Raw genomic sequence first — 49,824 nt, 5'->3', positions numbered from 1 at the left:
AATCGGCCCAGATCCGCGAAATTTTAATCAGCGAGTCAGCTTGGGAAGAAATGACCTGCTTATTCGCACCTTCCCTAATACCGCCGCACGCGAACTGACACAGGAACAGACTTTCAGCCGTCTCAGAAAGGGGATATTTTCAACTTATGCGCAAAATGAACTGCGCATGTACGTTGCTGATTTACACCACCATCACGATATTGTTGAAATTCTGACGGTCTGTCGTGATGGTAAAGAAATCGCCTTAACCTGCCGCCTCTCGGTTAAAACCCTGTCGACGCAGGGAGACGTTATTATTTTTGAAGGCATAGAGACACCTACGGCGCAAGGTCTCAAGGCCAGTCGTTCGGCAAACTATCAGCGTAAAAAACAAGGGTTTTACGCCCGTTTTTTCCTGACGAACTCCGCGCCGATGCTGTTGATAGACCCTTCGCGGGACGGTCTGATCGTCGATGCCAATCTGGCCGCACTCAATTTCTATGGCTACAGCCATGAAGCGATGTGCCAGAAACATACATGGGAAATCAACGTATTAGGCCGCCAGATCTTACCCGTTATGCATGAGATTGCCCGTCTGCCCGGCGGTCATAAGCCCTTAAACTTCGTCCACAAACTCTCTGACGGCACCACCCGGCACGTACAAACCTATGCGGGTCCCCTTGAGATTTACGGCGATAAACTCATGTTATGCATCATTCATGACATTACCGAGCAAAAACGGCTGGAGCAGGAACTGGAACGCGCTGCGCTGCATGATGCGCTGACCGGCTTACTGAACCGCAGGCAATTTTATCTTCTTACTGAGCAAAACCATACGCCCCATCTGTCGATGACAATGGATTACAGTCTGCTGCTCATCGATACCGATCGCTTCAAAAGCATTAACGATTTGTACGGTCATTTGAAAGGCGATGAAGTGCTGTGCGCTCTGGCGCGAACGCTGGAAGCTCGCGCACGTAAAGGCGACCTGGTCTTTCGCTGGGGCGGCGAAGAATTTGTCTTGCTGCTGCCGCGAACCTCGCTGGAGGTTGCGCTTAATCTTGCAGAATCAATACGCGCCGCCGTAGCGAAAGTCTGTATTCCTGGCCTGCCCCGTTTTACCGTCAGCATCGGCGTCGCACGGCACGAATCGAATGAAAGTATTGATGAATTATTTAAGCGGGTGGACGATGCCCTGTACAAAGCCAAAAACGACGGCAGAAATCGGGTGCTGGCGGCGTAATAAACGTCACAGGCTGCTCGTAAGTAGCCTGTGAACGCCCTTAACGGCTGCGTTTCGCGTGACGCTCCCAGTTTTCCTGCTTTGCCTGCGCCGTTTTACGCAACGCAACATAACACGCTCCACTGCCGCCATGATGAGGCAGCGCCGTACAGTAAGCCTGAACGTCGTCAAATTCCGTCAGCCAACGCGCCACATAGCTGCGCACAATATTGGCATGCGCGTTATCTTCCCGCCCTTTGCCATGAATGATCAGCACGTTGCGTAAACCATCCTGACGCGCCTGGCAGATGAAACTAAACAGCATCTTGCGACATTCCTCAACCGGCTGACGAAGCAAATTGAGACTCGCCTGCTGGCTGTATTTTCCCGAACGCAGTTTGTCGAGCACGCCCTGCTGCAACCCTTCCCGGCGAAATTCCAGCGGTTCGCCCAAAGGAAGAATATCCAGAAACCCGGTGGTAAGAAAATTATCGAGCTGGAGCGTATCGATACGCTGCGGCGCCCGTGAATTGCGTGTGGGCTGCCAGTGTACATCAGCGCAACGTTTCAACGGTTGGACATCCTCCATGGCGTCAAGAAACAGCGTTTTGTCGTCAAGGTTCATGATTCCTCCTCCAGCGCGTTAAGACAGGCACTATCATAACCGCGCGCTATTATACCGACAACGGTTTACAGTTATTTCCAATAAACGACACTGGCTCAATTATCTGGCTATGCGCATCTCACTATTTCATCCCCGGTAAAGCCACGTTTTATCCTGCGTTAACCGACAATTTCAGCGGGGCTTTTGTAAAATCAATTATGCCCTGAAAGTGGAATATCTCTTTTATAGCCGTTATAACTTTATTACCCGCTGAGGGAAAACCAGGTCGGGAAAAGGTTAAGGAAGCACTGCTGTGTAGATTTTAGGGGCTGGCGGATGTCGACAGTCCCTGTTTTTTATTCTCCTGCCGTGCTTCATTTTTTCAGCATCTTTATTTGTTCGCTTTTTCAACAAACAATGACGCTAAACGTATTATGTCCGCTTATCTTTTTAGGGGTATGGTTGCGGATATTGGTCGCATGGTATCTTGTTGAGCTGCTGATGAGTCCGGGAATTATCCCGCCTGCAATGAGAGATAACGGATGCTGAGATTACTTGAAGACAATATCGCGACTCCGCTGGGGCCGTTATGGGTGATTTGCGATGAGCAATTCCGCCTGCGCGCCGTCGAATGGGAGCAACACAGCGACCGTATGGAACAGCTACTGGACATACATTATCGTTCAGAGGGATACGAGCGCATCGCCGCCAAAAATCCGGGTGGCCTGAGCGATAAGCTCACCGCGTATTTTGAGGGAAATCTCAGCATCATTGATACGCTGGAGACCGCCACCGGGGGAACGCCTTTTCAGCGGGAAGTATGGCAGGCGCTGCGCACCATCCCCTGCGGTCAGGTTATGCATTATGGTCAACTTGCCGAAAAATTAGGCCGTCCGGGAGCCGCTCGCGCCGTAGGCGCCGCTAACGGATCTAACCCGGTCAGTATCGTTGTACCCTGCCATCGCGTAATCGGACGCAACGGGACAATGACGGGATATGCTGGCGGCGTACAGAGAAAAGAGTGGTTATTACGCCATGAAGGGTATCTGCTGTTGTAGAAACCAGGCATTTTGTGCCTTACCCGTCACACTTTGATGTAAAGTAACCACTTATAAAGCATGGATTTTCAAAGGGATATAAATATTTCTCCTGCTTATGCCTGAATTATCCTCTATTGGGAGTAGCTCAGGCTTACGTGCTCACCAAAAAGATGTTAAAATTGACAAATATCAATTACGGCTTGAGCAGACCTATGATCCCGGAAAAGCGAATTATACGGCGCATTCAGTCTGGCGGTTGTGCTATCCATTGCCAGGATTGCAGTATCAGCCAGCTTTGCATCCCGTTCACACTTAACGAACATGAGCTTGATCAGCTTGATAATATCATCGAGCGTAAAAAGCCTATTCAGAAAGGGCAAACGCTGTTTAAAGCAGGTGATGAACTGAAATCGCTCTATGCTATCCGCTCCGGTACGATTAAAAGCTACACCATTACCGAGCAGGGCGACGAGCAAATCACTGGTTTTCATTTAGCGGGCGACCTGGTCGGCTTTGACGCGATTGGCAGCGGGCACCACCCGAGCTTTGCCCAGGCGCTGGAAACCTCAATGGTATGTGAAATCCCGTTTGAGACTCTGGACGATCTCTCCGGTAAGATGCCTAACCTACGTCAACAGATGATGCGTCTGATGAGCGGCGAGATCAAAGGCGATCAGGATATGATCCTGTTGCTGTCGAAGAAAAATGCGGAAGAACGTCTGGCAGCCTTTATCTACAATCTGTCCCGTCGTTTTGCCCAGCGCGGTTTCTCTCCGCGTGAATTCCGCCTGACGATGACCCGTGGCGATATCGGTAACTACCTTGGCTTAACGGTCGAAACGATCAGCCGTCTGCTGGGTCGTTTCCAGAAAAGCGGTATGCTGGCGGTGAAAGGTAAATACATCACCATCGAAAACAGCGATGCGCTCGCAGTGCTTGCTGGTCATACTCGCAACGTTGCTTAATCTTTCCGCAAGTAAGTCAGTTATCCTTCTGTTAAATCATTAAATTTTCCTGATTTATTGGTTTGACAGAGGGAATCACACCACGTCAATAAGCCAAAGAAATCTCAAACACGTAGCCATCACTCCAGTTGGACACCACTGGCATGGTTTACGCCCTGCCAGGCCATTTTCGGATTAACCACATTGATTCATCATGCCGGAAAAGTACAATCCGCAGCGGCTGGCAACCGTTCTATATTCATTCGCACTATCGAACGATCGCCAGCTGGCCGCAGTTGCGTTCTTGCATACGACGCAACTGCGGCAACCCTAACACCTTGTCATTTACAATGATTATTGATTTAACTCCCCCCGAAAACTGCGGTTTGGTGGGTATAGAAAAAGTGTGACCTTGATCAAAAACAAAAAAAGATTATGGCAAAGGTGTATTTATATTACGTTCGCTTCTGGACTGCGGCCCGGATTGTTAAGCGAATTTTTTGATACCCAGATATTAAGAGGAGAAATAACCATGATCACTTATGATCGTAACCATAATCCTATTACTAATGGCAGTCGGGTTATGATTAATGGGACGGGCAGAACGGGTAAAATCGTTGCCATACATTCTAACGGGTTAACTCCAGCCCAGTTACGCCGCAACAAAACCGTCGAAGTGGAAGGCTGTGAAGGCCAGTTCGAACCCGTTGAACTGATCCGTCTTGGTTCCCACTAACGATAAGAATGCCGCTATGGCGGCATTCATGAATCAAACAGATTTAATTACAGACTCTACTAAGCCGCTATTTACCCCAGGTATGCCCCGGAAGTCTGATTTTACTGATAGAAATTGTTTACATTCAATACACTGCCCTATAGAACAGCAAATTTTCCTGATTTATTGATCTGGCAGAAGGTTCCCCCCTGTTTCATTCAACATATATGGGTTACTCTTTTAATTACAAACTGCGGTGACAGTTGTAAGGAGACCCTGTATGGCTATGTATCAAAATATGCTGGTGGTCATCGACCCAAACCAGGACGATCAACCCGCATTACGACGCGCTGTTTATTTGCATCAACGGATTGGTGGCAAAATTAAAGCCTTTTTGCCGATCTATGATTTTTCTTATGAAATGACTACCCTGCTCTCGCCTGATGAGCGTACCGCGATGCGTCAGGGCGTCATCAGCCAGCGAACAGCCTGGATACGCGAACAAGCGAAATACTACATCGAAGCAGGTGTTCCCGTTGAGATAAAAGTGGTCTGGCACAACCGTCCCTTTGAAGCCATTATCCAGGAAGTGATCAGCGACGATCACGATCTGGTGCTCAAAATGGCGCACCAGCATGACCGCCTGGAAGCGGTAATCTTTACGCCGACTGACTGGCATTTGTTGCGTAAATGCCCAAGCCCGGTATGGATGGTCAAGGACCAACCGTGGCCTGAAGGCGGTAAAGCGCTGGTGGCCGTGAACCTGGCAAGCGAAGAACCTTATCACAATGCGCTGAATGAAAAGCTGGTCAAAGAAACGCTGCAACTCGCAGAACAGGTGAACCACACCGAAGTCCATCTGGTTGGCGCCTACCCCGTGACACCCATCAATATCGCAATCGAACTGCCTGAATTTGATCCGAGCGTTTACAACGACGCGATTCGCGGTCAGCATTTGCTGGCGATGAAGGCGCTACGTCAGAAATTCAGCATTGATGAGAAAGTGACGCATGTTGAAAAAGGGTTGCCTGAAGAGGTTATCCCGGATTTAGCCGAGCACCTACAGGCGGGTATCGTTGTACTGGGTACGGTTGGTCGTACCGGGATATCTGCGGCCTTCCTGGGCAATACGGCGGAACAGGTTATCGACCATTTGCGCTGCGATCTGCTTGTCATTAAACCCGATCAGTATCAGACACCGGTCGAACTGGACGACGAAGAAGACGATTAAGCCTATTTTCGTGCCGGGTAGCGCTTATGCCTACCCGGCGAAGCCGCTCACTCACGTTACTGTTTGTCCTCACCACCGAGGAAATAGATCCCCAGCGGAATGGCCAGCAGAATGGTGAAAACCAGACTGTAGACGCAAATCATTGATGACTGGATGAAATACATCGAGGTTGTCCACTCGGACAACGGAATATCATACTGTTCGATCACGCCGCCGATAGTCGCCCGCGTAACCACTGATGCCGCAATAATAAACACCGCCAGCAGGCCCAACAGAAATTTCTTCCCCTTTGCTGTCTTCAGCTTTGTCATGATCATGGTATCGTCCTTTTGCAGATGAAAGCTCTGTTACTTGCGCGTAACAATACCATGACAATCCCTCGTTGTCTGCCACACAAGTCGTGACATAATATTCACATCGCGCGTCCCTGTCTGAAAATGCGCTACGTCTTATTCTTTTTGATCAATGACCAGCGCATTCGAAGCGGATAAAATATCTGCACCTCAGAATCTTTTAGCGTTATATCAACCATACGGGGTAGTGACAGACCAAAATGATTGCAGAATTTTTTTTCAAAAACGCGTTTAATCTGGCAATAATTTTTGGCAGTGGCGCCGCCTTACTTCTGATGAGTATTGTGTTTCGTCGTGGCGAGAAAAGAAGAAAAGGATTTATATTTCATGCCGTACAGTTCTTCGTTTATGCCCTTATCATCGGCACGCTGGGCAGTATCGCCAATAATGTTATTGAAAACTACGATCTGAAATTCATCTCTCCAAATGCCGTCGATTTTATCTGCACATCTCTGATTGCGCTGATTCTGACAATAAAACTGTTTTTACTCATCAACCGCTTTGAAAAATCACAGATCGGTAAAGGCAGAGACGTCACCAGTGCGAAGATCCTGTCTCGCATTATTAAGATCACTATTATTATCGCCATCGTTTTACTCTATGGAGAACACTTTGGCATGAGTCTGTCCGGGTTGCTGACTTTTGGCGGCATTGGCGGCATCGCTGTTGGGATGGCGGGTAAGGACATTCTGAGCAACTTTTTCTCAGGGATTATGCTCTATTTTGATCGCCCCTTTAGCATTGGCGACTGGGTCCGTTCCCCGGACAGAAATATTGAAGGCACCGTGACTGAAATCGGCTGGCGAATGACCAAAATTAACACCTTCGACCACCGCCCTTTATATGTGCCGAATTCGATTTTCTCCGCCATTAGCGTGGAGAATCCCGGCAGGATGACCAACCGACGCATTAAAACGGTGATCGGGTTACGTTATCAGGATGCCAGTAAAACAGGCGTTATTGTTGATGCGGTCAGAACGATGCTGCAAAACCACCCTGATATCGATCAGCGCCAGACGCTGCTGGTCTATTTCAATGAATTCGGCGAATCATCGCTGAATATCATGGTCTATTGCTTTAGCAAAACCACCGAATGGGAAGCCTGGCTTGCGGTTCAGCAGGATGTTTATCTGAAGATTATCGACATTGTTCAGGCGAACGGCGCAGATTTTGCGTTTCCAAGCCAGACGCTTTATCTGGATAACGCCGCGTCACCGCAATCCGCAAATTAAAAAAGACGCGGTATTCCGCGTCTTTTCGCTCACTGCCGCATATTATTTGTCGTGCTTCACAATATACATTGTCCGGCTATACGCCACGTCTTCCGGGTTATTAATGGGATAACCTTTCAGCCACGGTTTGATCAAACGTCCGTTGGTATACTGGTAAATCGGCGCAATCGGCGCCTGTTCCATCAGGATTTTCTCTGCCGCGTTATAGTCCGCATTGCGCGCCTTCGTCGTATTTTCTACTGTCGCCTGCGTCATGATTTTATCGTAGGCCGGGTTATTGAAGCGCGAGATATTGCCCGTATGGGTCGAGGTTAACAATGACAGGAAAGTAGACGGTTCATTGTAGTCCCCCACCCAGGAGGCGCGGATAACATCAAAATTACCGGTGTTGCGGCTGTCGATATAGGTTTTCCATTCCTGGTTTTGCAGCTTCACCTCTACGCCCAGATTCTTTTTCCACATCGAGGCGACCGCAATCGCGATTTTCTGATGATTTTCAGATGTGTTATATAACAGCGTCAATTTGAGCGGTTTCTGCGGGCCATAGCCAGCCGCAAGCAATAACGTTTTTGCCTGAGCATTGAGTTCTTCCTGGCTCATTTGTTCAAATGGCGAAGGATCGGGAGTGAAGCCTGCCGTCACGTCCGGGGTGAAACGCCAGGCCGGTTTCTCCCCGGTTCCTAACACTTTTTCCGCCATGATGCGGCGATCAATCGTCATGCTCAGCGCCAGACGAACGCGGGAATCCGCCGTCGGGCCTTTTTGGGTGTTAAACGCATAATAATAGGTGCCCAACTGCGGCGGTGTGTAAACCTGCCCCGGTATATCCTTCAGCAACTTCTGATACAGATTTTTCGGGAAAGATTCGGTGATATCAATATCGCCAGCCAGATAACGTTTAGTCGCTGACGACTCCTGATTAATCGGCAGGAAAGTCACTTTTTGCAGCACCGTCTTCGCATTGTCCCAGTAGTGGGTATTGGGTACCACCACCAGTTTTTCGTTGACCACGCGATCATTCAACACATAGGCGCCATTGCCGATCAGGTTTCCGGGCTTCGTCCAGTCTTTACCGCTTTCTACATTGGCTTTCTGTACCGGGTAAAAAGCAAAGTTGGCAGTCAGGTTAACAAACCACGGCAGCGGTTTATCCAGCTGTATTTTTAGCGTGCGGGCGTCCACGGCGCTAACCCCAAGCGTATCCGGCGACGCTTTACCATCAATAATCGCCTGGGCGTTATTAATGCCAGCAAGGGCGGCAAACCAGGCAAACGGTGACAGGGTTTTCGGATCAACCAGACGTTGCCAGCTGTAGACAAAATCCTGCGCGGTCACCGGAGTGCCGTCCGACCACTTTGCGTTATTGCGCAGGGTAAACGTCCAGATCCGGTTATCATTGGTCTTCCAGCGCGTAGCGACGCCGGGAATGATTTCCCCTTTCTCATTCTGATTCACCAGACCTTCAAACAAATCGCGAATGACCTGAATCTCCGGCAGCCCAACCGCTTTTGCCGGATCTAACGACGCCGGTTCATCTTTAATATGGCGGACCAGTTCTTGCTTCTCTGCCAGTACCGTTCCGCCGGGAACATCCGCAGCGTGTGTCAGGGAGACGCTGCTAATCAACAGCGCACAACAGGTAACTGAAACAGAGTGCTTCATAAGATGCCCTTAAATGATGAAGTTAGATGACTGCGTAATTATTTGTTTCGCATGAAGGAAATGCAAACGTCTTCCTACAGAAAGTTGATATTAACCCGATATACGCATCCGCTTCCAGGAAGCCAGATAGAGGATATTGCATAGCGCGCGCAACGCGTGAAAACGATTTGATTATCTGGACAATTTGCACAACACTGCGAGTAATAACAACAGCATTCAGAGACACTTATGACCGTTACCCGTCCTCGTGCCGAGCGCGGCGCATTTCCGCCAGGAACCGAACATTATGGGCGTTCATTGCTGGGAGCGCCGTTGATCTGGTTTCCGGCCCCGGCTGCCGATCGCGAAAGCGGCCTGATTCTGGCCGGAACGCACGGCGATGAGAACGCGTCAGTGGTGACGCTCTCGTGTGCGCTGCGTACGCTGAATCCTTCACTCCGCCGTCATCATGTGGTGCTGGCGGTGAACCCGGACGGTTGCCAGCTTGGTCTGCGCGCCAATGCCAATGGCGTCGATTTGAACCGTAATTTTCCGGCGGCGAACTGGAAAGCGGGTGAGACGGTTTATCGCTGGAACAGCAGCGCCGAGGAGCGCGATGTGGTGCTGCTTACCGGCGAACATCCGGGATCTGAACCCGAAACCCAGGCGCTGTGTCAACTGATACACCGGGTGCATCCTGCCTGGGTGGTCTCCTTTCACGATCCTCTCGCCTGTATTGAAGATCCCAGACATAGCGAGTTAGGCGAATGGCTGGCCCGGGCATTTGCGCTGCCGCTGGTCTCCAGCGTAGGTTACGAAACGCCCGGTTCGTTTGGAAGCTGGTGCGCCGACCTCAATCTGCACTGTATTACCGCAGAGTTCCCGCCGATCTCGTCCGATGAAGCCAGCGAAAAGTATCTGATGGCGATGTCTACTCTGCTGCGCTGGCACCCTAAAGATGAAGTTGCCCGGTCGTAAACCGTAAAGCGGGCTCGACATCCACCGCCAGCCAGGTGGGGCCATCGAGGTCAGCAAAACGCACCTGTGGGGCCAGCGGCAACGCTGCGCTAATGGCCCTGGAGGTACACAGCATGCATCCCAGCATCAGCCCAAAACCCTGTTCTCTGGCTTCGGCGGCCAGCGCCAGCGCTTCCGTCAGACCACCGGTTTTATCCAGTTTGATATTGACCATATCGTAGCGCCCTTGTAACGCCTTCAGGCTACTGCGGGTATGGCAACTTTCATCCGCGCAGATAGGGAGCGGATGAACAAAATTTTCCAGCGCGGCGTCATCCTGCGCAGGTAACGGTTGTTCCAGCATCGCGACGCCTAAATCCGCCAGCAGCTGGCATCGCGCCGCCAGCCCCTCTGTACGCCAGGACTCGTTTGCATCCACGATTAGCGTCGCATCAGGCACGACTGAGCGAATCGCGACCATTCGTTCGCTGATCAGGCGATCGTCCAGCTTAATTTTGAGCAGTTTCGCCCCTTTTTCCCACAGTGCCGCCGCGCTGGCCGCCATCTGTTCAGGCGTACCGATCACGACAGTCTGTGCTGTTGTCAGCGTAGCGGGCAATTCAACGGCCACAAACTCCGCCAGCGTTTGCTGCTGCTGGCGAGCGCTCAGATCCCACAGCGCGCAATCGACCGCATTTCTGGCCGCGCCGGCAGGCAGCAATTTTTGTAGTGCTTCGCGGGTCAGCCCCTGTTCCAGTTGCGGCGCGATACTCATGATCTGCGCCAGCACCGAGGCATCGCTTTCGCCATAACGTGGATAAGGCGTACATTCCCCTACGCCTTTTACGCCCTCTTCCTCCAGCTCCACGACCACAACATGCGCTTCGGTACGACTTCCCCGGGCAATCACAAAGGGCGTGTGCAGCGGCCAGGCCTCCTCATACACCTTAACAGATCTCATTGGTTCTCCTTTTCTCGCCGTTTTTCACGTTGCAGATGCGTGGCGGTGGATTAAACACAAATAGCGTTTGCCGTGTTAACTGCTGATGGCATAAACTAACCACGACGTTAACTATATGTAAACAGGAAGATAACCATGTCACAAACCGTTCATTTCCAGGGCAATCCAGTCGCCGTCGCCAACACCATTCCTCAAGCTGGTAGCAAAGCACAGGCTTTTACCCTCGTGGCAAAAGATCTGTCTGACGTCACACTGGCTCAGTTTGCAGGCAAGCGCAAGGTGCTGAATATTTTCCCAAGTATTGATACCGGCGTTTGTGCGGCATCGGTACGTAAGTTTAACCAACTGGCGACAGAAATCGACAACACCGTCGTACTGTGCGTTTCTGCGGATCTGCCGTTCGCCCAGTCTCGTTTCTGCGGCGCGGAAGGTCTGAGCAACGTCATTACCCTTTCCACTCTGCGTAATCCTGACTTCCTGAAAGACTACGGCGTTGAAATCACTGAAGGCCCGCTGAAAGGTCTGGCAGCGCGTGCCGTGGTGGTCATTGATGAAAACGACAACGTCATTTTCAGCCAACTGGTGAACGAAATCACCAACGAACCTGACTATGCTGCTGCGCTGGACGTGCTGAAAGCGTAAGACGGTAAAAAAGCCCGATGGCGCAACGCTCATCGGGCTTCTAATTCTTGTGTCGTTTCTACTCTTCGCTTTTCTTCTGATTCAAACCGTATTCACGTAACTTATTGGCAATCGCGGTATGTGAGACGCCCAGGCGTTTCGCCAGTTTACGCGTGCTCGGATAATTGCGATAAAGCTGCGTCAACACGGAACGTTCAAAACGACTGGTGATATCATCCAGCGAGCCTTCCATCGCATCTTCACCAACGGCAACGGTCGTGGCGTCGTAATCCGGCAGCAAGATATCCTGCGGACGTAATTCGTACCCTTCAAGCTGCGTCAGCGCCCGGTAGATGGCGTTTTTAAGCTGGCGCACGTTGCCCGGCCAGCCATAACGGGTTAATACGGTGCTGAGATCGGCAGAGAGTTTTGGACGCGGCACACCCTGCTCATCGGCAAAACGCGCCACGAAAAGTTCAGTGAGCGGCATGATATCCTGCGGGCAATCACGCAGCGGCGGCAGATTGAGCGTCAGCACATTCAGACGGTAGTAGAGATCCTCGCGGAACAGCCCTTTTTGCACCAGTTCCACCAGATTCTTCTGCGTGGCGCAGATCACCCGGACATCAACGTGAACCTCATGATCCTCGCCAACGCGACGGAAAGTGCCGTCGTTAAGAAAACGCAGCAATTTGGTCTGCATGCGTGGCGACATCTCACCAATCTCATCCAGCAGCACCGAACCCCCGTTAGCCTGTTCAAAGAAGCCTTTTTTACCTTCCGGCGCATGACCAAACAGTTCGCTTTCAACTGCATCTTCAGGAATGGAGGCGCAGTTCAATGCCAGATACGGTTTTGCCGCACGCGGGCTTGCCAGGTGACAGGCATGGGCGAAGAGATCTTTACCGGTTCCGGTATCGCCGGTAATCAGCAGTGGCGCGCTCAGCGTAGCCAGCTTGCGAGCCTGCTCTACGACATGCTTCATTTTCGCGCTGACGGCGATAATCTGGCTAAACGCGCTCAAATCCTGGGTCGTCAAATTCTGCAACTGACGCCCCATTCGGATGGTAGAACGTAACATAACGACAGCGCCCGTGAGCATGTACTCGTCATTTTCCCCTTGCAAATGAACCGGGGTAATCTCCATCAGGAAGTTCTGCCCATTGATCACCACATGCTCGTTGTGAGAGACCTGCGGGTTGCTCTCCAGCCAACGCTGGAAGTTGAAGCCGTTGATCAACTGCGCGGCAGTGTGATTGCGCATACGCTCCTGATTTTGTGCAAAAAGCTGACAGCTCGCGGGGTTCGCCATCTCTATTTTACTTTTCATATCCAGAGAGAGGACGGGTTCCGGCAACGCTTCGAGCAGTGCGCTCAGCGCCAGATGCTCGCGTTCAGACGGCATCCACGGCACCGTACGGACATCGGTCACGCCGGAAATGCGGCGGATCTCCGCCATCAGGCTGCTGAAGTTGGTGAACTCCAGTTCAGCAAAATTAAGGTAAATTCGCCCGATGGGGTCAATCTCAATACCGCGTAAATCAATGCTACGAAGCACCAGCAAATCGAGTAACTCGCGGGTCAGACCAAGACGGTCTTCACAAAAGACTTCCAGACGCATGGGAACTTTCACCTAAAACAATGAGCTATTAGATAGATGATAAGCCAGTATTCGATTAGCAGGAAGGATTCTGTCAACAATTATTGACAGCATGACGGAAAATTGGGCGCCGGGCCGTAAAGTTATACGGTCAGCGCCCTTCCAGCGATCAATTTTCGCGCGGGGTTTTGCTTTTCTGCAAGGTCTCTTTGACCTGAACGATAAGCTGGCGACGAAAATCCCCCAGACGCGGCTTATCATCGTCGATCCACGGTAAGGGACGACACAGCTCCATCGCTTTAATGCCCAGACGAGCGGTTAACAGCCCGGCGCCAATACCCTGCGCCGCACGGGCAGACAAACGCGCCGCCAGATCCTGCGACATCCAGTCCATCCCGACTTCACGCACCAGCTCGCTGGCGCCCGCAAACGCAATATTGAGCAACACCAGACGAAACAGGCGCAGACGGCTGTAATACCCCAGTTCAATGCCATACAGCGTCGCAATGCGATTGATCAGCCGCAAATTTCGCCAGGCGATAAATGCCATATCCACCAACGCCAGCGGGCTGACGGCGATCATTAACGTGGATTCGGCGGCCGAACGGCTGATTTCACGTCGCGCCTGGGCATCCAGCACCGGTTGCACCAGTTGAGCGTATAAGCTGACCACTTCCCGATCATTTTGCGTTTCGTGAATCGAAGCATACCAGCGCTGCAACGCCGGGTGAGACTGATCGATACCGGCCTGCTGCGCCAGCTTTTCGCAAAACGCACGGCCCTTTCCCGTACCGTGGCTGTGCAACAGGTCGCGCGCTTCATCCCGTTCATGCGCCCGCTGGCGTAATCGCCATAACCGACGCCATTCTGTCGCGACCGAGCCAACGCCTGCGCCAATGATCAACGCCCCGGCGGCACAACCGCCCAGCGCCACCCAGTCCTGGGTTTGCCATGCGTTCATGGTCCATTGCACGCCCTGGCCCACAACGCTGACGCCAAACAACGCCAGTCCCCCCATCACCATCTTGCGCCACAAACTGCGTTTCGGGCGCAGCGCGGCATCAATGACCGCTTCCGCTTGTCCCTCGTCTTCCAGAGGTTCATCCACCTGCGCGGGGGCAAAGGTCTGCGCCTGCGTCTCGCTGAAGGTCTGTTGCGTTTTAAGCGTCTGGTTTTGCTCCACCTCCAGTGGACCTGCGAAGTCGATACGCGGTTTTAACGGTTCGCTCATCGCAATTTGTCTCCTATTAAAAATTCCAGCGCGGCATCCAGACGAATGTGCGGCAATGGTTTATCCACATCCATCACCTGCGGGCGAAACGCTTCAAACTGGAAACCCTGACTGTCCCAGAACGCTTGTCCCGGCAGGCGTGCGGGCACTTCGCCGGGATACACCGTTAACGGTGTTCCGTCGCTTAAACGGTTACCGCGTAAAGCCGGGATCTTTTCACCATTTACGTCGATCAATCCACTGGTCGTCGCCTGTACGGACGCCAGTCCCAGACAATCCATGCTGATGCCTTCAAACGCCGCGTTTTGCCAGGCATCCTGAATCAGTTGCTGGAGCAAAGAGACCATATTGGCATGTTGATCGACAGTCACATGGTCTGCCTTGGTCGCCGCAAACAGCAGTTTATCAATCACCGGGGAAAAGAGTCGGCGAAATAGCGTTCGCTGACCATAGTGGAAACTCTGCATCAATTGCGTCAGCGCCAGACGCATATCGTTGAACGCCTGCGGCCCGCTGTTCAACGGTTGCAGGCAATCCACCAGTACAATCTGGCGATCAAACCGCAGGAAATGGTTTTTATAGAACCCTTTCACCACTTTTTCACAGTAGTAATTAAAGCGTTCACGCAACATTCCGGCGTTGGTGTATTTATCCGCCTGCGCCAGTATCGATTCGCCATGCGCATCCACATCCGGCCACGGGAAAAACTGCAACGCAGGCGCGCCCGCCATATCGCCCGGCAGCACAAAGCGGCCAGGCTGAATAAAGTGCAGCCCCTGCTGTTTACATTGGTGCAGATACGCCGTCCAGGCCGCAGCGATCTCCGCCAGGCGGTTTTCATCAGCAGGCGCCAGCGGGTCCAGCCCTTGGCATAGCTGACGCCATTTGGCCGACCATTCGCCCCGCTGCCCTTGCAGTAAGCCGGTCATTTGCCGGGACCAGCTCAGGTAATCCTGCGCCAGCATCGGCAAGTCGAGCAGCCATTCGCCGGGATAATCGACAATCTCCAGGTATAACGTCGAGGTGTCTTTAAAATGACGCAGCAAAGAATCATTGGATTTATAGCGTAACGCGAGGCGGATTTCGCTCACGCCGCGCGTTGGCGTCGGCCAGGCAGGCGGCTGGCCATAAAGCTGGGCCAGCCCTTCATCGTAGGTAAAACGTGGAATACCAAAATCACGTTGTGGAACGCGTTTCACGCCCAGCAAACGCTCCTCACGCACCGCGCTTAGCAGCGGCAGTCGCGATCCGGCATGGATGTTGAGCAGTTGGTTAACCATCGCAGTGATAAACGCGGTTTTTCCACTGCGGCTAAGTCCGGTAACGGCCAGACGTAAATGCCTGTCTACACCGCGATTAACCAGCGAGTTAAGTTCGTTTTTGAGTCGCTTCATCGCCATCCTGTTGTGCCTGAAGAGTCCATAAAAAGTATAACGAGCAGGAAATAAAGATAGGGGCTGATTATTAATTATCAACTCTCCGAGGTATTTATGGCGACGCCGTTTACGCCGCCACAAGCAGAAAAGTACACCTGTTATCGTTCTTACTGATGATCAGGATTTCACCATCCTGTACACATGGCCTTAAGAAAATATTTCCCGCATCCTCTTATCGCCCATAGCGCCGGGATAATTTAGCCGCTGCCCGGCTCAGTAAAGGCTCAAGCGCCAACGCCAGCAACATCTTCAGCGGGCGCCGGGCCACGGATTTCACCGCCCACCCCGCTACGCCTGCGGGACCGTAGCGTAACGCAGTCAGGAGAACCAGCTTCCCTGCAAGTTTAAAGCCCGGCTTCACCTTTTGCCCGGCGCGTTGCCAGCGAGTATTCATCTCTACCCTCTTACAATTGACGGAAGCGGCTGCGTAACGTGAAGGTATCAGAGGTCACATAGCGCTCCATTTCGCGTAAACGTTTTTCGCCTGCGGCCAGTTCATGATCCACCGCATCTAACAGTTCACCGCTGGAAGACTGTTGCTCGCCCGTTGCCATGCTGTCCGGCATCGGGTCCAGTACAAAAGAGAGAATGATGTAAGCCACCAGGGTGAAAAATGCCAGACCAAAGAAGATCGACAACACCACCAGGATACGCACCAGTTTCACCGGTACATCAAGGTACTGCGCGATACCGGCACACACCCCTCGCACCATCCCCTGCTGCGGCATACGCCATAATTTCTTGTTCAGGTTAATTCCTCCCATTAGCGATCCCTCCAGTTCGGATGTTCGGCGTCAAGAATGGCTTCCAGCGCCTGAATACGCTCGCGCATGCGTTGCGCTTCGTCGGTTAGCTGCATTAAACGTTGCTGTTCGCTTTGCGACAGTTCACCCCGACCGGAACGGTTGCTGTAATGCAGCCATAACCAAATCGGTAACACGAACAGCACGAAAATGGTTAACGGTATGGCCAGAAATAACGCGCTCATGAGTGCTCCTTACAGGTGATGAGCGGCGGCGCGTTCGGGCGCCGCCAGGTATTATTATTGGTTATCTTGCTTCATTTTGGCTTTCAATTGCGCCAGTTGTTCGCTGATTTCATCATCTGCTTTCAGATCGGCAAACTGCTGATCCAGGGTTCTCTGCTTGCCAAAGTTTTGGCTTTCCGCTTCCGCCTCCATCTGATCGATACGGCGTTCAAACGATTCAAAACGCGCCATAGCCTCATCCAGTTTGCCGCTGTCCAGTTGACGACGAACATCACGGGAAGAGCTTGCCGCCTGGTGGCGCAACGTCAATGCCTGCTGACGGGAACGGGTTTCACTGAGTTTATTTTCCAGCTCGCCAATCTCTTTCTTCATCCGCACCAGCGTGTCGTCAACCAGTGTCGCTTCCTGATCGAGGGTGGCGATCAAATCCGTCAGTTTTTGTTTCTCAATCAGCGCGGCGCGCGCCAGATCCTCTTTGTCTTTACGCAGCGCCAGCTCGGCTTTCTCCTGCCACTCCGCCTGCTGCGCGGCGGCCTGCTCAATGCGACGGGATAACTGTTTCTTTTCTGCCAGCGCGCGCGCGGAATTAGAACGGACTTCCACCAGCGTATCTTCCATTTCCTGAATCATCAGGCGCACCAGCTTTTGCGGATCTTCCGCTTTTTCCAGCAGCGCATTAATGTTGGCGTTCACGATGTCGGCAAAACGAGAAAAAATACCCATAATTCAATCCTCACACGGTATGTTCTGATATCGGGCTATGCCCTGCTACAGGGTTAATACAATCTGCGTGCCAACTTTTTAATATATTGATTATTAAAACAATGTACGATTTTACCTCACGAGAGAAATAGGCTAAAGTGGTGAATAACACTAACAAGTGGTGAATCTCATCATGGCAGAATACAAAGATAACCTTCTCGGCGAAGCCAACAGCTTTCTTGAAGTGCTGGAGCAGGTTTCCCATCTGGCGCCGCTGGATAAACCCGTGCTTATCATTGGCGAACGCGGAACAGGGAAAGAGCTGATCGCCAACCGGCTGCATTTTCTCTCAACGCGCTGGCAAGGGCCGTTCATCTCCCTTAACTGCGCCGCGCTCAATGAAAACCTGCTCGACTCCGAGTTATTTGGTCATGAAGCAGGCGCATTTACCGGCGCGCAAAAACGTCATCCCGGGCGCTTTGAACGCGCCGATGGCGGTACGCTCTTTTTGGATGAGCTGGCGACCGCTCCCATGCTGGTTCAGGAAAAACTGCTGCGGGTGATCGAATACGGCGAACTGGAGCGCGTCGGCGGCAGCCAGCCGTTGCAGGTTAATGTGCGTCTGGTCTGCGCGACAAATGCCGATTTGCCGCAAATGGTGAGCGAAGGGACATTTCGCGCCGATCTGCTGGACCGGCTCGCTTTCGACGTCGTGCAGCTTCCCCCTTTACGCCAGCGTCAAAGCGACATCATGTTAATGGCCGAACACTTTGCCATTCAGATGTGCCGTGAGATTCATCTGCCTCTCTTCCCGGGTTTTACCGCGCGGGCGAGAGAAACCCTGCTTCAGTACCGCTGGCCGGGAAATATTCGTGAGCTGAAAAACGTGGTTGAGCGTTCGGTTTATCGGCATGGCAGCAGCGATTATCCGTTAGATGAAATTATCATCGACCCGTTTAAGCGTGACATTCCCGAACCGACGCCGCCGGAAACGCCCGTTTCTGCGCCATCATTGCCGCTGGATTTACGCGAATTTCAGCAACAGCAGGAGAAAGACTTTCTGCAAATCAGCCTGCAACAGGCGAAATTTAATCAAAAACGGGCAGCAGAATTGCTGGGTCTGACCTACCACCAGTTGCGCGCATTGCTCAAAAAACATCAGATTTAGCGCTCATGCCCGGGACAGTTGTTCTCATTCTGTGGGGGTAATATGTTAAGTGAATTAATTAGGTTTTCTTTATAATTAATTTCGATATTGGTTAATAACATAATAAAAATAATTACAAAGGTGATTGAATTTCCAGCGTAATGTTATGCCCAACGATTTTGCATACAAGGGAAATGCCATGAATTGGGATAAACACGCAGCCGTAGAATACGCACGCAGACACGCTATGATGGGTGCGAGCCTGGCTGGCTTGTTAATCAGCTCTTCTGCTTTTGCGGCGTTGTCTCCCGGCGGACCCGAAGCTACAGCTTTAACATTTAATCGCTGGTACATATCCCAGTTAATACAGGAGAAAAATCCACTGGCTGATTATGAGGGACTCCAGCCCTACGTTACAGCAAACACCATTGCTGCGTTAAAGACCTCAAATACAGCAGACCCAGACTCCGAAGATGTACCCGATTCTGATATGTTCATCAAAGCCCAGGATTTTGACGATGACTGGCAGCAAATAGAGATCGTCTCATCAGACTTAGATCCCGTATGTACACAGGTTTATGTCTCTTTCGGCGCTGAACAGAAACACACCGTAATAGACTGCATGGTGAAAGAAAACGGTACCTGGAAAGTACAATCTGTCGCAGGCCAGAAAATATTGCGAAACGTAAGCCTGAAGTAATCATGTATCAAAGCCCGTAACTTAACTGAACGGGCATTTCCTTTGGTGTTTATTCAACCAGTATGACGATTCCTTCATTGCAATTGTGTACATTTACGCCAGTTGTCCGCAGTCATTTTTACCTGGCGGGCCGAAGTGCGATACACTTTGCAGATCGAATCTAAAAACCTTAAAAATTATGCGCCTGGTTTTATCGTCTCTGATCGTGATGGCTGGACTCCTGAGTGGTCAGGCTGCGGCTGCGCCTGAACCGACTACGCACGCTGATATTCGCGACAGCGGCTTTGTCTATTGCGTCAGTGGGCAGGTCAACACCTTCAATCCACAAAAAGCGAGCAGCGGCCTGATCGTTGATACGCTTGCCGCCCAGCTGTATGACAGACTGCTGGATGTGGACCCTTATACTTATCGTCTGGTGCCGGAACTGGCAGAAAGCTGGGAAGTGCTGGACAACGGCGCGACCTACCGTTTCCACCTGCGTCGCAACGTCGCTTTCCAGAAGACCGCCTGGTTCACCCCTACCCGCAAGCTGAACGCGGATGACGTGGTGTTTACCTTCGAGCGCATTTTTGATCGCAAACATCCCTGGCATAACGTTAACGGCGGCAGCTTTCCCTATTTCGACAGTTTGCAGTTTGCCGATAACGTCCAGAGCGTGCGTAAGCTGGACAACAATATCGTCGAATTTCGCCTGACCCAACCAGACGCCTCCTTCTTATGGCATCTGGCGACACACTATGCGTCGGTCATGTCAGCGGAATATGCGGCGCAGCTGACAAAGCAGGATCACCCGGAACTGATTGACCGCCAGCCGGTCGGCACCGGCCCGTTCCAGCTCTCGGAATATCGCGCCGGACAATATATTCGTCTGCAACGTCATGAGGGATTCTGGCGTGGTAAACCGCTGATGCCGCAGGTGGTGGTTGACTTGGGCTCCGGCGGCACAGGCCGTTTATCGAAATTGCTCACCGGCGAATGCGATGTGCTGGCCTGGCCTGCCGCCAGTCAGCTCACGATTCTGCGCGACGATCCGCGCCTGCGTTTGACGCTGCGCCCCGGTATGAACATCGCCTACCTGGCCTTTAATACCGATAAGCCGCCGCTGAATAATCCCGCCGTACGCCATGCGCTGGCGTTGTCGATCAACAACCAGCGGCTGATGCAGTCGATCTACTACGGTACAGCGGAAACCGCCGCCTCTATTTTGCCGCGCGCCTCGTGGGCCTATGACAACGAGGCTAAAATTACAGAATACAATCCGGCTAAATCCCGCGAGCAGTTGAAAGCGCTGGGGCTGGAAAACTTAACGCTACAGCTGTGGGTGCCGACCAGTTCCCAGGCCTGGAACCCCAGCCCGCTGAAAACCGCCGAGCTGATCCAGGCGGATATGGCGCAGGTCGGCGTAAAAGTGGTGATTGTTCCGGTAGAAGGTCGTTTCCAGGAGGCGCGGTTAATGGACATGAACCATGATCTGACGTTGTCCGGTTGGGCAACCGACAGTAACGATCCAGACAGCTTCTTCAGGCCGTTGCTGAGCTGCGCCGCCATTAACTCGCAGACCAACTTTGCACACTGGTGCCATCCTGAGTTTGACGGCATTCTGCGAAAAGCGCTCTCGTCCCAGCAGCTTGCGGCGCGTATTGACGCGTATGATGAAGCGCAAAATATTCTGGCAAAAGAGCTGCCGATACTGCCGCTCGCCTCCTCGCTGCGTTTACAGGCTTATCGCTATGATATTAAAGGGCTGGTTTTAAGTCCCTTTGGTAACGCCTCGTTTGCCGGTGTTTCGCGGGAAAAAGAAGATGAGGTGAAAAAACCATGATTATTTTCACCCTGCGTCGGTTTCTGCTGCTGTTGGTCACGCTGTTCTTTCTGACCTTTATCGGCTTTAGCCTGAGCTATTTCACGCCCCATGCGCCATTACAGGGCGCATCGTTGTGGAACGCCTGGGTTTTCTGGTTTAACAGCCTGATCCACTGGGATTTTGGCGTTTCCAGCATTAACGGCCAGCTGATCTCTGAACAGCTCAAAGAGGTTTTTCCCGCCACGATGGAGCTGTGCATTCTCGCTTTCGGCTTTGCTCTGATGGTCGGGATCCCGGTGGGGATGCTGGCAGGCGTAACGCGGAATAAATGGCCAGACCGTTTCATCAGCGCCCTCGCCTTAGTGGGATTTTCGATTCCGGTCTTCTGGCTGGCGCTGCTGTTGACGCTGTTTTTCTCGCTCACGCTCGGCTGGCTGCCGGTATCAGGTCGTTTTGATCTGCTTTACGAAGTGAAGCCGGTCACCGGTTTCGCCATTATTGATGCCTGGATTTCCGACTCGCCCTGGCGCGATGAGATGGTGATGAGCGCAGTGCGCCATATGGTATTGCCGGTGCTGACGCTGGCCGTCGCCCCCACCACGGAAGTGATTCGTCTGATGCGCATCAGCACTATTGAAGTGTATGACCAGAATTACGTGAAGGCAGCGGCGACGCGCGGTCTGTCACGGCTGACGATTCTGCGTCGACATGTGCTGCACAACGCGCTGCCGCCGGTGATCCCGCGTCTCGGCTTGCAGTTTTCCACCATGCTGACGCTGGCGATGATCACCGAGATGGTCTTTAGCTGGCCGGGGCTGGGACGCTGGTTGATCAACGCTATCCGCCAGCAGGACTACGCCGCTATTTCCGCAGGCGTAATGGTGGTTGGTTCGCTGGTGATTATCGTCAACGTGATCTCTGATATTTTGGGTGCTATGGCTAACCCTCTGAAACATAAGGAATGGTATGCCTTACGATAGTGTGTACAGCGAAAAGCGCCCACCGGGAACGCTGCGCACTGCCTGGCGCAAATTTTATGGCGACGCTTCTGCGATGGTCGGTCTTTACGGCTGCGCAGGTCTGGTGGTGCTGTGTATTTTTGGCAGCTGGTTTGCTCCCTACGGCATCGATCAGCAGTTCCTCGGCTACCAGTTGTTGCCACCGTCCTGGTCGCGCTATGGCGAAGTCTCGTTTTTTCTGGGCACGGACGATCTGGGGCGTGACGTTTTAAGTCGCCTGCTGAGCGGCGCGGCGCCCACCGTCGGCGGCGCGTTTATCGTCACGCTGGCGGCAACGCTGTGCGGCCTGATTCTGGGCGTTGTCGCCGGGGCTACGCACGGCTTACGCTCCGCCGTACTCAACCATATTCTGGACACCCTGCTCTCTATTCCGTCGTTGCTGTTGGCGATTATCGTTGTTGCCTTTGCCGGGCCGCATCTGAGTCACGCAATGTTTGCCGTCTGGCTCGCACTGCTGCCGCGTATGGTGCGCTCGGTCTACAGCATGGTGCATGACGAGCTGGAAAAAGAGTATGTGATCGCCGCGCGTCTAGATGGCGCCACCACGCTCAATATTCTCTGGTTCGCCATTCTGCCCAATATTACCGCCGGTCTGATTACCGAAATCACCCGCGCGTTGTCGATGGCGATCCTCGATATCGCCGCGCTCGGTTTTCTCGACCTCGGCGCGCAACTCCCCTCTCCTGAATGGGGCGCCATGCTCGGCGACGCGCTGGAGCTGATATATGTCGCGCCGTGGACGGTGATGTTACCTGGCGCGGCAATTATGATCAGCGTTCTGCTGGTGAACCTGCTTGGCGACGGCATCCGGCGCGCGATTATCGCGGGGGTGGAATAATGCCGTTACTGGATATACGTAACCTGACCATTGAATTTAAAACCGGCGAAGACTGGGTTAAAGCCGTAGATCGGGTCAGCATGACGTTAAATGAAGGGGAAATTCGTGGGCTGGTCGGCGAATCCGGCTCCGGGAAAAGCCTGATTGCGAAAGCCATTTGCGGTGTGGCGAAAGACAACTGGCGCGTCACCGCCGACCGTATGCGCTTTGACGATATCGACCTGCTGCGTCTTTCCGCGCGCGAGCGCCGCAAACTGGTCGGCCATAACGTGTCGATGATCTTTCAGGAACCGCAGTCGTGCCTTGATCCTTCGGAGCGCATTGGCCGTCAACTGATGCAGAATATTCCCGCCTGGACCTATAAAGGTCGCTGGTGGCAGCGTATTGGCTGGCGAAAACGCCGTGCCATTGAACTGTTGCACCGGATCGGCATTAAAGATCACAAAGACGCGATGCGCAGTTTTCCGTATGAGCTGACGGATGGCGAATGTCAGAAAGTCATGATCGCCATTGCGCTCGCCAATCAACCGCGCTTGCTGATTGCCGACGAACCGACCAACGCGATGGAACCCACCACCCAGGCGCAGATTTTCCGCCTGCTGACGCGCCTGAACCAGAACAGCAATACCACTATTTTGCTGATCAGCCATGACCTGCAAATGCTCAGCCAGTGGGCAGACAAAATTAACGTTCTGTATTGCGGGCAGACGGTTGAAACTGCGCCCAGTAAGGATCTGGTGGCTACGCCTCACCACCCTTATACTCAGGCGCTCATCCGCGCGATACCGGATTTTGGCAGCGCCATGCCGCATAAAAGCCGCCTGAATACCATGCCAGGGGCAATCCCGCTGCTGGAACAATTACCGATAGGTTGTCGTCTGGGGCCGCGTTGCCCGTATGCTCAACGAGAATGCATTGAAACCCCGCGTCTGACCGGGGCGAAGAATCATCTCTACGCCTGTCATTTTCCGCTGAATATGGAGAAAGAGTGACATGGTGGAAACCCTGCTCGAAGTGCGTAACCTGAGTAAAACCTTCCGCTACCGTACAGGATGGTTCCGGCGTCAGACCGTCGAGGCGGTAAAGCCGCTCAGCTTCACCTTACGCGAACGCCAGACGCTCGCCATTATTGGCGAGAATGGCTCCGGCAAATCCACGCTGGCGAAAATGCTGGCAGGAATGATCGCGCCGACCAGCGGCGAACTGCTGATTGACGATCATCCGCTGAAATACGGCGACTACTCGTTTCGCAGCCAGCGCATCCGCATGATTTTTCAGGACCCGTCAACGTCACTCAATCCGCGACAGCGCATCTCGCAGATTCTGGATTTCCCGCTGCGGTTGAACACCGATCTGGAACCGGAGCAGCGACGTAAGCAGATTATTGAAACCATGCGGATGGTCGGCCTTCTCCCTGACCACGTCAGCTATTATCCGCACATGCTGGCGCCAGGGCAGAAACAGCGTCTGGGATTAGCCCGCGCCCTGATTTTACGCCCGAAGGTGATCATCGCCGACGAAGCGCTGGCTTCGCTCGATATGTCGATGCGCTCGCAGCTCATCAACCTGATGCTGGAACTCCAGGAAAAACAGGGGATTTCGTATATCTACGTCACTCAGCATCTGGGGATGATGAAACACATCAGCGATCAGGTGCTGGTCATGCACCAGGGCGAAGTGGTCGAACGCGGCAGCACCGCTGATGTTCTCGCCTCTCCGTTACATGAACTCACCCGCCGTTTGATCGCAGGACACTTCGGCGAAGCCCTCACCGCCGACGCCTGGCGAAAAGATCGCTAGCCTGAAGGAGCGTTATGATGTTGTTGTCTGAATCAATTAACGGCCATTTGGCCATCCACCGCGCGCCCCGAATGCAGGAGCGCCCATGAGAAAATATTCCTGGCTGATCCTGTGTCTGGCGCTGGCTGTGCTACTGGCGTCCGCTTTTGCATTCACTCGCGCTGACAACCAGACTGAACCGGCATTCGGCTACACTCTGGACTTCAAAAAACCGTTGTCCGGGATCGACAATTTATCCTCCCTGAGCTACGTGCCCGAAGAAGATGTTTTTGTCGCCACCCTCAACAGACCCGCCACCATCCTCAAACTGTCTAAAAATGGAGAAATACTCGCCAGAAAAAGCATCGCAGATCGGATTAAAGATGCTGAATCAATCGAATACGCGGGTAACGGGACATACTTACTGGTCGATGAAGCAGACTCCGCGATGTATGTTTACCAGCTCAGCCAGAATCTGGACGTCAGGTCAGTGAGAAAAATAGAAACAGACCTGTTTGAGAACGCGCGCAATCGGGGAATCGAAGGCATTGCCTGGATGGCCGGACGAAATGAACTCTATTTCGCCAAAGAACGTAAACCGGTCATGCTGTACCGAACCCAAAGCGACGGCGGCCTTACTCATTTTTCTGAGATCGTCCCGCTGGATGATCTGATTAAAAATCTGGACGTAGACGATATCTCCGCCCTTCACATCCACGGTGAACATCTGCTGATCTTATCTGATGAGTCACGCAGCCTGACAGAGATAGACCTGAACGGCAATGTGCTGCGCCGGATGTCATTAACGCAGGGCGAAAATGGTCTTGAGGAAGATATCCCGCAACCTGAAGGCGTGTCGATGGATAAGGCCGGCAACATTTATATTATGAGTGAGCCGAACCTGTTTTATCGATTTGAAAAGGTCTCGACTGGCAGGTAAACCGTAAGTTCAGACTCTTCTTTCCCGTTGAAGCGCGGTTTTGACGGGAGAGAAGAAATGGCGATACGCGGGCTTTTGTGAAGTCAGAAAACACTGGAAACGTTTGAGATGGTGCCGACTACCGGAATCGAACTGGTGACCTACTGATTACAAGTCAGTTGCTCTACCTACTGAGCTAAGTCGGCCTGGGCCGCCATCGAGGCCTCGAACCCCGTTCCCTACAACACCCACAACAAATGTCGTTCGCTCTTCCAGATGAGCTAATGGCGGTTTGACGGTTCTTGTGAGTTATCACGCACTTACGCGTCATAACGAACCGGCTGCGAATAATACATAAGTAGAATTAGTCATGCAACCATTATGATTCGTCCAAATGTATTTATCCCTTATATTCGCAGCGCGTCACCCGCTCGTGCTGGTTGGATGAGGCGAACCTGATAGCGAGTGATATACTGGACGGATGCAGGAAAATATCGAAAGTGAACAGGCTCGTCCTGCGCCGCCCCGGAGCTAAGTCACGGGAAATGACGGAAAAATATCGTGACACAAAGGGCTGTGAGTGGGATATAATTTCGAGCTAATTTCGAATAACTTTGAAATGTTGCTTTTAATTTATTGATATTAAAAGCAAAAAATAAGTAATGACTATAAGGATTAAAGCTATGGGTTTTCTTTCCGGTAAGCGCATTCTGGTAACGGGTGTTGCCAGCAAATTGTCCATCGCCTACGGTATCGCTCAGGCGATGCGCCGCGAAGGAGCTGAACTGGCGTTCACCTACCAGAACGACAAACTGAAAGGCCGCGTGGAAGAGTTTGCCGCTCAACTGGATTCCAGCATCGTGTTGCAGTGTGATGTGGCTGAAGATGCCAGCATCGACGCTATGTTTGCCGAGCTGGGTAAAGTCTGGCCGAAATTCGACGGTTTCGTTCACTCTATCGGCTTCGCGCCTGGCGATCAGCTGGATGGCGACTATGTGGATGCCGTTACCCGTGAAGGCTTTAAAATCGCACACGACATCAGCTCTTACAGCTTTGTGGCGATGGCAAAAGCTTGCCGTACCATGCTGAATCCGGGTTCCGCCCTGCTGACCCTGTCTTATCTGGGTGCTGAGCGCGCAATCCCGAACTACAACGTCATGGGTCTGGCAAAAGCGTCTCTGGAAGCAAACGTGCGTTACATGGCTAACGCGATGGGCCCGGAAGGTGTTCGTGTTAACGCAATCTCCGCAGGTCCGATCCGTACTCTGGCCGCGTCCGGCATCAAAGATTTCCGTAAAATGCTGTCGCATTGCGAAGCGGTTACGCCGATTCGCCGCACCGTTACCATTGAAGATGTGGGCAACTCTGCCGCCTTCCTGTGCTCCGATCTGTCTGCCGGTATCTCCGGTGAAGTCGTTCACGTCGACGGCGGTTTCAGCATCGCAGCCATGAACGAACTGGAACTGAAATAATCGTTTCACTTCCCGCAATGGGCGGCGCAGCGTCGCCCATTATTCCCTTCTCTGATGACGCCTTTCACCCCCTTCCATTCTTCGCGCGCTGTCGCATCGCGGTATATATCATTCTGATATTTATTATCACCTAACAATCTTTTATCCCCTCTCTTGCTTACGCCAGGATAATGCAGCGAAAACGATCCGGCGTGATTCGACGACGACGTGTCCGGGTCGCCACTTTTAGACCAAGGAACGCCCATGGAACAACGCCGAATTGAAGGCAAAAGCCACTGGTATCATGAAACCCAGTCCAGCACTTATCCGCAAGAGGTTCTCCCGCTGGTGCCGGAAGCCGCGAACGTCGAGGACAGTTTTCTGCTGGATTTAGCGATCGCCGAAGACGTGCTTTTACCCTTTCAGTCCTGGTTGCACCCTGCCCGTCAACTTGCTCAACGCCTCTTTCCCGAGCGCGTCACACAGAATCGTCTCCACACGTTCAGCGCCTATGAACGAATGAGTACCGCATTGACCGTTGCCCAGGTCTATGGCGTACAGCGGCTCTGTAACCATTACGCCGCGCGACTAACCCCGCTTCCCGGCCCGGACTCCTCCCGGGAGAGTAACCACCGACTGGCGCAAATCACGCAATACGCGCGTCAACTGGCCAGTTCCCCTGCGGTCATTAATGCCCGCGACCGCCAGCATCTTGACGATGTGGGTCTGACGACCTGCGACATCATTCTGATAAACCAGATTATTGGTTTTGTGGGTTTTCAGGCGCGCGTCGTGGCGATATTCCAGGCTTATCGTGGACACCCCGTCCGCTGGGTGCCGGGTCTGGATATACAGCAATTCGCCGATGCGCAGCTTTTCCAGGAAAAGGACGCGCAATGGCACCCGGCTCAGGAAGGCGTGGAAATACGTTACGCCAGCGCCGAACAGCTGGAGTGCCTGTCTCACCATCAGCCGGTTGCAGAACTGCTGACGCTCGCGCCAGTCCTGGTTCACGAACCCGCCCTGCTTTCTTTACTTGGCACACTGCTCACCAGCGCCCTGCGTACGGATGCGCCACCGGCGTCGCTCCCGCTCGCCACGCTGCTCACGTCACGCATCAATGGCAGCGTCGCCTGTTTTAATGAACAGTCACGCCACGCGGGCGAATGGGCAGAGACAATTTCGGTGTTCCGCCGGGGTGAACGGGAGATACAGCACTGGGAAAGCCAACATCCGGTTGAGCGTCCTGTCACGCAAGCGATACAATGGCTGACCAGGGCGCCCGATCGTTTTAGCGCTGCGCAATTCACGCCGTTACTCGAACAAGGGGCGTCACTGGAACAGGCCGTCAACTTGCTGGGCTGGTGCGGATTGTGCGGTTGGTTGAACCGTTTAAAAATCGCGTTGGGCGAAACACATTAACCGCGCCTTTACTGAAAGAGCGCTTGCTGCGCCAGGCAGAATCGCGTAAAACTGTCAGCCGCTCTTTTGGCCACGAAAATAGACAATTATGTTTCAGGACAACCCGCTGCTAGCGCAGCTTAAACAGCAACTACATTCCCAGACGCCGCGTGCTGAAGGGGTGGTAAAAGCCACGGAAAAAGGCTTTGGCTTCCTGGAAGTCGATGCACAAAAAAGTTATTTCATCCCGCCGCCGCAGATGAAAAAAGTCATGCATGGCGACCGTATTGTCGCGGTGATCCATACGGAAAAAGAACGCGAGTCCGCCGAGCCAGAAGAACTGATCGAGCCGTTCCTGACCCGCTTCGTGGGCAAAATCCAGGGTAAAAACGATCGTCTGTCCATCGTACCGGATCATCCGTTGCTGAAAGACGCTATCCCATGCCGTGCCGCCCGTGGCGTGGAACACGAATTTAAAGAGGGTGACTGGGCCGTTGCCGAAATGCGCCGTCATCCGCTGAAAGGCGACCGCTCTTTCTACGCCGAGTTAACCCAGTTCATCACCTTCGCCGACGATCACTTCGTACCGTGGTGGGTCACGCTGGCTCGCCATAATCTCGAAAAAGAAGCGCCGAACGGCGCGGCGACAGAAATGCTTGATGAAGATCTGGTACGCCAGGATCTGACCGCGCTGGATTTTGTCACTATCGACAGTGCCAGCACCGAAGACATGGATGACGCCCTTTATGCGCAAGAGTTGGGCGAAGGTAAGCTGCAACTGACGGTTGCGATTGCTGACCCGACCGCGTGGATTGCGGAAGGCAGCAAGCTGGATAACATCGCAAAAATCCGGGCGTTTACCAACTATCTGCCGGGCTTCAACATCCCGATGTTGCCGCGCGAACTGTCTGACGACCTCTGTTCCCTGCGCGCGCAGGAAGTTCGTCCGGCACTGGCCTGCCGCATGACCATTGCCGCCGACGGCACTATTGAAGATGACATCACCTTCTTTGCGGCCACGATCAAGTCGAAAGCCAAACTGGCCTACGACAATGTCTCCGACTGGCTGGAAAATACCGGCAGCTGGCAGCCTGAGAGTGACGCTATCGCCCAACAGATCCGCCTGCTCCAGCGCATTTGCCTGAGCCGTGGCGAATGGCGTCACAACCATGCGCTGGTGTTCAAAGATCGCCCGGACTATCGCTTTATTCTTGGAGAGAAAGGCGAAGTGCTGGATATCGTCGCGGAACCTCGCCGCATTGCGAACCGCATTGTGGAAGAGTCCATGATCGCGGCGAACATTTGCGCCGCCCGCGTGCTGCGCGACAAACTGGGCTTTGGCATTTACAACGTTCACATGGGCTTTGACCCGGCCAACGCCGACGCGCTGGCAGCGTTGTTGAAAACGCATGGCCTGCACGTTGACGCAGGAGACGTATTAACCCTGGAAGGCTTCTGCAAACTGCGCCGCGAGCTGGATGCCCAACCGTCCGGTTTCCTGGACAGCCGCATTCGTCGCTTCCAGTCATTCGCAGAGATCAGCACCGAACCGGGCCCTCACTTCGGACTGGGTCTGGAAGCGTATGCAACCTGGACCTCTCCGATTCGTAAATACGGCGACATGATTAACCACCGCCTGCTGAAGGCCGTCATCAAAGGCGAAACCATCGCGCGTCCACAGGAAGAGACAACGCAGCAGATGGCCGAACGCCGCCGCCTGAACCGTATGGCGGAACGTGACGTCGGAGACTGGTTATATGCGCGCTTCCTGAATGATAAAGCCGGTACAGAAACACGCTTTGCGGCGGAAATCGTTGATATCAGCCGCGGCGGGATGCGCGTTCGCCTGGTCGATAATGGCGCAATGGCCTTTATCCCGGCGCCGTTCCTGCATGCCGTACGTGACGAGCTGGTTTGCAGCCAGGAAAGCGGCACCGTGCAGATCAAAGGTGAAACGGTATACAAAGTGACGGATGTGATCGATGTAACGATCGCGGAAGTTCGCATGGAAACCCGTAGCATTATCGCCCGGCCTGTCGCCTGACGTTTTTGATGTAGCGGCCTTTCTTTAACCGGAAAGGCCGTTTTTTTTCTGCCCGCTCCACCCACCTCACGCTACACTTCACTCATCCGTTCAGAATTATTTTTATCCGCTCGCTATGCTTTTTTCTGAATCTGGATTACATATAAATACATAAGTAAAACAATATGTTCAGCCATAATTACCTCGTACGAATCATGGCTAACCTTTCTCCTGAGGCTGTATGCGCTTTAAACGGGATGGTAAGCATCATGAAAGACGTTCTGGAGCCTGTTTCATTGTTTAGCGATTTGGGAACCCATAGCCCTTACTGGCGTTTATCGGATGACTGCGACACCCTGCGTTTATCCGCGACTGAGGCTGCCGACGCTGACCAGACCGTTGCGTTATCGTCCGAGCAGGCTGACCGCATCCGGGAGATGACCGTCATCACGTCAAGCCTGTTACTCACCCTTCCCGGTGAACATAATGCCGTTCCCGTGCAACTTGTCGGGCGAAAAATCAACAAGCGCGAATGGGCAGGAAACGTATCGGTCTGGCATGATGCGCCCTCAGATACGCAGGAGGCCGTTCTGGGACTCTCCTTTGCAGAGCAGGTGGTATCAGAGGCCAACTCAGCGATCGTAATCCTTGACAGCCGCGGGAATATCCAGCGTTTTAACCGTCTTTGCGAAGAATACACCGGGTTAAAAGAGCATGACGTCATTGGGCAAAGCGTCTTCAAATTATTTATGAGCCGGCGCGAAGCCGCGGCCTCCAGGCGCAACATCAGCGGTTTTTTCCGCAACGGCAACTCTTATGAGATCGAACGCTGGGTAAAGACCCGCAAAGGCCAGCGACTGTTTCTGTTTCGGAATAAATTTGTCCATAGCGGCAGCGGTAAGAACGAAATCTTTTTAATCTGTTCAGGCACCGACATTACCGAGGAGCGGCGTACGCAGGAGCGTTTACGCGTACTGGCGAATACGGACACAATCACCGGGCTGCCTAACCGGAATGCCATTCATGAGCTGATTAACGATGCCATTGAAAACGCGGGCGACAATCAGGTTGGTATCGTCTATCTGGACCTGGACAACTTCAAAAGGGTGAACGACGCCTACGGGCATATGTTTGGAGACCAGCTGTTACAGGCCGTCTCGCTGGCGATCCTGAGTTGCCTTGAGGAGAATCAACTGCTGGCCCGCCTCGGCGGCGATGAGTTTATCGTTCTCGCCACGCAGACTTCGCAAGGGTCACTGGAGGCCATGGCATCGCGAATTCTCACACGCTTACGTCAACCCTTTCGCATTGGCCTTATCGAGGTGTATACCGGCTGTTCTATCGGTATCGCCCTTGCGCCACAGCACGGGCATGACAGTGAAAGCGTGATTCGTAATGCGGATACCGCAATGTACACCGCGAAAGAAGGCGGACGTGGACAGTTTTGCGTGTTCTCTCCCGAGATGAACCAGCGCGTCTTTGAGTATCTTTGGCTGGACACCAATCTGCGCAAAGCGCTGGAAAACGATCAGCTCCTGATCCACTACCAGCCGAAGATGACCTGGCGCGGCGAAGTCCGCAGCCTCGAAGCGCTGGTGCGCTGGCAATCACCGGAACGCGGGTTAATTCCCCCGCTGGAGTTTATCTCCTACGCCGAAGAGTCTGGGCTGATTGTCCCGCTGGGGCGATGGGTGATGATGGATGTTGTACGGCAGGTCGCCAAATGGCGCAGCAAAGGCATCAACCTGCGCGTCGCGGTGAATGTATCCGCCCGCCAGCTCGCGGATCAAACTATTTTTACCGACCTGAAGCAGGTGCTTCATGAACTGAACTTCGAATATTGCCCGATTGATGTCGAACTGACAGAAAGCTGTTTGATTGAAAACGAAGAGCTGGCGCTGACCGTCATCCAGCAATTCAGCCAGCTTGGCGCACAGATACATCTGGACGATTTTGGCACCGGCTACTCGTCGCTTTCTCAGCTTGCCCGCTTCCCCATTGATGCGGTCAAGCTGGATCAGACGTTTGTCAGAGACATTCATAAGCGGTCGGTTTCGCAATCGTTAGTACGCGCGATCGTCGCCGTAGCGCAGGCGTTAAATCTACAGGTGATTGCGGAAGGCGTCGAAAGCGCAAAAGAAGATGCATTTTTAACCAAGAATGGCGTCAACGAGCGCCAGGGGTTCCTGTTTGCCAAACCCATGCCCGCCGCCGCTTTTGAACGCTGGTACAAACGTTATCTGAATAAAAAGATGCGCTGAGGTGGGCAAAAAACAGGCGTTCGGGACAGGGTAAGAGGCCTCTGGTAACAAACTTATCTGCATGTAATAACAGAATATATAATATTACCCAATGGTTTTGGCGAATCCTGTTTTTCCCCTTCTCTTTTGGCATTATTTTTTGCATCATGAAATTCATACATTTTTGACGTAAGGATGATAACCATGTCTGATATCGACGCCCAACGTGTTGCCGAACGCATTGATACCGTGCTGGATATCCTTGTTGCTGGCGATTACCACTCTGCCATCCACAACCTTGAAATTCTTAAAGCGGAGTTGTTAAGTCAGGTGAAAGAAGATACCGACGCCTCCTCGACGAAACCCCGGGCTCCGTGGGAGATCTAAGTGACGCGAGCTTTTCGTGGCACCTGACTCAGGAAACGCAGCATCCCTTATACTCCCCGGTACTGATACCGTTATAAAAATTAAAATTATGAATTCCCGACAACAATCAATTTTGCAAATGGTCATTGATAAAGGCCAGATGAGCGTGGCTGAGCTGGCGAAAATCACTGGCGTCTCTGAAGTCACGATCCGACAGGATCTTAACACCCTGGAAAAACAGAGCTATCTGCGCCGTGCGCATGGTTTTGCCGTCTCTCTGGACAGCGATGACGTCGAAACGCGCATGATGACCAATTACACGCTCAAACGCGAACTGGCTGAATTTGCCGCATCACTGGTCAGCCCCGGCGAATCCGTATTTATTGAAAACGGCAGCAGCAATGCCCTGCTGGCCAGAACGTTAGCGGAACAAAAGGATGTCACCATTATTACGGTGAGTAGCTATATCGCTCACTTGCTCAAAGAGACGCCGTGCGAAGTGATCCTCCTTGGCGGAATCTACCAGAAAAAAAGTGAAAGTATGGTCGGGCCATTGACCCGCCAGTTTATCCAGCAGGTTCACTTCAGTAAGGCCTTTATCGGTATCGATGGCTGGCAGCCGGATACTGGGTTTACCGGACGGGACATGATGCGATCGGATGTGGTTAACGCCGTACTGGAAAAAGGCTCTGAAGCCATTGTTCTGACGGACAGCTCTAAATTCGGCGCAGTACATCCTTATACGCTGGGGCCGTTAACACGTTTTAGCCGCGTGATCACCGATTCCAGAATAAGTGCGGACCATCAAATGCAACTGGAACGCACCGGGCTGACGGTGAACATCATCGAACCTCGCGCCTGAGCGCATTGCAGATGATTTGCCGGATGGCAAATCATCTCTCCCCTCTGAGATTTTTCCGACAATCTAATTAAGACTATTTACCTGTTATTAACAGGGTAAAGTCGTAAAATTTATATTAGCGATATAACAGGAAGTGACTATCACCTGCGTGATTTTAAGCTGTTACCCCTGCGCAACAAGGTTTTGCGGACAGTCTCTTTAATGGCTTTAATGAACATCATTTTAGCTATAATTAAAGAGAACTTACTTCCGTGAATCAATTATTCAGGAGAAAGTATTATGTTTATGACGAGCAAAAAAATGACCGCCGCTGTTCTGGCAATTACCCTGGCGATGTCTCTGAGCGCTTGCTCTAATTGGTCTAAACGTGACCGTAACACTGCGATCGGTGCAGGGGCTGGGGCGTTGGGCGGTGCTATTTTAACTGACGGTAGCACGCTGGGTACGCTAGGCGGGGCTGCGGTAGGTGGTGTTATCGGCCATCAGGTAGGTAAATAATCTACGGTCGACCGGCTCGAAATAATAATACGGTAATTCTTTACAGGTCTTTACTCTAAATATACACAGTGAAATTTAAAGCCACGATAAATAACTATCGTGGCTTTTTTCATTAGCCGCCAGCCAGTTTAACTTTCATTCCTTTGGCTTCCAGTAATGATTTAATCAGATCGCGCTTATCGCCCTGAATTTCAATTATTCCCTCTTTAACCGCCCCACCGCAGCCGCATTTTTTCTTCAGCTCTGCGGCCAGTTTGGTCAGTTCAGCATCATCCATATCAATGCCGGTAACGAGGCACACCCCCTTACCTTTCCGCCCACTGGTCTGGCGCTGAATACGAAAGATACCATCACCCTTTGGGCGTTCAACCGCCGCTTTCGGTTCGTCAATCCGGCCCGTTTCCGTGGAATAGACCAGACGGCTGTCAGAATTGTTCATCAGGCTCCCCGTTTCAGTGATGCATTAATGGCCTTCAGGGTTTGCGCAGGGTCAGCAGACTGCGTAACCGGTCGTCCTATAACCATATAGTCCACGCCCGCCGCCAGCGCCTGTTCCGGCGTCATGATACGGCGCTGATCGCCAGCGTCAGATCCCTGAGGACGAATACCCGGCGTTACCAGCTTAAACTCTGTGCCAAATTCCTGCTTAAAGCGCACCGCTTCCTGCGCCGAGCAGACCACGCCATCCAGCCCGCAATTTTGCGTCAGGCGCGCCAGACGTTCCGCATGCTCAGCCGGTGACAATGTCACGCCAAGATCCGCCAGATCGCTGGCTTCCATGCTGGTCAGTACCGTCACCGCAATCAGCAATGGCGCATCCTTACCCAGCGGCAGTAAGGCTTCGCGCGCTGCGGTCATCATTCGCGCCCCACCCGACGCATGGACGTTAACCATCCATACGCCCAGATCTGCCGCCGCTGCAACGGCATGTGCCGTGGTATTTGGAATATCATGAAATTTCAGGTCAAGAAAGATATCGAAGCCGCGCTGCTGCAAATCACGAACCAACTGCGGGCCGAACAACGTGAACATCTCTTTGCCGACTTTCAGGCGGCAATCACGCGGGTCGATTCTGTCGACGAAAGCCAGCGCGTTATCACGATTATTGTAATCCAGAGCAACAACGACAGGAGAATCGGTAACAGCGCGGGAAGAAGATGAAGCAGTAAACGTCATGACCAGACCTTCTTGATGATGGGCGCCGGGTGCGGCGCGAAATGGGTAAACGGCGTGCATTCTACCTGCGCAAGGGCAAAATGAACAGGCGCGATTATACCCCTGCGAGGCGATATTGCCCGGATGCCAGTGTGAGGGACAGGTAAAAACTAACAGGATGTTGTAACTAAAACACAGGTTTTTTTTAAACTACTGCCCGTCAAGGCCGCGAATAGGTTTAATCGTCGACCACGCCCGGCAGGAAGGACAATGCCAGTACATGGTATAGGCGGTAAACCCGCACTTCTGGCAGCGATAACGCGGCTTGCTGCGTACCTGCTCACCGACCATATCACGCAGCACCATCAGGCTCTCTTTCGCGCGCCCTTCTTCTGCCTCATTGAGGTGATAATCCATCAGCTTATGAAACACCCGCATGGTCGGATGGCGCTGTAACTGGCGAGTGATATAGACCTGCGCAGTGTCGTGCCCTTCCCGCGCTTCCAGAATATCGGCAAGCATCAACTCAGCGGCGGCGCCGGTGTTTTCTTCCACAGCCCGACGTAAGAACTCCGCCCATTCATCATTTTTACCAAGCTGCTGATAGCACGTCTGCAACATCTCCAGCGTTTCACTGACCAGTTCTTTATCCTGGGAGATAACCCGCTGTAAGCTCTCCACCGCTTTGGCGTATTCCCCCTTTGCCATAAACACACGGCCCATCATGATAGAAACACGGGCGCTGTTTTTGTCTGCGGCGGCACCTTTTTTCAGCAACGTCATGGCGCGATCCATATCATCGCAGCCCATCTGTTGCAGCGCCAGTTCACAATAGAAATGTGCGATCTCAATGCGCTGCTTATCTTTGCCGAGCTTCACCAGCCGCTCAGCCACATCAATCGCTTTCTGCCAGTCGCTGGTCGCCTGATAAATTTGCAACAGCTGTTGCAACGCCCCTACGCGGAAATCCGTTTCATCCGTGAGCTGGTTGAACATATCTTCCGCCCGGTCATACAACCCGGCCGCCATGTAATCACGCCCCAGTTGCTGCACAGCCAGCAGACGCTGCTCATAAGTCAGCGACGCGCTTTCCATTAAGGTCTGGTGGATGCGGATGGCGCGGTCTACTTCACCGCGAGAGCGAAACAGGTTTCCAAGAGTGAGATGAGCCTCAACGGTGCCGGTATCCTCTTTCAGCATGTCGAGGAACAGATCCACCGCTTTATCCTGTTGGTTACTCAGGAGGAAGTTAACCCCCGCCACATAGTCGCGAGAAAGACGGTTAGCTTCGTCCTGTTTTGTTTGTTGCGCACTTCTGCGACCCATATACCAGCCATAGGCTGCCGCTACAGGTAAAAGCAGAAACAACAACTCCAGCATAAATGATTATTCCTTCACAACCGACGAATCGGCAGATACCGCAACGTCGGTCGCAGGCGAAAGCTGGTTTTCCAGTCGTTTGATTTTACGTTCGGCACGCACCAGGGAGACGCGAACACGCAGCCAGAACAGGCCGCAAATTAGCCAACCAATAGCAAAGCCTGCGGCAAATAAAACGGCAAGCAACGTAGAAATACGGTACTCCCCTTGAGCCAGCAGGTAATTAAACGTTACCTGTTGATCGTTCTGCGCACCCAATGTCACCGAAATAACAAAAATCGCCAACACCAGTAAGAAAATGAGTAAATATTTCACATTACTTCCCGTTATGTGGTTTGAGCGAATAAATCGTGTTCAACTTACCGCATTCAGCCCTTTAAATTACCATTTTCGCGACGCGCGCGAAACGGAAAAGCGTTCTGTCCACTCATGATTTAAGGGCAAATTACGGAAAATCAACCACCGTCAACGTTCTTGCTCCCGCTGCGCTATCTCGCGAGCCTCTTCAACGGGTGGCGTAAGCGGCCCGCAAATGCGCTGAGCAAGCCAGGTCGCCAGCGTCACCAGAAGCCAGGATATCAACGTCGCGACAACTAAATCGCGCGGCCAATGCATACCCAACAACAGGCGACTGCCCATAACACTTGTCGCCCAGACTAACAAAATCGCAATCGTAAGGGTACGCCTGCGCGGCCATAATAGTCCTACCGCCAACAACGCCCAGCTTGCGGCAAACAGGGTATGCCCGGAAGGAAACGCGAATCCGGTCTCTTTTTGCCAGTGTTGACGCAGAAAAGCCGGAATATCCTGCTGCCCGGACAGTTGTTCTTTGACTAAGTGCCCGCGTTCTTTACGTTTTAAAGTGTAGAACTCATCAACGGGAATATGGTGCGTTTTTTCCAGCCAAATAACAAAGGGTCGGGGTTCCTGCACCCGCTCCTTCACCAGCGATTTTACCCCCTGCCCCAGCAGGATCGCACCGGCCAGAATAGCAAAAAGCATCATTGCGGCTTTCAGGCGAAATCTCAGGCACCAAAGAAACCAGGCGCACAGAAGCACATGCGTAATAATTCCCCACGGCTGCGTCACCGTTTCTGTCACCCAGTATAAGGATTTTAACCACCAGACCGAGTGTCCGGGTTGCCAGTTCCAGCCTGAAATCCATACGCTAACCGGCATCACAAGCAACAGAGCAGCGCCCACGGTTGTGCGCTTCGCAATCGAAAGCATGACCTCTCCTTTCGTCGATAAGTGCCACAATCATAACTGAAAACCTGGCGTGCCGGAAAATTGACAAATTTGTGCCATTCCAAAAGCGATCGCACGGCAGCGATTAGGTGAAGTCCGCCGCCTTATGGCAAAATAGAAACATACAGAAGCCAATTGGCGATGACACCAGCATTATCTGGAGAAATACATGCAGCTTAAACGAGTGGCAGAAGCCAAACTGCCAACCCCATGGGGCGATTTCCTGATGGTGGGATTTGAAGAACTGGCAACCGGACACGACCACGTCGCGCTGGTTTATGGCGATATCTCTGGTCAAACCCCTGTCCTGGCTCGCGTCCATTCAGAATGTCTGACCGGCGACGCATTGTTTAGTCTGCGCTGCGATTGTGGTTTTCAGTTAGAGGCGGCGCTGACGCATATCGCGGAAGAAGGTCGCGGTATTCTGCTCTACCACCGTCAGGAAGGACGTAATATTGGCCTGCTCAATAAGATTCGCGCCTACGCGTTACAGGATCAGGGCTACGATACCGTAGAAGCCAACCATCAGCTGGGGTTTGCCGCCGATGAGCGTGATTTCACCCTGTGTGCCGATATGTTTAAACTGCTGGGCGTCGATGAAGTCCGTCTGCTGACCAATAACCCGAAGAAAGTCGAAATTCTGACGGAAGCAGGTATCAATATTGTTGAGCGCGTACCGCTGATTGTTGGCCGTAACCCAAATAACGAACACTACCTGGATACCAAAGCCGCTAAGATGGGGCATTTATTGGGTAAATAAATTTTTGCTATTAAAGGCCTGATAAGCACCGCGCTATCAGGCCTTTTTTATGTATTAATGCAACATATTACGAATCACATAATGCAGAATGCCGTCATTCTGGTAGTAGGTTAATTCAGTTGCGGTATCGATACGGCACCGGCACGAAATCACCTCTGTGCTGCCATCCACTTTGGTTAACGTCACCGGAATGGCGGCGCCAGGCTTCAGGTTTTGCAGACTGGCAATATCAATTGTCTCCTCGCCGGTTAACCCGAGCGTTTTACGCGTAACGCCCTGCGGGAACTCCAGCGGTAGAATCCCCATACCAATCAGGTTTGAACGGTGAATACGTTCAAACGACTCAGCAATCACGACGCGAATACCCAGCAAACGCGGGCCTTTGGCCGCCCAGTCACGGCTGGAACCGGAACCGTACTCTTTACCCGCAATCACCGCCAGCGGCGTTTTCTCCTGCTGATACAGCATCGCTGCATCATAGATGGAGATCACCTCCGTCCCCGGCAAATGTCGGGTCATTCCCCCTTCAACGCCGGGAACCATTTCGTTGCGGATACGAATATTCGCAAACGTACCGCGCATCATCACTTCATGGTTTCCACGGCGCGAACCGTAGGAGTTGAAGTCCCGACGCTCAACGCCATGATTCTGCAAATAGCGCCCTGCCGGGCTGTCCGCCTTTATGCTGCCCGCCGGGGAGATATGGTCAGTGGTGACGGAATCCCCCAGCATGGCCAGAATACGGGCGCCATGAATATCCTCCACCGGATCGGGTTGAACCTGCATTTCGTCAAAGAACGGCGACAAGCGGATATAGGTGGAGTCATCCTGCCATCCATAGGTGTCTGAGCGATCAACATTGATCGCTTTCCATTCCGGCGTCCCTTCAAAAACCTCGGCATACTCTTTGTGGAACATTTCCGACGACACCAGTTCAACGGCGCGGGCGATCTCCTGCGCGGAAGGCCAGATATCCTTCAGATAAACCGGGTCGCCTTTGCGATCGTGGCCCAGCGGCTCTTTCGCCAGGTTAATATTCATATTGCCCGCCAGCGCATAGGCGACAACCAGCGGCGGCGACGCCAGCCAGTTGGTTTTCACCAGCGGATGGATTCGGCCTTCAAAGTTACGGTTGCCGGAAAGTACCGCGCCCACCGTCAAGTCGCCCTTTTTGATTGCCGTTTCGATAGGCTCCGGCAGTGGGCCGGAGTTACCAATACAGGTGGTGCACCCATACCCCACCAGATTAAAGCCAAGTTCATCAAGATAAGGCGTGAGTTTCGCCTGCGCCAGGTAATCCGAGACCACTTTCGATCCCGGCGCCAGCGAGGCTTTCACCCACGGCTGCCGTTTCAGTCCCAGCGTTACCGCTTTTTTCGCCAGCAAACCGGCGGCCATCAGCACGCTGGGGTTTGAAGTATTGGTACAGGAGGTGATAGCCGCAATCACGACAGCGCCGTCCGGGAGCTGGTATTGATGGCCGTTCATAACATGATCGATTGGCTGCCGGTCTTTTTGCGCGGTGTTCAGTTCCAGCTCCGTGCTCGCGGCGAAGGCTTTCGGCACATCTGCCAGCGCAACCCGATCCTGCGGGCGCTTCGGCCCGGCAAGGCTCGCCTCGACATCCCCCATATCCAGTTCCAGCGAACTGGTGAAAACAGGTTCATCGCCAGGGTTTCGCCACATCCCCTGCGCTTTGGCATAGGTTTCGACCAGCTCAACCTGCTCCTCGCTACGGCCGCTTAAACGCATATATTCGAGGGTGATGCCGTCAATCGGGAAGAAGCCGCAGGTCGCGCCATATTCCGGCGACATGTTTGCTATCGTCGCGCGATCGGCCAATGGCAAGGAGTCCAGACCGTCGCCGTAGAATTCAACGAATTTACCAACGACGCCGTGTTTACGCAGCATCTGGGTCACGGTCAGCACCAGGTCGGTCGCGGTGATACCTTCACGCAGCTTACCGGTCAACTTGAAGCCAACAACATCGGGAATGAGCATTGAGACCGGCTGGCCCAGCATCGCGGCTTCCGCTTCAATCCCCCCGACGCCCCATCCCAGCACGCCAAGGCCGTTGATCATCGTGGTGTGGGAGTCGGTGCCGACCAGCGTGTCCGGGTATGCAACCCACTCTCCCGCCTGCAATTCGCTCCAGACGGCCTTACCAAGGTACTCCAGGTTCACCTGGTGGCAGATCCCGGTACCTGGCGGCACCACGCTGAAGCGACTAAAAGCCTGTTGCCCCCATTTCAGGAACACATAGCGCTCGTGGTTGCGTTCCATTTCCAGACGCACGTTCTCTTCGAAAGCGTCATCATCGCCAAAGCGATCAACCGTTACCGAGTGGTCAATAACAAGGTCTACCGGGGATAGCGGATTCACTTTCGCAGTATCCCCGCCGAGGCGTTTGACCGCTTCGCGCATGGCGGCCAGATCCACCACCGCCGGGACGCCGGTAAAATCCTGCATTAATACACGGGCGGGTCGATAGGCAATTTCGCGGTCGGCATGGGCTTTTTTCAGCCACCCGGCTAACGCCTGAATATCTTCTTCGGTAACAGAGTCACCGTCCTGCCAGCGCAGCAGGTTTTCAAGCAGAACTTTTAGCGACTTGGGCAAGCGGGTAATATCGCCCAGTTTTTTGGCAGCCAGGGGCAGACTGTAGTAATGATAGGTTTTGTCTTTGGCCTGCAACGTGTCCTTACTGGCTTCTCGTAGGGTTGACGACATAGCTCCTCCTTAATAACAGGGTTGGATACCCTGATTCTCCTCAGGGTTAGTATTAAAGATAACACAAACAGAATGTAACGTTTTGATAACAACCCGAATTGATAAAAGAGGAGAAACCTTACGGACGGGAATCGGCATGCGCAGGCCCGATGACGTTGCGCCATCGGGCATTTACCGGCATACGATCAGAAAGAGACAATCCAGATAAGTTGAGCCCAGAACAAGAGCGATACTGAGAACGCCCCAATCCATGACCAATATTTAAGATTCACAGTTTGCATAGGCTACACCGACATTTGTTTAATACTTTATGCTGAGATTTACTCAGCGCTTATTGCTGTGGTGTATAAGAAAATACAGTACGGGATGTTAATGACCTGTACTGGAAATGATGATTAAAAAAATCGCCAATTATTGTTTCTGTTGCTCATCTTCAGCGAATGAATCAATAAATGCCTGTTGCTGTTGTGTGAGTTTCCAGGATTCTGGAATATTCGTCACACATTCGCTCCGCGCTTCCTTCACGCTATCACGAGGCTGACGTGCTGGCGTTGAGGGTTGCTGATGTTCCTGCGAAACCATGACTTACCCCCACACTTGCCAGATAACCAGCGCAATCACAACCCAGAACAGCGCAGAGCCGAGGAATACCGCCAGCCATGCTTTGCGTTTAAGCTCGGGGTCCCTGCGGGGTTCCTGGTTTCCAGAAGGCATTGCTAACCTCATACAATCGGCATCACTTATCATTTCAGCACCAAACAATCGGTACAATTAATCATCAGATGAGACAAATCCTAAAGAAACTTTAGTCAAAAATCCAGTGAATTTACGAATCGTTTCCCATGAATAAATCAATCTTTTGACCGGAAATAAATATTTGAAAGGCGGAATTTGCGAGGCGGGTAATTCGAAACTACTTTACTGGCGCTTTTCCATGAATACGATACAGGTAATATGATCGCAGAAAAAACGAAAACCATAATCCATAAATTTAGTGGTTATTCAGGTATCTCCTCATGTCTGGAGATACCTGAAAACTCACGCGCGTGATTACTTTTCCGGTAATTTAATATCGTTAAACATGGCTTCAATTTCTTCGTTAGAACGCAAGGCCACGGCGGTATCCACAACATCGCGCGTCAGATGCGGCGCAAAGCGTTGAATAAAGTCGTACATATAGCTGCGTAAAAACGTGCTGCGGCGAAAACCAATTTTCGTGGTGCTATGGCTGAAAATATCATGCGCATCGACACGCACCAGGTCCGGGTCGGAAATCGGATCGACGGCCATGCTTGCAATCACCCCAACCCCCAGGCCAAGTCGGACGTATGTTTTTATCACGTCCGCATCGGTTGCCGTAAAGACAATACGCGGCGTCAGCCCGGCGCGATTAAACGCGGTATCCAGCTCGGAGCGCCCGGTAAAGCCAAAGGTGTAGGTCACCAGCGGATACTGTGCCAGTTCCTCAATCGTCACCGATGATTTAGCGGCCAGCGGGTGCTCTGGCGTGACGACGATAGAGCGATTCCAGTGGTAGCATGGCAGCATCACCAGATCGTCATACAGGTGCAGCGCTTCGGTAGCGATAGCGAAGTCGGCATTCCCTTTCGAAACCGCTTCCGCGATTTGCGTGGGCGACCCCTGATGCATATGCAATGAAACGCGAGGATAGCGCTCAATAAAGCCCTTGATCACATTTGGCAGCGCGTAGCGCGCCTGAGTGTGCGTGGTGGCAATATACAGAGAACCTTTATCCGGCCAGGTGTGTTCGCCCGCCACGGACTTGATGGCATCGACTTTGGACAACACTTCGCGCGCAATGCGAATAATTTCCTGCCCGGCTGGCGTCACTTGCGTCAGGTGTTTACCGCTGCGCGCGAAAATCTGGATGCCAAGTTCATCTTCCAGCATACGAACTTGCTTACTGATGCCCGGCTGGGAGGTGTAAAGCCCTTCGGCGGTGGAAGAGACATTAAGGTTGTGATTAACCACCTCAACAATGTAGCGAAGCTGCTGTAATTTCATGTTAAACCATCCAGATTAGCGCCGTCATGTCATCGTTTGATAAGCAGCACGTCACGCGCTGCTAATACGATTTAATAATAAAAAAGCCGTTAACTATAACCACTATATCATTTATATCAGAGCTGTATAGATGCGAAGAAAAAATAATAAGCCCGGAATAAAAAAGGGCCGCTTGCGCGACCCTCTTAAGTGAAATTCAGCCAGGTGACTGTTATTTCTTACCTTCTACCCACTTGCCATCAACGAAGAATGCTGACCATCCCGTCGCTTTCCCGTCTTTTTCAGCGGCAACATACTGCTGTTTCGTCTTACGGCTAAAACGCACCAGCGTCTTATTGCCTTCCGGGTCCTGCTGCGGCGCATCGGCCAGATAACGCAGTTTTTCCGGCAGACGGTCGCGGAAGCGATACAACTCTTCCACTAACGGCGCACGCGTTTCACGCGATTTCGGGAAGGTATTCGCCGCGAGGAAGATCCCTGCGGCGCCGTCACGCAGCACGAAATACGCGTCCGATTTCTCGCACGGCAATTCCGGCAACGGCACCGGATCTTCTTTCGGCGGCGCGACTTCACCGTTACGCAGAATCTTACGGGTATTTTTACATTCGTCGTTAGTACAGGCCATGTACTTACCAAAACGCCCCATTTTCAGGTGCATTTCAGAGCCACATTTTTCGCACTCAACGATCGGGCCGTCATAACCTTTAATGCGGAACTCGCCCTCTTCGATTTCGTAACCGTCGCAGGTCGGGTTATTACCGCAGACGTGCAGCTTGCGTTTCGGATCGATCAGGTAGCTGTCCATTGCGGTGCCGCACTTCTGGCAACGACGTTTTGCACGCAAGGCGTTGGTTTCCGCATCATCGCCTTCCAGTACGTTCAGCACTTCATTTTCCGGCACCAGGTTGATGGTGGTTTTGCAGCGCTCTTTCGGCGGCAGCGCATAGCCGGAACATCCCAGGAACACGCCGGTGCTGGCGGTGCGAATCCCCATTTTGCGCCCGCATGTCGGGCAGTCAATGCTGGTCAGCACCATCTGGTTAGGACGCATGCCGCCCTCTTCAGGATCTTTCTCCGCTTTATCAAGCTGCTGAGTAAAATCGCTGAAGAAGTTATCAAGCACGTTTTTCCACTCGGCTTCGTGGCTGGCCACCTTGTCGAGGCTGTCTTCCATCTGGGCGGTAAAATCGTAGTTCATCAGCTCGCGGAAGTTTTCTTCCAGTCGATCGGTGACAATCTCACCCATTTTTTCAGCATAGAAGCGACGGTTTTCCACGCGGACATAACCGCGATCCTGAATGGTCGAGATGATCGACGCATAGGTGGATGGACGACCAATACCGCGTTTTTCCAGCTCTTTAACCAGCGATGCTTCACTGAAGCGCGCCGGTGGTTTGGTGAAGTGCTGCGCCGGGGTCAGTTCAACCAGCGTCAACACATCGCCTTTATTCACCGCAGGCAACGTCCGGTCTTCATCGCCTTTACGCAGCGCAGGCATGACTTTCGTCCAGCCGTCGAAACGCAGAATGCGGCCACGCGCTTTCAGGCGGAAATCACCCGCACCGACCGTCAGCGTGGTGGAATCGTACTGGGCTGGCGTCATCTGACAGGCGACAAACTGACGCCAGATCAGCTGATACAGTTTCTGCGCGTCCGCTTCCATATCCTTCAGCGCTTCGGCCATCACCGCGACATCAGAAGGACGGATCGCTTCGTGCGCTTCCTGTGAATTTTCTTTGCTGGCGTACTGGTTCGGGCTCTCCGGCAGGTATTTCTTGCCGAAGCTATCGCTGATATAACCGCGAACCATGTTTACCGCATCCTGGCTCAGGTTGGTGGAGTCAGTACGCATGTAGGTGATGTAGCCCGCTTCGTACAAGCGCTGCGCCATCATCATGGTTTTTTTCACGCCAAAGCCCAGACGCGTGCTCGCCGCCTGTTGCAGCGTCGACGTGATAAACGGCGCGCCAGGCTTGCTGCTGGTCGGTTTATCTTCACGCTCCAGTACGCTGTAACGCGCTTTTTCCAGCAGGCTGACCGCCGCCAGCGTTTGCTCGCGGTTAACCGGACGGAACGGTTTATCATTCTGGTGCGTAACGTCGAGCGGCAAGGCATCGCCAGAAGGCGTTGTCGTACTGGCGTTCACTTCCCAGAACTCTTCCGGTACGAACGCTTTGATGTCACGTTCGCGCTCAACAACCAGACGCACGGCAACGGACTGTACGCGGCCTGCCGACAGGCCTCGCGCAATTTTTTTCCACAGCAATGGCGACACCATATAGCCCACAACGCGGTCCATAAAGCGGCGCGCCTGCTGCGCGTTAACACGGTCGATATTCAGTTCGCCTGGCTTATCAAACGCCTGGCGAATCGCGTTTTTGGTTATTTCGTTAAACACCACGCGGCTATAGCGCGTGTCATCACCCCCGATCACTTCCCGCAGGTGCCAGGCAATGGCTTCCCCTTCGCGGTCAAGGTCGGTTGCGAGATAGATGTGGTCGGCTTTTTCAGCCAATTGTTTCAGTTCAGAGACGACCTTCTCTTTACCGGGCAGCACTTCATACTGCGCATCCCAGTTATGCCAAGGGTCAACCCCCATTCGGTTGACGAGAGCGCCACGTTCATCCTTTTTGGGCTTTTTAGCCGTTTTGGTGGAGGTAGAGTCGGCGCTCTTTTTAGCTGCTGAGCCACTGGTCGGCAAATCACGGATATGACCGACGCTGGACTTAACCACGTAATCATTACCCAGATACTTGTTGATCGTTTTGGCTTTTGCCGGGGACTCAACGATGACAAGAGCTTTACCCATATTCACCTTTACCTAAATTGATTCTTCCTGGAATGCGTCGCACGTTGATTCACCTTCCACTGGCGACGAGACACCGATATGGTCTCTGTGTCGGCGGATATCAACCCCTTGTACTGACTCGGTGCGCGAAACGTGATCCTCAGGTGACTGAGTTAACAGGCTTTTTAGCACACAAGCGCTATAGCACGACGGAATTTTGGTCGAATGTCAAGCAAATCTGTTGCCAGATTGACGAAAGCGTCACACTGTACCTGATAAAATTCGTTACGCAACTTTATTAGCATGCAAAAACAAATCTCGCCAGTAACAGCACCTTTACAAGACCTTCGTGTTTATCAGGGAATATTTGCCCATAAGCAGCGCCCGGCGTAGACTAATGTCCTTGTTTAAGGAGTAAATAATGCATAAAGACACCCAACCTATCGATCGTGAAACACTGCTGATTGAAGCTAACAAAATCATTCGTGAGCATGAGGACACGCTGGCGGGGATTGTCGCCACCGGTGTGACGCAACGAAACGGCGTGCTGGTCTTCAGTGGCGATTACTTTTTAGACGAGCAAGGTTTACCGACGCCAAAAAGCACCGCCGTGTTTAATATGTTTAAACATCTGGCACATGTGCTTTCTGAGAAGTATCACCTGATCGATTAACGCAGGAAAGGTTTTGCCGGATGGCGGCTACGCCTTATCCGGCCTACAAAACAGTCCGCAGGCCCGGTAAGCATTAGCGCCACCGGGCTCCTTATCCGGCCTACAAAACAGTCCGTAGGCCCGGTAAGCGTTAGCGCCACCGGGCAATGACAATTTTACATCAGCGGTTTTTGTCCGCGCTGCCACCAGCGTAGCAACAAACGGTCGGCGCTTTCTGCGGCGCTACCCGTAAACCGATCCATCAATTTCTTACGCTGCATAAAGCGAACGTTGAACACCTCATAACCGTCCATCAAGCGGAGAATGACGTCATCACTGGTGTTGATTTCGTCCACCAGACCTTTCTCCAGCGCCTGTTGGCCATACCAGTGCTCGCCTGTGGCCACCTGTTCGATATCCAGCACAGGACGCATCTGCTGCACAAAATGCTTAAACAGGTGATGGGTTTCATTCAGATCTTCACGGAATTTCTGACGCCCTTCCTCCGTATTCTCGCCAAGCAACGTCAGCGTGCGCTTATACTGGCCCGCCGTGTGCAGCTCAATATCGATATCCTTCCCTTTCAAAAAGCGATTAAAGTTAGGGATTTGCGCCACAACGCCAATAGAGCCGACAATCGCAAACGGCGCCGAAACAATTTTGTCGGCCACACAGGCCATCATGTAACCGCCGCTGGCGGCGACTTTGTCCACCGTTACCGTCAACGGGATCTGCTTATCGCGCAGACGCTGCAATTGCGAAGCCGCCAGGCCATAGCCATGCACAACGCCGCCGGGACTTTCCAGACGCACGACCACCTGATCCTGCGGTTTAAACGCCGCTAACACCGCCGTCACCTCCTCACGCAGCGCGCTGACTTCGTGGGCATCCATACTGCCTTTAAAATCCAGCACCCAGGCACGAGGTTTCTCCGTCGCGGCATTTTCCCCCTGCTTTGCTTTCGCTTTCGCCGCTTTTGCCTCCAGCTTCAACTTCTTTTTCTGCGCTTTATGCCAGAGTTTTTGTTGATGACCGTCCATCAGCGCCGTCGCCAGATCGTCCTTCATCTCTTTATATTGTTCGCTGAGATTCGTTACCCGCAGCTCCCCACGCTGGCGTTTACGCTGGGCAGCATTCACGATCAGCATCACAATGACGGCGATTGCCACCACGACAGTGACGATTTTTGCCAAAAACAACCCATATTCAGACAACAATTCCACGAGTCCCACCTTGGTTAAACAACGCTATTTTGGCTCAGTGTACAACAGGCGTGTTAGCCCGTCTCGTTTGATCCTGCGTTGCGGTTACTGGGTGAAAAGTATGACAAAGTGTTCATTTTTCGGCGTTATCGCCGTTGACTGATTGAAATGACGCGGGCTTTCAGGCATAAAGCCGAAAAGTTAAAGAGAAGATAAGACAACTGGCAGGGTGACCCAACGCGTCGCCGAGGAGTAGCCGTGCATTACCAACCTAAACAAGATCTACTGCAAAATCGCATTATTCTGGTCACTGGCGCCAGTGATGGCATTGGTCGCGAAGCCGCGCTCACCTACGCGCGCTACGGCGCAAACGTCATTTTGCTGGGTCGAATTGAAGAAAAACTGCGTCAGGTCGCACAGACTGTCGCCGAAGATACAGGCGCATTGCCACAGTGGTTTACGCTGGATCTACTGACCTGCACCGCTGAAGAGTGCCACCAGTTAGGCCAGCGGATTGCAGCGCACTATCCACGACTGGATGGCGTTCTGCATAACGCCGGGTTACTGGGCGATATCTGCCCAATGAGCGAACAAAATCCGCACGTCTGGCAGGATGTTATGCAGGTTAACGTCAATGCGACATTCATGCTGACTCAGGCGCTGCTTCCTTTATTACTTAAATCCGACGCCGGTTCGCTGGTCTTTACCTCATCAAGCGTCGGTCGTCAGGGACGCGCCAACTGGGGCGCTTACGCCACCTCTAAATTCGCCACCGAAGGCATGATGCAGGTACTGGCGGACGAATACCAGAACCACCCCTTACGTGTAAATTGCATCAACCCAGGCGGCACGCGCACGAGTATGCGCGCCAGCGCCTTCCCTACGGAAGATCCGCAGAAGTTAAAAACGCCCGCCGATATCATGCCCCTCTATTTGTGGCTGATGGGCGACGACAGCCGCCGTAAAACCGGTATGACTTTTGATGCCCAGCCGGGCCGTAAACCAGGAATCGCCCAATGACTGAAGAACGCTACCAACAACGCCAGCAGCGTGTGAAAGATCGGGTCGACGCCCGCGTTGCGGCGGCGCAGGACGAACGCGGCATCATCATCGTGTTTACCGGCAACGGTAAAGGCAAAACCACGGCGGCATTCGGCACCGCAACGCGCGCCGTCGGCCACGGTAAAAAAGTGGGCGTGGTGCAGTTCATTAAAGGCACATGGCCTAACGGCGAGCGCAATCTGCTGGAGCCCCACGGCGTGGAGTTTCAGGTGATGGCGACCGGGTTCACCTGGGAAACGCAAAATCGCGAAACCGACACCGCAGCCTGTATGGCTGTCTGGGAACATGGCAAACGTATGCTGGCGGACCCAACGTTGG

The 49,824-nt window shown here is 52.8% G+C and carries 50 protein-coding genes and 1 tRNA gene (1 of these 51 cut by a window edge); 27 read left to right on the top strand and 24 right to left on the bottom strand.

Going from position 1 to position 49,824, the window contains the following annotated elements; translation table 11 throughout:
- Positions 1–40: 40 nt before the first annotated feature.
- Positions 41–1,222, top strand: a complete 1,182-nt coding sequence (locus tag OGV50_RS18085; protein WP_286488708.1) for a GGDEF domain-containing protein — start codon at positions 41–43, stop codon at positions 1,220–1,222.
- A 40-nt stretch (positions 1,223–1,262) separates the two neighbouring features.
- On the opposite strand, the gene smrA is transcribed toward OGV50_RS18085, so the two are convergent.
- Positions 1,263–1,826: a DNA endonuclease SmrA gene (gene smrA, locus OGV50_RS18080; RefSeq protein ID WP_012132289.1), complete on the bottom strand. Its 564-nt coding sequence runs from the start codon at positions 1,824–1,826 to the stop codon at positions 1,263–1,265.
- A 521-nt stretch (positions 1,827–2,347) separates the two neighbouring features.
- Between smrA and ogt the strand changes: the two genes are divergently transcribed.
- The 4 genes from ogt (at position 2,348) to uspE (ending at position 5,735) form a co-directional block, all read left to right on the top strand.
- A complete protein-coding gene (ogt, locus tag OGV50_RS18075; RefSeq protein WP_012132287.1) occupies positions 2,348–2,863 on the top strand; it encodes a methylated-DNA--[protein]-cysteine S-methyltransferase in 516 nt (171 codons plus the stop codon).
- Between the two features lie 194 nt (positions 2,864–3,057).
- Positions 3,058–3,810 (top strand): fumarate/nitrate reduction transcriptional regulator Fnr, encoded by a 753-nt coding sequence (gene fnr / locus OGV50_RS18070; protein WP_003020397.1) that lies wholly within the window; start codon positions 3,058–3,060, stop codon positions 3,808–3,810.
- 511 nt (positions 3,811–4,321) lie between these two features.
- Complete coding sequence (ydfZ, locus tag OGV50_RS18065; RefSeq protein WP_024130312.1) at positions 4,322–4,525, top strand: putative selenium delivery protein YdfZ; 204 nt, start codon at positions 4,322–4,324, stop codon at positions 4,523–4,525.
- Between the two features lie 259 nt (positions 4,526–4,784).
- Positions 4,785–5,735: a universal stress protein UspE gene (gene uspE, locus OGV50_RS18060; RefSeq protein WP_012132283.1), complete on the top strand. Its 951-nt coding sequence runs from the start codon at positions 4,785–4,787 to the stop codon at positions 5,733–5,735.
- A gap of 56 nt (positions 5,736–5,791) precedes the next feature.
- Here the strand turns inward: uspE and OGV50_RS18055 are convergent, their stop codons facing one another.
- Entirely contained in the window at positions 5,792–6,052 is a 261-nt protein-coding gene (locus tag OGV50_RS18055) for a DUF2534 family protein (RefSeq protein ID WP_012132282.1), read from the bottom strand.
- A gap of 236 nt (positions 6,053–6,288) precedes the next feature.
- Between OGV50_RS18055 and OGV50_RS18050 the strand changes: the two genes are divergently transcribed.
- Positions 6,289–7,320: a mechanosensitive ion channel family protein gene (locus OGV50_RS18050; protein WP_200090643.1), complete on the top strand. Its 1,032-nt coding sequence runs from the start codon at positions 6,289–6,291 to the stop codon at positions 7,318–7,320.
- 42 nt (positions 7,321–7,362) lie between these two features.
- Here OGV50_RS18050 and OGV50_RS18045 read toward each other — a convergent pair whose 3' ends face one another.
- Positions 7,363–8,982 (bottom strand): peptide ABC transporter substrate-binding protein, encoded by a 1,620-nt coding sequence (locus OGV50_RS18045; RefSeq protein ID WP_200090644.1) that lies wholly within the window; start codon positions 8,980–8,982, stop codon positions 7,363–7,365.
- A gap of 228 nt (positions 8,983–9,210) precedes the next feature.
- Between OGV50_RS18045 and mpaA the strand changes: the two genes are divergently transcribed.
- Positions 9,211–9,939, top strand: coding sequence for a murein tripeptide amidase MpaA (gene mpaA / locus OGV50_RS18040; protein WP_104868618.1), 729 nt, complete (start codon positions 9,211–9,213; stop codon positions 9,937–9,939).
- On the opposite strand, the gene ycjG is transcribed toward mpaA, so the two are convergent.
- Positions 9,914–10,879 carry an L-Ala-D/L-Glu epimerase gene (ycjG, locus tag OGV50_RS18035; protein WP_012132278.1) on the bottom strand — a complete coding sequence of 322 codons (966 nt, stop codon included), beginning with the start codon at positions 10,877–10,879 and terminating at the stop codon, positions 9,914–9,916. The two genes, mpaA and ycjG, sit on opposite strands and share 26 nt — an antisense overlap.
- Positions 10,880–11,014: 135 nt before the next feature.
- Here ycjG and tpx point away from each other — a divergent pair, with 135 nt between their 5' ends.
- The gene (tpx, locus tag OGV50_RS18030; protein ID WP_012132276.1) at positions 11,015–11,521 is read left to right on the top strand and encodes a thiol peroxidase; all 507 of its coding nucleotides are present in this window, start codon (positions 11,015–11,017) and stop codon (positions 11,519–11,521) included.
- A 58-nt stretch (positions 11,522–11,579) separates the two neighbouring features.
- Here the strand turns inward: tpx and tyrR are convergent, their stop codons facing one another.
- The 7 genes from tyrR to pspA all read right to left on the bottom strand — a co-directional run bounded on the left by tyrR (position 11,580) and on the right by pspA (position 17,478).
- The gene (tyrR, locus tag OGV50_RS18025; protein ID WP_071258372.1) at positions 11,580–13,121 is read right to left on the bottom strand and encodes a transcriptional regulator TyrR; all 1,542 of its coding nucleotides are present in this window, start codon (positions 13,119–13,121) and stop codon (positions 11,580–11,582) included.
- Between the two features lie 148 nt (positions 13,122–13,269).
- Positions 13,270–14,331 (bottom strand): YcjF family protein, encoded by a 1,062-nt coding sequence (locus OGV50_RS18020; protein ID WP_012132270.1) that lies wholly within the window; start codon positions 14,329–14,331, stop codon positions 13,270–13,272.
- Entirely contained in the window at positions 14,328–15,725 is a 1,398-nt protein-coding gene (locus OGV50_RS18015; protein ID WP_286488690.1) for a YcjX family GTP-binding protein, read from the bottom strand. The genes OGV50_RS18020 and OGV50_RS18015 overlap by 4 nt, the downstream gene beginning before the upstream one ends.
- 214 nt (positions 15,726–15,939) lie before the next feature.
- Positions 15,940–16,161 (bottom strand): phage shock protein PspD, encoded by a 222-nt coding sequence (gene pspD, locus OGV50_RS18010; protein ID WP_012132268.1) that lies wholly within the window; start codon positions 16,159–16,161, stop codon positions 15,940–15,942.
- 10 nt (positions 16,162–16,171) lie between these two features.
- The gene (gene pspC / locus OGV50_RS18005) at positions 16,172–16,531 is read right to left on the bottom strand and encodes an envelope stress response membrane protein PspC (RefSeq protein WP_286488689.1); all 360 of its coding nucleotides are present in this window, start codon (positions 16,529–16,531) and stop codon (positions 16,172–16,174) included.
- Complete coding sequence (gene pspB / locus OGV50_RS18000; RefSeq protein ID WP_012132266.1) at positions 16,531–16,755, bottom strand: envelope stress response membrane protein PspB; 225 nt, start codon at positions 16,753–16,755, stop codon at positions 16,531–16,533. The genes pspC and pspB overlap by 1 nt, the downstream gene beginning before the upstream one ends.
- A 54-nt stretch (positions 16,756–16,809) precedes the next feature.
- Positions 16,810–17,478, bottom strand: coding sequence for a phage shock protein PspA (pspA, locus tag OGV50_RS17995; RefSeq protein ID WP_286488688.1), 669 nt, complete (start codon positions 17,476–17,478; stop codon positions 16,810–16,812).
- A 172-nt stretch (positions 17,479–17,650) separates the two neighbouring features.
- On the opposite strand from pspA, the gene pspF reads away from it, so the two are divergent.
- The 8 genes from pspF (at position 17,651) to OGV50_RS17955 (ending at position 25,684) form a co-directional block, all read left to right on the top strand.
- Positions 17,651–18,625 carry a phage shock protein operon transcriptional activator gene (pspF, locus tag OGV50_RS17990; RefSeq protein ID WP_012132264.1) on the top strand — a complete coding sequence of 325 codons (975 nt, stop codon included), beginning with the start codon at positions 17,651–17,653 and terminating at the stop codon, positions 18,623–18,625.
- A 178-nt stretch (positions 18,626–18,803) separates the two neighbouring features.
- Positions 18,804–19,304, top strand: coding sequence for a DUF3828 domain-containing protein (locus OGV50_RS17985; RefSeq protein WP_080975402.1), 501 nt, complete (start codon positions 18,804–18,806; stop codon positions 19,302–19,304).
- A gap of 178 nt (positions 19,305–19,482) precedes the next feature.
- A complete protein-coding gene (gene sapA / locus OGV50_RS17980) occupies positions 19,483–21,126 on the top strand; it encodes an ABC transporter substrate-binding protein SapA (protein ID WP_134769382.1) in 1,644 nt (547 codons plus the stop codon).
- Positions 21,123–22,088: a peptide ABC transporter permease SapB gene (gene sapB, locus OGV50_RS17975; RefSeq protein ID WP_047463560.1), complete on the top strand. Its 966-nt coding sequence runs from the start codon at positions 21,123–21,125 to the stop codon at positions 22,086–22,088. The genes sapA and sapB overlap by 4 nt, the downstream gene beginning before the upstream one ends.
- Complete coding sequence (gene sapC, locus OGV50_RS17970) at positions 22,075–22,965, top strand: peptide ABC transporter permease SapC (protein WP_012132258.1); 891 nt, start codon at positions 22,075–22,077, stop codon at positions 22,963–22,965. The genes sapB and sapC overlap by 14 nt, the downstream gene beginning before the upstream one ends.
- Positions 22,965–23,957, top strand: coding sequence for a peptide ABC transporter ATP-binding protein SapD (gene sapD, locus OGV50_RS17965; protein ID WP_286488687.1), 993 nt, complete (start codon positions 22,965–22,967; stop codon positions 23,955–23,957). The genes sapC and sapD overlap by 1 nt, the downstream gene beginning before the upstream one ends.
- A 1-nt stretch (position 23,958) precedes the next feature.
- Positions 23,959–24,765: a peptide ABC transporter ATP-binding protein SapF gene (sapF, locus tag OGV50_RS17960; protein WP_012132256.1), complete on the top strand. Its 807-nt coding sequence runs from the start codon at positions 23,959–23,961 to the stop codon at positions 24,763–24,765.
- An 85-nt stretch (positions 24,766–24,850) separates the two neighbouring features.
- The gene (locus OGV50_RS17955; protein WP_049008168.1) at positions 24,851–25,684 is read left to right on the top strand and encodes an SdiA-regulated domain-containing protein; all 834 of its coding nucleotides are present in this window, start codon (positions 24,851–24,853) and stop codon (positions 25,682–25,684) included.
- A 109-nt stretch (positions 25,685–25,793) separates the two neighbouring features.
- Here OGV50_RS17955 and OGV50_RS17950 read toward each other — a convergent pair.
- Positions 25,794–25,869: transfer RNA gene (locus OGV50_RS17950), tRNA-Thr, on the bottom strand.
- A gap of 477 nt (positions 25,870–26,346) precedes the next feature.
- Between OGV50_RS17950 and fabI the strand changes: the two genes are divergently transcribed.
- The 7 genes from fabI to osmB all read left to right on the top strand — a co-directional run bounded on the left by fabI (position 26,347) and on the right by osmB (position 34,504).
- The gene (gene fabI, locus OGV50_RS17945) at positions 26,347–27,135 is read left to right on the top strand and encodes an enoyl-ACP reductase FabI (protein ID WP_058669218.1); all 789 of its coding nucleotides are present in this window, start codon (positions 26,347–26,349) and stop codon (positions 27,133–27,135) included.
- A 243-nt stretch (positions 27,136–27,378) separates the two neighbouring features.
- Complete coding sequence (locus OGV50_RS17940) at positions 27,379–28,536, top strand: carboxymuconolactone decarboxylase family protein (RefSeq protein ID WP_286488686.1); 1,158 nt, start codon at positions 27,379–27,381, stop codon at positions 28,534–28,536.
- 88 nt (positions 28,537–28,624) lie between these two features.
- Positions 28,625–30,559, top strand: a complete 1,935-nt coding sequence (locus tag OGV50_RS17935) for an exoribonuclease II (protein ID WP_219937035.1) — start codon at positions 28,625–28,627, stop codon at positions 30,557–30,559.
- Between the two features lie 248 nt (positions 30,560–30,807).
- Positions 30,808–32,799, top strand: a complete 1,992-nt coding sequence (gene pdeR, locus OGV50_RS17930) for a cyclic di-GMP phosphodiesterase (RefSeq protein WP_047463555.1) — start codon at positions 30,808–30,810, stop codon at positions 32,797–32,799.
- Between the two features lie 183 nt (positions 32,800–32,982).
- Positions 32,983–33,165 (top strand): YciZ family protein, encoded by a 183-nt coding sequence (locus OGV50_RS17925; protein ID WP_024130304.1) that lies wholly within the window; start codon positions 32,983–32,985, stop codon positions 33,163–33,165.
- An 88-nt stretch (positions 33,166–33,253) separates the two neighbouring features.
- Positions 33,254–34,006, top strand: coding sequence for a DNA-binding transcriptional regulator YciT (yciT, locus tag OGV50_RS17920; RefSeq protein ID WP_024130303.1), 753 nt, complete (start codon positions 33,254–33,256; stop codon positions 34,004–34,006).
- Positions 34,007–34,285: 279 nt separating this feature from the next.
- On the top strand, positions 34,286–34,504 hold the full coding sequence (gene osmB, locus OGV50_RS17915) for an osmotically-inducible lipoprotein OsmB (RefSeq protein WP_012132246.1): 219 nt from the start codon (positions 34,286–34,288) through the stop codon (positions 34,502–34,504).
- 112 nt (positions 34,505–34,616) lie between these two features.
- On the opposite strand, the gene yciH is transcribed toward osmB, so the two are convergent.
- The 5 genes from yciH to pgpB all read right to left on the bottom strand — a co-directional run bounded on the left by yciH (position 34,617) and on the right by pgpB (position 38,269).
- Positions 34,617–34,943, bottom strand: coding sequence for a stress response translation initiation inhibitor YciH (gene yciH / locus OGV50_RS17910; protein WP_286488685.1), 327 nt, complete (start codon positions 34,941–34,943; stop codon positions 34,617–34,619).
- Entirely contained in the window at positions 34,943–35,680 is a 738-nt protein-coding gene (gene pyrF, locus OGV50_RS17905) for an orotidine-5'-phosphate decarboxylase (protein WP_134769376.1), read from the bottom strand. The genes yciH and pyrF overlap by 1 nt, the downstream gene beginning before the upstream one ends.
- A gap of 189 nt (positions 35,681–35,869) precedes the next feature.
- On the bottom strand, positions 35,870–37,039 hold the full coding sequence (gene lapB, locus OGV50_RS17900) for a lipopolysaccharide assembly protein LapB (protein ID WP_012132243.1): 1,170 nt from the start codon (positions 37,037–37,039) through the stop codon (positions 35,870–35,872).
- A gap of 6 nt (positions 37,040–37,045) precedes the next feature.
- The gene (gene lapA / locus OGV50_RS17895) at positions 37,046–37,354 is read right to left on the bottom strand and encodes a lipopolysaccharide assembly protein LapA (protein WP_047463550.1); all 309 of its coding nucleotides are present in this window, start codon (positions 37,352–37,354) and stop codon (positions 37,046–37,048) included.
- A 150-nt stretch (positions 37,355–37,504) separates the two neighbouring features.
- On the bottom strand, positions 37,505–38,269 hold the full coding sequence (gene pgpB / locus OGV50_RS17890; protein WP_012132240.1) for a phosphatidylglycerophosphatase B: 765 nt from the start codon (positions 38,267–38,269) through the stop codon (positions 37,505–37,507).
- Between the two features lie 187 nt (positions 38,270–38,456).
- Between pgpB and ribA the strand changes: the two genes are divergently transcribed.
- Complete coding sequence (gene ribA / locus OGV50_RS17885; RefSeq protein ID WP_012132238.1) at positions 38,457–39,047, top strand: GTP cyclohydrolase II; 591 nt, start codon at positions 38,457–38,459, stop codon at positions 39,045–39,047.
- Positions 39,048–39,101: 54 nt separating this feature from the next.
- On the opposite strand, the gene acnA is transcribed toward ribA, so the two are convergent.
- From acnA to topA, 6 genes are all read right to left on the bottom strand, one after another.
- Complete coding sequence (gene acnA / locus OGV50_RS17880) at positions 39,102–41,777, bottom strand: aconitate hydratase AcnA (RefSeq protein ID WP_286488684.1); 2,676 nt, start codon at positions 41,775–41,777, stop codon at positions 39,102–39,104.
- A 185-nt stretch (positions 41,778–41,962) separates the two neighbouring features.
- A complete protein-coding gene (gene ymiC / locus OGV50_RS17875; protein WP_223849120.1) occupies positions 41,963–42,058 on the bottom strand; it encodes a small membrane protein YmiC in 96 nt (31 codons plus the stop codon).
- 130 nt (positions 42,059–42,188) lie between these two features.
- Entirely contained in the window at positions 42,189–42,359 is a 171-nt protein-coding gene (locus OGV50_RS17870) for a YciX family protein (RefSeq protein WP_096753854.1), read from the bottom strand.
- 3 nt (positions 42,360–42,362) lie between these two features.
- Entirely contained in the window at positions 42,363–42,524 is a 162-nt protein-coding gene (locus tag OGV50_RS17865; RefSeq protein ID WP_012132233.1) for a YmiA family putative membrane protein, read from the bottom strand.
- A 303-nt stretch (positions 42,525–42,827) separates the two neighbouring features.
- Positions 42,828–43,802 carry an HTH-type transcriptional regulator CysB gene (gene cysB / locus OGV50_RS17860; protein ID WP_012132231.1) on the bottom strand — a complete coding sequence of 325 codons (975 nt, stop codon included), beginning with the start codon at positions 43,800–43,802 and terminating at the stop codon, positions 42,828–42,830.
- Between the two features lie 211 nt (positions 43,803–44,013).
- Positions 44,014–46,611, bottom strand: coding sequence for a type I DNA topoisomerase (gene topA / locus OGV50_RS17855; RefSeq protein ID WP_071258408.1), 2,598 nt, complete (start codon positions 46,609–46,611; stop codon positions 44,014–44,016).
- A gap of 400 nt (positions 46,612–47,011) precedes the next feature.
- Between topA and OGV50_RS17850 the strand changes: the two genes are divergently transcribed.
- Complete coding sequence (locus tag OGV50_RS17850; protein WP_003020616.1) at positions 47,012–47,263, top strand: YciN family protein; 252 nt, start codon at positions 47,012–47,014, stop codon at positions 47,261–47,263.
- Positions 47,264–47,418: 155 nt separating this feature from the next.
- On the opposite strand, the gene sohB is transcribed toward OGV50_RS17850, so the two are convergent.
- On the bottom strand, positions 47,419–48,465 hold the full coding sequence (gene sohB, locus OGV50_RS17845) for a protease SohB (RefSeq protein ID WP_112002049.1): 1,047 nt from the start codon (positions 48,463–48,465) through the stop codon (positions 47,419–47,421).
- A 237-nt stretch (positions 48,466–48,702) separates the two neighbouring features.
- Between sohB and OGV50_RS17840 the strand changes: the two genes are divergently transcribed.
- Both OGV50_RS17840 and cobO read left to right on the top strand, forming a co-directional pair.
- On the top strand, positions 48,703–49,464 hold the full coding sequence (locus OGV50_RS17840) for a YciK family oxidoreductase (protein WP_200090651.1): 762 nt from the start codon (positions 48,703–48,705) through the stop codon (positions 49,462–49,464).
- Positions 49,461–49,824, top strand: the 5' portion of a protein-coding gene (gene cobO, locus OGV50_RS17835) for a cob(I)yrinic acid a,c-diamide adenosyltransferase (RefSeq protein WP_012132224.1). The gene runs 227 nt beyond the window's last position; the window shows 364 of its 591 coding nt (coding positions 1–364); it begins with the start codon at positions 49,461–49,463; its stop codon lies off the right edge, out of view. The genes OGV50_RS17840 and cobO overlap by 4 nt, the downstream gene beginning before the upstream one ends.

The organism is Citrobacter sp. CK180, assembly GCF_030333655.1.
GTDB lineage: Bacteria > Pseudomonadota > Gammaproteobacteria > Enterobacterales > Enterobacteriaceae > Citrobacter_B > Citrobacter_B koseri.
The sequence above is the reverse complement of the archived record's forward strand: the minus strand, read 5'-3'. Positions and strand labels throughout refer to the sequence as shown.

Bases quoted from the DNA above. Each gene is read 5' to 3' on its own strand.
- smrA (WP_012132289.1), bottom strand. From the start codon at position 1,826: ATGAACCTTGACGACAAAACGCTGTTTCTTGACGCCATGGAGGATGTC.
- ogt (WP_012132287.1), top strand. From the start codon at position 2,348: ATGCTGAGATTACTTGAAGACAATATCGCGACTCCGCTGGGGCCGTTA.
- fnr (WP_003020397.1), top strand. From the start codon at position 3,058: ATGATCCCGGAAAAGCGAATTATACGGCGCATTCAGTCTGGCGGTTGT.
- ydfZ (WP_024130312.1), top strand. From the start codon at position 4,322: ATGATCACTTATGATCGTAACCATAATCCTATTACTAATGGCAGTCGG.
- uspE (WP_012132283.1), top strand. From the start codon at position 4,785: ATGGCTATGTATCAAAATATGCTGGTGGTCATCGACCCAAACCAGGAC.
- OGV50_RS18055 (WP_012132282.1), bottom strand. From the start codon at position 6,052: ATGATCATGACAAAGCTGAAGACAGCAAAGGGGAAGAAATTTCTGTTG.
- OGV50_RS18050 (WP_200090643.1), top strand. From the start codon at position 6,289: ATGATTGCAGAATTTTTTTTCAAAAACGCGTTTAATCTGGCAATAATT.
- OGV50_RS18045 (WP_200090644.1), bottom strand. From the start codon at position 8,982: ATGAAGCACTCTGTTTCAGTTACCTGTTGTGCGCTGTTGATTAGCAGC.
- mpaA (WP_104868618.1), top strand. From the start codon at position 9,211: ATGACCGTTACCCGTCCTCGTGCCGAGCGCGGCGCATTTCCGCCAGGA.
- ycjG (WP_012132278.1), bottom strand. From the start codon at position 10,879: ATGAGATCTGTTAAGGTGTATGAGGAGGCCTGGCCGCTGCACACGCCC.
- tpx (WP_012132276.1), top strand. From the start codon at position 11,015: ATGTCACAAACCGTTCATTTCCAGGGCAATCCAGTCGCCGTCGCCAAC.
- tyrR (WP_071258372.1), bottom strand. From the start codon at position 13,121: ATGCGTCTGGAAGTCTTTTGTGAAGACCGTCTTGGTCTGACCCGCGAG.
- OGV50_RS18020 (WP_012132270.1), bottom strand. From the start codon at position 14,331: ATGAGCGAACCGTTAAAACCGCGTATCGACTTCGCAGGTCCACTGGAG.
- OGV50_RS18015 (WP_286488690.1), bottom strand. From the start codon at position 15,725: ATGAAGCGACTCAAAAACGAACTTAACTCGCTGGTTAATCGCGGTGTA.
- pspD (WP_012132268.1), bottom strand. From the start codon at position 16,161: ATGAATACTCGCTGGCAACGCGCCGGGCAAAAGGTGAAGCCGGGCTTT.
- pspC (WP_286488689.1), bottom strand. From the start codon at position 16,531: ATGGGAGGAATTAACCTGAACAAGAAATTATGGCGTATGCCGCAGCAG.
- pspB (WP_012132266.1), bottom strand. From the start codon at position 16,755: ATGAGCGCGTTATTTCTGGCCATACCGTTAACCATTTTCGTGCTGTTC.
- pspA (WP_286488688.1), bottom strand. From the start codon at position 17,478: ATGGGTATTTTTTCTCGTTTTGCCGACATCGTGAACGCCAACATTAAT.
- pspF (WP_012132264.1), top strand. From the start codon at position 17,651: ATGGCAGAATACAAAGATAACCTTCTCGGCGAAGCCAACAGCTTTCTT.
- OGV50_RS17985 (WP_080975402.1), top strand. From the start codon at position 18,804: ATGAATTGGGATAAACACGCAGCCGTAGAATACGCACGCAGACACGCT.
- sapA (WP_134769382.1), top strand. From the start codon at position 19,483: ATGCGCCTGGTTTTATCGTCTCTGATCGTGATGGCTGGACTCCTGAGT.
- sapB (WP_047463560.1), top strand. From the start codon at position 21,123: ATGATTATTTTCACCCTGCGTCGGTTTCTGCTGCTGTTGGTCACGCTG.
- sapC (WP_012132258.1), top strand. From the start codon at position 22,075: ATGCCTTACGATAGTGTGTACAGCGAAAAGCGCCCACCGGGAACGCTG.
- sapD (WP_286488687.1), top strand. From the start codon at position 22,965: ATGCCGTTACTGGATATACGTAACCTGACCATTGAATTTAAAACCGGC.
- sapF (WP_012132256.1), top strand. From the start codon at position 23,959: ATGGTGGAAACCCTGCTCGAAGTGCGTAACCTGAGTAAAACCTTCCGC.
- OGV50_RS17955 (WP_049008168.1), top strand. From the start codon at position 24,851: ATGAGAAAATATTCCTGGCTGATCCTGTGTCTGGCGCTGGCTGTGCTA.
- fabI (WP_058669218.1), top strand. From the start codon at position 26,347: ATGGGTTTTCTTTCCGGTAAGCGCATTCTGGTAACGGGTGTTGCCAGC.
- OGV50_RS17940 (WP_286488686.1), top strand. From the start codon at position 27,379: ATGGAACAACGCCGAATTGAAGGCAAAAGCCACTGGTATCATGAAACC.
- OGV50_RS17935 (WP_219937035.1), top strand. From the start codon at position 28,625: ATGTTTCAGGACAACCCGCTGCTAGCGCAGCTTAAACAGCAACTACAT.
- pdeR (WP_047463555.1), top strand. From the start codon at position 30,808: ATGAAAGACGTTCTGGAGCCTGTTTCATTGTTTAGCGATTTGGGAACC.
- OGV50_RS17925 (WP_024130304.1), top strand. From the start codon at position 32,983: ATGTCTGATATCGACGCCCAACGTGTTGCCGAACGCATTGATACCGTG.
- yciT (WP_024130303.1), top strand. From the start codon at position 33,254: ATGAATTCCCGACAACAATCAATTTTGCAAATGGTCATTGATAAAGGC.
- osmB (WP_012132246.1), top strand. From the start codon at position 34,286: ATGTTTATGACGAGCAAAAAAATGACCGCCGCTGTTCTGGCAATTACC.
- yciH (WP_286488685.1), bottom strand. From the start codon at position 34,943: ATGAACAATTCTGACAGCCGTCTGGTCTATTCCACGGAAACGGGCCGG.
- pyrF (WP_134769376.1), bottom strand. From the start codon at position 35,680: ATGACGTTTACTGCTTCATCTTCTTCCCGCGCTGTTACCGATTCTCCT.
- lapB (WP_012132243.1), bottom strand. From the start codon at position 37,039: ATGCTGGAGTTGTTGTTTCTGCTTTTACCTGTAGCGGCAGCCTATGGC.
- pgpB (WP_012132240.1), bottom strand. From the start codon at position 38,269: ATGCTTTCGATTGCGAAGCGCACAACCGTGGGCGCTGCTCTGTTGCTT.
- ribA (WP_012132238.1), top strand. From the start codon at position 38,457: ATGCAGCTTAAACGAGTGGCAGAAGCCAAACTGCCAACCCCATGGGGC.
- acnA (WP_286488684.1), bottom strand. From the start codon at position 41,777: ATGTCGTCAACCCTACGAGAAGCCAGTAAGGACACGTTGCAGGCCAAA.
- ymiC (WP_223849120.1), bottom strand. From the start codon at position 42,058: ATGCAAACTGTGAATCTTAAATATTGGTCATGGATTGGGGCGTTCTCA.
- OGV50_RS17870 (WP_096753854.1), bottom strand. From the start codon at position 42,359: ATGGTTTCGCAGGAACATCAGCAACCCTCAACGCCAGCACGTCAGCCT.
- OGV50_RS17865 (WP_012132233.1), bottom strand. From the start codon at position 42,524: ATGATAAGTGATGCCGATTGTATGAGGTTAGCAATGCCTTCTGGAAAC.
- cysB (WP_012132231.1), bottom strand. From the start codon at position 43,802: ATGAAATTACAGCAGCTTCGCTACATTGTTGAGGTGGTTAATCACAAC.
- topA (WP_071258408.1), bottom strand. From the start codon at position 46,611: ATGGGTAAAGCTCTTGTCATCGTTGAGTCCCCGGCAAAAGCCAAAACG.
- OGV50_RS17850 (WP_003020616.1), top strand. From the start codon at position 47,012: ATGCATAAAGACACCCAACCTATCGATCGTGAAACACTGCTGATTGAA.